Here is a 57,671-nt window from a genome sequence, read left to right as displayed (position 1 = left end):
GCTAAGTATGCACGCTATACTGAAGGATTTATTATGTGGCGCATTAGCAAAGGCGTGCAGGGCACGGCGATGCCGCAGTGGGAGAACTCGCTTTCAGAGAAGGAGCGTGAACTGGTTGCGCTCTATGTTAGGCACTCGTTCATGCGACCTAAACCACACTACACGGACGAGGGAGAGTTGCCGAAGGAATATGATGTTAAAAATCCGTTTGGAACTATCCCGGTTAACGATAAGCCTGCTACCCTCAACTTGATAAACAATGGCAAGCGCCTATATACACTGAATTGTACGCCGTGCCATGGTTACTCAGGTGCAGGCCGGGGCCCGGATGCAAATACCGAGCCAAGGCTTTTGCCAGAGCCGCCAGATCTGCGCGACCGAAAGCGCTTTTCTACATTTAAAGATGGTGATTGGTTCTGGCGCATATCTGAGGGCTTAGTTTTCCGGTCGATGCCGCAATGGAAAGCTGTCTTTAATGAACAGGAGCGTTGGGAACTGGTAAGTTACGTGCGAGATATTCTCGCACTTCCCGCAGATGGTAGAAAGCCTGCAGACGTGCCTACTCCAAAAAAGTATGAAAAGCTGACCTTCCCTAAGGGTACGAGCTACGAGCGCGGGCGTGAATCCTACATGCTGCGGTGCGCGCTATGTCACGGGTATGGGGGTCAAGGTGAAGGCATAGATGGTAATAATCTTATACCACCGCCGGCAAACTTTACTGAAGGAGACATCAAAAACAAAGAGGAGTTTGTCGATGGGCGCTGGTTTTTTATCCTCAAAGAGGGGGTTGGTAACTCGGCTATGCCGATCTGGGGGCTGCTTTTATCTGAGCAGGAACGCTGGGACATTATCAAGTATGTGCAGGATACATACACCTTCCCCAAGCCGACATCTAAGATAGATTACTCGGTGCCGGAGGAGTTTAAGGAACTCACTAACCCGCTTAATGGTAGCGACCCAGAAGGTCTTCAACACTCAGTTAAAAAGGGGTCAGATCTATACCAAAAGCACTGTGCAGAGTGCCATGGCGCTAAGGGTGAAGGATTTGGCGAATTCTCGAAGGGGTTAGGCACAAAGCCAGGTTCATTAATCAACAACCCAAGGATCTCAAGCGGCGGCGATGATTTTATCTACCATACTATCAGCCGGGGATTAGATCATACAGCGATGCTGCCGTTTGACCTTATCCTATCTGATAGTGAGATATGGGATTTGGTCAATTATGTAAAGACGCTGTCGCCTCCTCTGACTAAGCCAGCAGCATCTGGAAGTTCAGTACGCTAGGAAGGAGAAGGATATATATGGGGTTAGCAGAATTTATGGTTGTTGTTATGGCGGTAGTTTTTGCGCTTGGGGCTGTATTGGCGCTGCTTTGGGCGCATTCAAGCGGCCAATTGAGTGACTTAACGGCTGCTGCAAGTATAGTTATCGATGACCAAGAACTTATTGGGTGGGAAGATATAAATGAGGAAAAAAAATTAAGGAGGGCTAGAGATGCCGGCTAGCGAACAATGGTGGAGTGCCCTCGAAGCGGTTGCTATCTTCATTTTCTGGGCAGTAGGTATTTACCTGGTAGTTAACAATATCTGGTGGCGTAAATCGGCGAGTGGGGATGACTTGCCTGAGGTCGATATAAAGCCGGCACCAATCGGGATCGTTGATGAATACGAAGGGGGCTTAGAGGAAGCTCATGGAGACCCTCCCCTGGCTCTGAAGCTGTTCATAGGCCTATTCATCGCCTGGATGATAGGATATATCGTTATATATTATGTGAGACAGGGCTAGAATATGCAGTTTCTTTGGATGGTATTTCTGGCAGGGATTGCAGGAGGCTTCGGGCACTGTATAGGGATGTGTGGTGGGGTTGTCGCTGCGTGCTCGTTTGCCGGGTGTGCGGGAAAACCTAAAATTAAAAACACATTCCTGTACCAGTTGTTTTATCATGGCGGACGTCTTACTACTTACAGCTTGATAGGGGCGATATTTGGATCGCTGGGTGCAATTCCCTCACTCATACAGTTTACACGTCCCTACCAGCAGTGGGTTCCTATTGTGGCGGGCTTGTTTATGGTCGCCATCGGCATTGCAATGGCGTTTGGATGGGGTAGTAAAGGCGTAGTAATAAAGGATGGCAGTCGATCTAGTTTATTTGCGCGGGCTGCTTCTAAGCTTGCAGACCGTGGGATATTTGCCGCACTTCCCCTGGGTTTATTTATGGGATTCTTGCCTTGCGGATTACTTGCCGTTATTGAGCTTCGGGCGTTAGCAAGTGGTTCGGCAATATCCGGTGCTGCTGCAATGCTGTTTTTTGGACTTGGAACGATACCGGGGATTGCTGGATTTGGACTTGTAAGCGGTATTTTAGGCTCACGAGCCCGTGGCAACATCTTAAAAGCCGGGGCTTTTGTGGTGATTATTATTGGATTGCTGACTGTTATGCGAGGGACTACTTATTTGGGTGGGTTTAAGGTGTAATACATATGAGAAAAGCCCATGCTTGCACACTTGATAAACCAGCTAAGAGCAAGAAAGCTTGTGAGCTTTGTGGACTCCCAATTATCGCCCGCCCGGTTCAAAGAGACAATGAACATGTATTTTGTTGTGAGGGATGTGCGCGTGTTTGGGGCGTGGCAACAGAAGCTGGTCTCTCGGAATTGCTTATGGCACCCACTGCCGGGCGCCCTTCTTTGCGTAAGTCGGCGATCGCACAAGCTGCAGGATCAAGACGAACTGTCTTTCGAGTCGATGGCATGTGGTGCTCTAGTTGTTCGTTAATCCTTGAGCGCGCAATCCTTGGAATCGACGGGGTGCTTGATGCCGAAGTAAGTTTTGCCTCTGGTCTTGCCCGGGTGACCTACGACCCAAACAAAGCTAATACCAATATCATATGGGATAGAGTTTCGATTCTTGGATACCGGCCCACTAAATCTGCCGATATGTTTCGGGCAGATGGAGTGGAAGCGTCGGCTTTATTTATACGGTTATTTACCGGCGCAGTTGTATCAATGTGGGTGATGTGGTTTTCGATATTTCTGCTCTATCCTGCGTATTTAAACAACGATTATGCGGCCATCCGCGGTCCTGCCTTTTTAACCGGCCTGCTTACCACATTTGTCTTGCTATACCCAGGCTTTGTATTTATAAAAGGCGCTTGGCAAGCGGCGCGAGCCAGGCGCGTTACAATGGACACATTAGTTGTAGTCGGCACCTGGGCTTCTTATTTTGTCGGGATATGGTCACTTGCGACTGGTCATGGTGCAGGTTATTTTGATTCTGCCGCGATGATAACCGTCGTTGTTCTTCTAGGCCGATGGTTGGAGGCCCTTGCCAGGCAGCGTTCTTCTAGTTTGCTAGCTCCCTTAATTGGTGCTGCGGATATCTCCGCGTGGGTTTTAACACCTGAGGGTGAAGTTGAGCAAAAGCCATTAGAAACAGTAAGCGTTGGAGATAAGGTGTTAGTGCGCTCCGGGGAGCGAATCCCGGTAGACGGTGTTGTAAAACACGGTTTTGCGGTTGTTGACCAGTCGATGTTAACTGGTGAGCCCTTGCCTGTTGAAAAATCGGAAGGGGACGAGGTTTGGGCGGGCACCATTGTATCATCCGGCAACTTTACCGTTGAAGTGTCAAGGCTGGTTGATGATACACTTCTCTCTAGGATGTCGGGTCTTGTTGAAGATGCTCTTTTTGCCAAAACTAATCTGCAGAGATGGGCCGATCTAGTCTCAGCCATATTCGGGCCGACTGTGCTAGCGGTTGCAGCAGCAGCTGCTATCTTTGGGTTATTTTCTGACCTCTCGCTTACCCAACTAAGCGAGAGAGTAATCTCTACTCTCGTTGCGGCTTGCCCATGTGCGGTTGCGCTTGCAACACCGCTTGTGGCAGTCAATGCGATTGGCAAACTTGCATCCATGAATGTATTAGTAAGAAGTGCGGATGTACTTGAGCGTGCGGGTTCGATAGCTACAGTATGTATGGATAAAACAGGAACCCTTACCCAGGGTAAAGTTCGCGTAAAAAAGGTTATCTGTAATGAAGATATAAAGATGGCAAGAGAAAATGGTGATAAGCAATACTTTGCCGTGCTTAACCCATTGCAAGTGGCAGCAACCCTGGAATCAGAGGCCATACATCCGCTGGCAGAGAACATAGTATACGAGGCGGCCAAGCGCGGTCTGAAAAAGCTAACCGCAAGAGAAGTTAAAGTTATACCGGGTTTCGGCGTCATCGGAACCGTTGGATTTGGGCTTAAGGCCATGGTTGGAAATACCAGATTACTTAAAGAGAACAAAGTTATTTTGCCAGAAAGCCTAATAAAGCAGGCGAAGTCGTTTGAGGATGCAGGCGATACTGTAGTTTGGGTGGCGGTAGATAATATAGCGACTGGCATTATTATTCTAAATGATGGGCTTCGGGCGGAAGCCCGAAATATTATTGAGCGTTTAGAATCAGAAGGCATAAGAGTAGTTATGGTATCCGGCGATGCTCCAGGGCCTTGCAGGATGATAGCCTTACAAGTAGGTATTAAAGAGGTTTGGGCTGGAATATTGCCGCATGAAAAGGATCAAGTTGTGCGGGAGCTTCGCAGGTCGCAAGCGAGCGTTGCTTTTATTGGGGATGGCATGAACGATGCGCCGGCAATGGCTTCATCCGACCTCGCCATTGCTTTAGCTTCTGGATCTGAAATGGCGGTTGAAGCCTCGGATATTGTCATATCCCGGGATGCAGAGAACCCCCTTGCAGCCCTACCGAATATTATTCGTATTGCCCGCAGAGCACGTGCGATCATCATTCAGAATCTTGGTTGGGCGCTTGTGTATAATATTGTGGCATTAGCGCTTGCGGTAAATGGTATGCTCTCCCCTATATGGGCCGCAATAGCAATGGCTGGGTCATCACTGGCTGTAGTTACTAACTCCTTAAGGGTGCGACCATAAGCAGAATACTATTGCATTAGAGATTTTTTAGGCAATAGGGCACTTGACACAAAAGGTATCTTTAAATTGTTAACCAAATAATCTATCATTTAGTTATCTATAGAGTTAAGTGTAGAGGCTACAACAACCATACTTTTGATAAATTATTATCGATTACTAGTAATAATAGGCATAATAGGGTAATTTATATGTAAGGTTTTCAAATTTAGTAACGGTCTTGTTAATGGAGGAGGGAATCTCTTGAGGCAAATTAAAGGCAAACACCAAAAATGGGCAAGCGTATTGGTTCTCCTACTCTTACTTGCGCTCACGGGGTTCGTAGTTGCTGGATGCTCGGGAAGCAGCACTGAGAAGAGCTCATCTGAACAGACAGAGCAGACGGGAGGAGAAGCGGAGGAAGGGCGCCAGCTAACTCCGCAAGAGAAAGCCCAGGAAGGGCGAGTAAAAGATGAGACTAATCCGGCTGTTCTTTATACGAACAACTGTGGGCCGTGCCACGGCGGTGACGGTGGTGGAATAGTTGGCCCAGCAATTAAGGGTACGTCGCTGACCGTCGAACAAATTCAAAAGCAAATCGAGAATGGCACAACAAGAGATGGCAACGTAGTGATGCCTGCATTTAAGGGCGGAGAGCTCTCAGATGAGCAGATCAAGGCCATAGCTAATTACGTAAAGAAAAAATTGAAGTAGGCTTACAGCCAGTATTTAGAAAATTAAATTAAATAGTACAACCCAACCGAACCTGGTTGGGTTGTTGTTTTATAGAATCAATCTATAAGCTATGTTTGAAGAAATAGTTAAGTTATATGAGCCTTAAAAAAGGGAAAATCTTGTTCGAGCGCGGTTAATTAACGGAGATGCGGGTGTATCTGGTAGACTCGTCAGTTATTCTAAAATGGTTTTTCCCAGATGAAGAAGGGGCGTTAGAGGCAAACGAGCTATATGTTTTAATGCAATCGGGTGCAATATTACTCAGTACGGATAGCTCGGTCATACATGAAGTGGCAAATGTTCTTCATAGCAAGGGAAAGTTGAGTGCGCAAGAAATCGCAGAAGCAATTTCCAAAATGTTTAACGATGGTCTTCGGCTTATAGAGGATGATCAACATATGCTAATCGATGCGATAAAAATAGGCTTTGCAAAAAAAGTTGGGACACATGATGCGGTTCTGATAGCATCGACTATGAAGAACGGTACAACCCTGATTACTGCAGATCATCTACTGCATAAAGTCGCAAAAGAGTATACGAGGACATGGCTTTTGTAACGTGGACCCAGTAAAGAACAATTTCGAATTACAAGCCCTAGATTGTTAGTTCCTCTATCCTGAGAAGAAATACCATTATAATACCATCATTGATTGCTTTCACCTGCTGGTTCCAGGGCTAAATAAAAAAGTATCTCACATCTTACTGCATCTATCTACTATATCAATCGCCACTTTTTTATTGGCAAGGAAACAAAGAAAAAGCAACGGCTGGCAGGGCGAAGTCAGGTTAAGGTCATAGATGGGCATCTAATAATTAATTTGTGGGAATAATATGGGCAAAGCTATAGCGGCTGGTTTTTGCAGTCCGGTGTGGAGGCGATGACATGGCTAAGAAGGTCGTAACAGGTTTGATTGGGTTATTGCCGTTACCGTTAGCTCTGATAACGGTGGCAAACAAAAATGAAGTCCCCGATGTTTTTACTGCTTCCTGGATCGGAGTTCTCTGTCCGGATCCACTTTATATCGGTGTTGGGATCGATGCCGCAAACTATGCGCATGAGCTGATCGAAGACAATGGCGAATTTACCGTAAATGTCATGCCAGAGGGCTTTATCAAAGAAATGGATCTTTTGGGTAGGATATCTGGCAGAGACGTTGATAAATTTGAAGAGGCTAGGTTAACTGCACACCCCTCGAAGGAGGTAAAGGCGCCAACAATTCTTGAGGCCTCCGTGAGCATCGAATGCAGGGTTCAGGAGGTTTTGCGTCTGGGCACCCATGATTTTTATGTTGGGCGTGCTCTTATTACGTATGTCGAGGAATCTGTTTTACACGCAGGAAAGATAAATGTGGAGGCGTTGAGACCGGTTGCCTATGCCGTGGACTCATATTGGTCTATCGGCAGAAAGATCGGTAGCGTAGGTCGCGTTATGCCCGAGTAGGGTATAGTGGTGATAATTCAAGCTTTCAGCTTCTAAATACTGGATAACAACCATTAAATTCTGCTAAACTTAGTTCGATTTTTATCTAACCGTGTAAAAATATTCAGGTTGCTATTGACATTTATACCCCTGGGGGGTATAAATATTTAAAAAAGGAGTGATTGGTTGATGGCAGAGAATATCGTTAGTATAAGTGACGCTCAGTTTGATGCCGAGGTTTTAAAATCTGATAAGCCGGTAATAGTCGATTTTTGGGCCCCATGGTGTGGTCCCTGCAAACTGATAGCCCCAAGGCTTGAGGAAATAGCTGCTGAATACAACGGCAAAGTAAAAATAGCCAAGATCAATGTAGACGATCATCGCGAATGGGCAGGTAAATTCGGTGTGATGAGCATCCCGACACTCCTGTTCTTCAAGGATGGTCAGGTTGCAGGTCAAATTATTGGCGCTGTACCTAAAGACGAGATTGTTCGCCAGTTTGGCCTATCATAATAGCGAAATCTTAAAGATTTCATCCGACTTTAAGCCGGTGTAAAGGAGGTTAGTATGCCAACTTACCAGTTTGTTTGTGATAGTTGCGGTAAAGACTTTGAGTTCTTTTTAATGAGAATGATTCGCGATACAGATAAGCAATGCCCAAGCTGTGGCAGTGAAGATGTAAGGCAGGTTTACCGTGACTTTTATGGTTATACGCTTGGTCGCAGCTCCGGAGGTTCTTCCGGTGGATATTCAGGCGGCTATTCTGGAGGGAGTAGCTGTACCAGCACCGGCTGAGGATTCTAAGCATTAATCGGGCCGGAGGCTCGAATATTATCTGAAAGATTGAGAATTGAAAAGCAGTGCAGGGCTTTAGCCCTTCTTAGCAGCCCTAAAGAGCTTGCCTGGGTTTTTTGCTTCGCTCAGGGAAACTCCTTCAAAGAGGGCTGCGCTACTTTTTGACCAGTATTTTTGCTTTAATTTATGGCATGTTATACTATGCAGTATAGTAATAAACAATATAGTAATAAAGTTGCTTCTAGATGTAATCTGGCGAAAGGAGATTGCATTGTCTGAGAGAAAAACTACGCTAAAGGTTCTTGGCCTTATTGTCGCAATAGGCCTTATATTTGCCATTGTTGCCGGCTGTTCCGGCGGTCAGGGAGCTAAGCAAGCGAATTCATCCATCGGGCCGAAAGTTTTATTTTTTCACTCGGATACCTGACCATCCTGCAGACAGATAAAGCCTGTAGTTGAACAGGTTAGGAGTGAATATGAAAGTAAATTGCCGTTTGAATTCTATAATTTAGGCAATGCTTCAAATGGAGAAATCGCCAATAAATATGGCATTCTCTATATCCCCACGCTGATCTTTATCGGCAAGGACGGCTCTGTTGTTAATAAAATAGTGGGTGTTGCCGATAAAGCCAGCATAGAGCAGAATGTAAAAAACATTATTAATTGATATACTACTGCTAAAAATAGTTATGGGGGTATAGCAATGTACGATCGCGAGGAAGAGGCCAAGCGAATTATAACGCGGCTTAAAAGGCTCGAAGGACAGCTAAGAGGTCTCCAGCGGTTGGTTGAAATCGGTGAGGACTGTGAGAGCGTACTTACGCAATTTGCAGCGGCAAAAGGGGCTTTCCAGCGTGTCGGAGAGATAATTCTGGCAAGTGTAATACGCGATTGCGTCCACAAAGAGTCCGATACGAAATCGCCCAATGAAAGTATTGAATCAGCCATCGCGCTCTTTGAGCAGTATGTGAGACATTTACAGTAAACCAGAAACTATAGGGGAGGAGATAAATTCTTCCTACATATAAAGCCGGCGCTATTTGCAGAAATTAAAAGGACATGGTAAAATTTTTGTCGCAGTGCGGATGTAGCTCAGTTGGTAGAGCACAACCTTGCCAAGGTTGGGGTCGCGAGTTCGAGTCTCGTCATCCGCTCAAATCAAATAAAATAGCCCCTATTCAGGGGCTATTTTATTTGATTTGAGCGGAGAATCAACTACCACACTAGCTACCAGAACTATCGCCAAACACAACAACGTGTTGAATTACCTCCAAAGACCTGATACAATTTACACGATTATGGCGACGTGGCCGAGTGGCTTAGGCAATGGTCTGCAAAACCATGTACACCGGTTCGACTCCGGTCGTCGCCTCCAAATTTGATGAAGCCATTTCAAATTGGGCGCTTAGCTCAGGGGGAGAGCACTTCCTTGACGCGGAAGGGGCCAGAGGTTCAAATCCTCTAGCGCCCACAAAACTAAAGAGCCAGCCATTTAGCTGGCTCTTTAGTTTTCTAAAGCTCGAAAATAAAAATATAAAAACCGATTGAATTATCGAGATACAGATTGCCATTAAATGCTGTGGTCCCTACGAATTCTTATTTGGCGTTGTTATTCTAGCAATATGGATGTTTTTCTTCAAGTTTTTATTTAAAATCTGTTTGCCTGTCGATTCTTGATCGCTTTAGGCGTATAATTGTAGTTATCGGGAGCTTGCTGACAACCACAAGATACTACTGCAACAGTTACTTGCTAGATAAATAAAGATATCCCAAGATTTGAATTGCGGCAACCAGCTTTGCTGGAGTCTTAACTTGTTATTTATGGGTATTAGTTAACGGATAGTTTCACTACAGGATCTGAGGTGATTCGGATCTTCGATTTAGATATTAAATACGGAAACTACGGTATACAAATACTGACTTTCTCCGGTGAATGTATATTCGCCGATAGGCCTAAGCGGGTTGATGATCTTCTAGCAAAAACCCTTGAAAAAACCCCAAAACACTTGATCGTTGATTTTTCGGGGTGCTCGCTTCTGGACAGCTCGGCAATTGGAACATTGATCGCTTACCATAATAAGCTCAGAGACAAAGTGCCAGATGCGCGTATGGCCGTAGTTACCGGTGTTAGCAATTATCTTGTAAGGAAGCTTAGCAACCTTGGGGTTTTTAACTATGCGGGCATCGAAATCTTTAAAACTCTGCAGGAGGCTGAATCTTCGCTATCTGGAAAATAGAATCACTTGTCTCCAGCATAACCCCGCGCTGTTGCCACAACGAAAGGACCAAACCGCCTGTCTTTCTTGAATGTTTTGCCATCTTGCCTTATCTCAACTTCAATCAATCCCTCGGGTTGGTTGATTTCGGCTGAGATATAGAGGGTGGTCCCATCTTGAGCTTTTGCAGGAGATTTCCATCTCCACGGAAGAGTGACGTTTTCTTTCTGATAGGTCCAACCTTTCTCGTTGGTATATGTAACCGATACCTTGTTTGCGGTACTGGTTACGATATACTCTATCGAATGGCCTTCGGATGACCTGCTCCCAATCAAACCGAGACCGAGAATTAATTCCCAAACAAGCGATAATATAACCAAGCCGGCCAGCAACATTATTATCTTAGATAATCTACTGGAATATTTTAGCCGCCTCCAAACGCTATTCACAAAACCCTCCCAGCATGTGCCCAGATCTAAAGCATAAATGGGCGATAATGAAATAGTAGTCCATCCTCAAGCGAGAAGCAACGTGGCCCTGCACTGCAACTTCTTATCATCTGGGAAACCCCGGGGATTCCTAAGCATTTTATCCTATAGCAAGTAAAGGCTGTCTGCAGCTGTAAGTGAAGCCATGGAGCGATATTTTGGGCATAAAAGTGCGAAATGACTTATTTTTTGCGAAGGTTAGCTTGTAAAAAAATAAGTTACAATATAAGATAGTTTTTAATTAGCACCATCGAAAATTATAGCTACCAAGTATAGCTGAAAGCATTAGCGGCTTAAGAAAGCGTGTTGACTTTGCGAAAAACCGGTCTTGATATTTTAGGGGATGTTCACTGGGGGACTCATTTTTGCCAATTTTACAAGACAAAGAAAGATCTTGTTGATATCCTGATACCCTACTTTAAGGCTGGTTTGGAGAATAACGAATTTTGCATGTGGGTAACTTCCGCGCCTCTTAACGAGAAGGAAGCCGAATATGCACTGAGAGACACTGTCCCCGACTTCGACCGTTATCTAGATAATGGCCAGATCGAGATCATTCCTTATGTAGATTGGTATCTTAAAGAAGGCGTTTTTGATTCTAAACGGGTTCTTAACGGATGGGTTGATAAGCTTAACCAGGCGTTGGCAAAGGGATATGATGGCTTAAGGCTTGCCGGCAATACATTCTGGCTTGAAGAAACCGATTGGAGGGACTTTGTTAATTATGAAGCAGAGGTAGATAGTGTAATCGGCAGTCATCGCATGATTGCCATATGCACGTATTCGCTTGAAAGGTGTGCCGCATCCGAAGTAATAGATGTCATCCGCAACCATGAGTTTGCCATAATTAAATACGAGGGTAAATGGGAGGTTGTTGAAAGCGTAGAGCTAAAGCAGGTGAGGGAGGCTTTAAAGCAAAGCGAGGAAGCGCTAAGGGCAAGCGAGCAGAAATACCGGGCATTATTTAATGGTATGGATGATGGCGTAGCGCTCTATAAAATTGTCTATGATAGCAATAGAAGGCCTGTAGATTTTATAATAACTGATGTTAATCCCCAGTACGAAATAATGCTTGGCATAGGGCGAGAAAAGACTCTAGGACAGAGGGCAACTCTGCTCTACGGCACCGAACTGAAATCCTACCTTAATGCCTTTTTGCAAGCGGCAGAGACCGGAAAGACGGTCTCGTTTGAGACCTACTTTTCCCCTACGGATAAGTACTTCAATGTAGCAGTTTTTGCTCTGCATAATGGGGAGCTTGCAGTGATATTTAGTGATATTACTGAACAAAAGCAGAGCGAAAGAGAGAAGGAGCATCTTTTAAATAGGCTAAGTGTAGAGCGAAACCGGCTTCAAACAATCATGGAGAGCACTAACGCTCATATCGCCTACCTTGATCATGAGTTCAATTTTGTTTTAGTGAATTCCACCTATGTAAGAGCTTCAGGCCATACCGAGGAAGAGCTCATTGGCCGAAATCACTTCGATTTGTTTCCAAATGAGGAAAATGAGGAGATTTTCAAGAAGGTACGGGATACCGGAGTACCTGTTGAATATAAGGCAAAGCCTTTTGAATATGTTGATCAGCCTTGGAGAGGAGTAACTTACTGGGACTGGACTCTGACCCCAGTAAAGGACAGAACGGGGAAGGTCGCTGGCCTTGTGCTTTCATTGGTTGATGTGACAGAAATTACAAGAGCCAAGAAGCTAAGCGATTCTTTAAATGACATTAACGCCGCAATAAGTTCTACATTTAACATGGATGAGATATTACGGATAGTAGCGGCTGAGTCTACCATTGCAATAGGCTGTGAGGGTTCGATTATCGGCCTGTGCGAGGATGGTGCCTGGGCGGTACGGTGCACATATGGCTTAGCGGAAGAACCAGCTAATAAATCTTTTCTCGGTAAAGAGGCTTGCGCTATAATGCTCACGAAGAAAACTAAGGAACCGGTTGTTATTAGCGATACTTCAAGCGGAAAGTGGGCAAACTTCCGGTTTACCGGGCTAAGCAGTGTTCGCTCAGCCCTGCTCGTGCCTTTAGTGGTTAAAGATGAACCAATTGGTATAATCAGTTTTGTTTATACATCAGCGCCGGTTGCCTTTACTGACGACAAAATCGATTTTGCTAGGAAGCTTGCTGCATCGGTTTCGTTTGCGCTTGATAGCGCAAAACTTTATGCCGCCGAGAGGAGTATTGCCGATACCTTACAGGAGGCAATCCTAACGCTTCCAAGAAGCATAGAGGGAATTGATTTTGGTTCCCTTTACCGCTCAGCGACCGAAGTAGCAAAAGTCGGCGGGGATTTCTACGATCTGTTTGAAATCAAGCCCGGTAAGATTGGTATCATTGTCGGAGATGTTTCCGGTAAAGGCTTAGAGGCATCGGCCATGACTTCGTTTATTAAAAATACGATTAAAGCTTATGCGCATGATGAGGATTCCCCTGCTTTAGCTGTGGCCAAAACCAACGACCTTGCAGCAAAATCTTCACCACCGTCTAACTTTATTACTTTACTGTTTGGCATACTTGAAGTCGGGACAGGTCGCTTTGTCTATTGTAGCGCTGGCCATCCCCCGGCTATATTATCTAAAAAAACTGATGGTACGATTCTACTTACTTCAAGATCACCTCTAGTGGGAGTATTTGCCGGGCTTAATTACGATAATCGTGAGGTGATGATTGAGAAAGGTGATGTTCTGGTTCTATATACCGATGGAGCTATTGAAGCGCGTTCTGCAGATGGCGGGCTGTTCGGGGAGGATAGGCTTGCTAAGCTTGTTGAGGGGCTGAAGAATGAGAAAATATGTGATATGCCCCAACTAATTTTTGAAAATATCGTTGATTATGCGGGCGGTAAATTACAGGACGATGTGGCAATTCTTGCGGTAGGTTTGACAGAAAGTGGGGATGCGCTCGATCCCACTTCGAGAGGAGGTAAGTAAGTCGACTAACCAATTTATCTCTTATAGTTTAAACAACCGCTTTTAAGGATATATTAACTAACAGATTGCATTATTGCTACTTTAACAACCGAGAAAGGATGATTGTTTAATGCAAAAATACATATGCATGGCATGCGGTTACATTTATGACCCTGCAAAGGGCGATCCGGATTCCGGTATAGAGCCGGGGACTCCGTTTGAAAAATTGCCAGATAGTTGGTATTGTCCAGAGTGCGGGGCTGATAAGAGCAGCTTTAAGAAGATGGGGTCATAATGAAGCCGAGAGAGATTATAGAGGATGTTTATTGGGTTGGCGCGGTTGACTGGGATCGTCGCTTATTTGATGCGTTGATACCTCTTCCTCAAGGCACAAGCTACAATTCCTATTTAGTTAGGGGCAGCGATAAAATCGCTTTGATCGACACCGTTGATCCTTCAATGGCGGATGTCTTGCTTGGACATTTAGCACAGCTCGGTAATCCAAAGATAGACTATATAGTTGCCAATCATGCTGAGCAGGACCACTCAGGCAGCTTACCTGAGGTGTTAGAGTTATATCCCGAGGCGAAAGTCGTCTGCACTACTAAATGTAAACCGTTGCTTATTGACTTACTTGGTATCTCTGAGGAGCGCTTTCAAGCAATAGAGGATCGGCAGGTACTGACACTTGGCAATAAGAGCCTGCAATTTATCTACACTCCTTGGGTGCATTGGCCTGAGACCATGGTTACCTATCTTCAAGAGGACAAAATCCTATTCTCTTGCGATTTTTTTGGGGCACACCTTGCTTCGAGCGAGTTGTTTGTCAAAGACAAGGCGGAGGTTTACGCAGCGGCAAAGCGGTATTTTGCCGAGATAATGATGCCTTTTAACGCACCGATACAAAAGAATATAGAAAAACTAAGGGATATTGAGTTTGCTATGGTTGCGCCAAGCCACGGCCAGGTATATGCCGAGCCAGAATTTATTATAGAAGCTTATCGAGATTGGGTATACGGAAGCCCAAAGAATCTTGTAGTTTTACCCTATGTTTCGATGCATGGCAGTACCAAAGCCATGGTGAACCACTTCGTCGGGGCATTAATCGACCGTGGTGTCGAGGTCAAGCGGTTCGACCTGACGGCCGTTGACCTTGGCGAGCTTGGCTCTGCCCTTGTTGATGCCGCAACGATAGTTTTGGGAGCTCCTACCGTTTTAACAGGTGCCCATCCGCTTGCACTTTATGCGGCGCATCTAGTGAATTCATTACGCCCCAAGGCAAAGTTCATCTCAGTTGTAGGTTCGCACGGTTGGGCGACAAAAGCAGTCGAACAGATCGGCGGGATTATATCAAGCGTTAAAGCAGAGGTGCTGGAGCCTGTAATAACCAAGGGGTTTCCGAAGCAGGGAGATTTTGAATTGCTTGACCGTCTGGCTGACCAGATTGCAGAAAGACACCGTGAGCTTAAGCTATAGTTACCGGCTGTGAGCTTCCCCCTTAATCGATGGACGATAGTCACCACCCAATTAATGATTAAGCTTACCGTTATTTGGGTATACAGTATCTTGTAAAATAAGCGGCCAGTCGTCGATATGGGAGGTGTCTGCAATGGGAGTTTTAAGATCTCTTTTTTCTAAAGATTACTACAAGTACATAGATGACAACGGCCCTCGTTTTCAAATAAACAGGCGCGGTGGCAGTAAGATCTTTATGATCGATTATGTAAACCCGAGCATATCCCATATTGGCAAGGTGCAGAACAATAGCTCGGTAAGAAGAATCGGCAGGGAGGGGCTAAGCTGGCGAGAAGACCTGCGGGTTAGCTAAATTCGCATTTATTTTAGGCAGCGCCCTGTTTTCTGGATTGGCCGAACGCATTTAGCAAATTTGATAGGTAATAGCAGGCACGCTTAGCAGCAAGGTCGGGCATGTCTCGGTATGATGACAAATCTACTGTTACAAATCCCCGATATCCAATCCAGTTCAGGGTCCTAAAAAACGATATCCACTCTATTTCGCCTTCGTTGGGCAAAACAAAGACACGGCCGCCATTGCCGACATCTGCGATATGGATGTGTTTTATATAGTTCTTTAGTTCGGTTACCACTACGCACGGTGTTTCGCATGCAAGGTGCGCATTTCCGGTGTGAAACGCAAGTTTCAAGCCTCTTACCTTAGGAAAAAGTGCTTGCACGTCGGATGCAGTTTGTAGGATTAAACCCTGCCCATATGTTACGCCAACTGATACTCCAACCCCGCGTGCAAATTTGGTGACATTATTGAGCCCCGTAATTAAGCAGGATCGTACTGTATTCTCTCCGCGCCCTTTAATCGCCCTTCCGGGGCTTATTGTCAGCGATTCGCAACGGAGCTCTCTTGCCAGGCTGGCGTAGTATTTAATTTGCTCAATATAGCTCTCATTTAATTGGATATCTCCGTTTAAGATGGGCTTTTGTACACCGTTTTGCCTTATATCTGAACAGAGACCACCGTTTGCCACCGATATATTGGAAACCGCCATCTTGTGTTTGCTGAGGCATTCTTTAATAGATGCAATTAATTGGGATGGGTTCTCGTTGTTAGAGCAGATCTTCTCATGTCCCGCTCTGATTTCGATTGCCCGATATCCGATATCAGCCAATGTCTTAATGGCTTCGGTTATAGGGATATCCAAAAATGCGCTAGAGCTACATGCAAGCGTGATCCTATCTACAGTATTCATGAAATATTCTTACCCAGTTTAGAATGCATTCGCATATATAAAACTTTTTACGTTTAGGGGCTTGCAATATCCAAATTAATTCGCAGGGAATATATATGCGAATGCAGCTTTCATTGGAGGTGTCAAAGTTGGAAAATGAGCAGTTAATCGATGAGGTCAATAAGTTGAATGAAGAGTTAAGAAACGAACATGATGCAAGCAAGGTTAATAAGTATATCGACCGCTTCGAGGGGCTTTTAAAAGAAGCAAAAGCAAAATGGCCGAATATTGGCCGGCTTGGCATAATCCCAAGGCCGAGAAAGGTTGGTTCAAACGAACCTGAGATTGAGGCGGAGACTCAGATGGGGATTTTAAAAGCAGCAGCTGGACAATTGAGCATCATGGTCAATCGAAAAGCGGCATGATAAAAGCGATGCCTTGATATGTCTATCTGTATATGTGGGGCTATAGAGTGACTATAGTGCTGCAGTTAATAGTCTTCCGGCATGTCAATAGGAACTTTAACTGCAGTGTTGATAAGTGGCATTTAAGCCACTCAAACATTTAAATAATATTAGTTACTAAGGTAATTAGCGAGTAGGCTTGCAAGCCAGTGGTTTTTTCTCTTGATTGCAAGCTCGGCGCAGAGCTCCTCACAGCAGTAGCATCTGATGCATTTATCAAAATCAAAGTGCGGCCGCTTATTGCTAATTGTGATAGCTTTGCTTGGGCAGTTCTGTTTGCAAATGCCGCATCCTGTACAGGCTTCCGGGGCTGCTAAAAACGGTTTTGCGGTAACAAGGTTCTTCATGAACTTTACCAGTCTTGGCGGTATTTTATCCGCAAGGTCAGAAGAGGGAGCTTTGAAATCATTTAGTATAATATCTTGGATTTGCAATCCCCTGATGCTAATCTCGTCCAGTCCTGCAATTAGGCCCCTGTAAACAGCGGCACGATTTGTATACACATCAAGCGGGTCAAAGCCGATGATTTTAGACGCCACAAAATCCATAGCTATTGCGTTTGTTGCCGCTAAGAGCACGCCGATATGCCTGGGTTCGCCACCGGATGGGCCTTCGCCTTCCATCCCAACGACTGCATCCATAATGGAAAGAGTCGGTTTTACCGCAAGGTAAATATCTAGAAGCATATCGGCAAAATCCATTCTATCGGGGACTTTTAAATGATATTGCGCCTTCTCCATCCCTGGGATTACGCCGAAGAGAATTTTAACAGCTCCGGTAAATTTCATGAATCCATGGGTCTTTAGTTTGGGAAGCGTTATTATAACATCTGCATCACGAACAATTCTACCTACTGTAAAGCTTGTATAGAGTTTGCCTTCAGGGCTTTTGATTCTTACCGGGTCGCGATCAAAAATTACTAGCTCAGTTTCAGTGCGCCTGCAGACATCAGCTATTCCGGTTGCTTCAACAATATTTTTGATTTGTCTTGGTGTGTTTGTGCCGCCTGGACTATCCCCAATTATCGGCGTGGCGCCGAGATCTTTAACTGCCGAGATAACAGCCTCTGCGACCACGGGATGGGTAGTAACCGCTTTATCTGGCGTAGCGCTCCTGAGAAGGTTGATTTTTATTAGGACTTTGTCTTGTGGTCTGACAAAGTATTCTAAGCCGCCGAAGGGCTCAAGCAGGGCTTTGAGGGCTTCTGCTATCTCTTGTAATTTGTAATGGCTACACTTGGCAATAGATACAATAGCCTTCGACAATTTATAGTTCCTGCCTCTGTGAACGCTGCGAATAGTTTTTCCGATCTTGCTGCGGCCATGACTGGCCAGCTTAATTCGGCTAGCTTAATAATACAATGATTGACTAAAGCGTTGAAGCATATTTATTGACCGCTAAGTATAACGATTCCCCACGGAAAATTCAATTGTCCGGATTTTTAAAACCAGCTTTTGCGCATCCATGTTTACAGCACACTCCGATTGGGATAGAATTTCGCTAGTAATAATTTTATTGGGCAAAAGCAAAGAATGAAAATGCATTGACGGAGAAGAGTCTGCTTGTAGCTTATAAAGAGAGGCGGGCCATGGCTGAGAGCTCGCTTAAGCTAATGCAGATGGTACCACTCCAGAGCAGGCGACGAAAATCCGACGGGCATATGGAGATAAGTCACCCGGAAGCCCACCGATATTGGGGCAAAAAGCGGCGTCTGGTCTTCAAATCGGGCGCAAATAGGGTGGAACCACGGAAGCCTTCGTCCCTTGCGGAGAGGCTTTTTTTATTTTAATTGTTAGATGGAGGTATCGATGGAGAAGATAAGCATAACTCTGCCAGATGGGGTTAGAATTGAGCTTGATGCAGGAAGTACAGCTTACGACCTTGCCGGAAAGATTGGCCCACGTCTTCAGAAAGCGGCGATAGCTGCCCTGATCAACGATAACCTCGCAGACCTGAGTATGGTATTAAACGACGGCGATATTGTTTCGATTGTAACCGATCATATGGGAAGCGGCATAGATATTATTCGACACAGCACCGCGCATATTATGGCTCAAGCTGTTATGCGTCTTTTTCCTGGAACTAAACTTGGAATAGGTCCGACTATTGAGGGTGGTTTCTATTACGATTTCGACATAAATAAACGAATTTCATCCGAGGATTTCCCCGCTATAGAAGAAGAAATGAGAAAGATCATTACTGAGAACTATCCATTTGAGAGGCGGGTTATCGGCAAAGAAGAGGCAAAAAAGATTTTCAAGGACCAACCGTATAAATTGGAGCTGATTGATGAGCTTGAGGATGACACAGTAAGCGTATATAGTCAGGGCGAGTTTATCGATCTCTGCCGAGGTCCACAGGTACCAAGCACAGGTAAAGTGAAAGCGTTTAAGTTACTAAGTGTTGCGGGGGCATATTGGAGAGGCGATGAAAAGAGGCCTATGCTACAGAGAATCTACGGCACGGCGTTTCCGTCTAAAGAAGCACTCAAAGAGCACCTTGAGACATTGGCGGAGGCCGAGCGGCGGGACCATAGAAAACTTGGCAGAGAGCTCGACCTCTTCACTATAGACGATGAATTTGGCGCGGGGCTTCCGCTTTGGCATCCAAAGGGCGCCATCTTAAGAAAAGTAATTGAAGATTTTTGGAAAAACGAACACTTAAAGCGTGGCTATGAATTAATTATGACACCGCACATTGCCAAAGTAGACCTCTGGAAAACAAGCGGCCACTGGGACTTTTACCGTGAGAGCATGTTCTCGCCAATGGAGGTTGAGGGAACCGATTATGTTGTAAAGCCGATGAACTGTCCCGGACATATCAAGATCTATAAGAACCATACCAGGAGCTACCGTGATTTGCCGTTACGCTGGGCAGAGCTTGGAACCGTCTACCGTTTTGAAAGGTCAGGTGTTCTTCACGGCCTTCTAAGGGTGCGCGGGTTTACTCAGGACGACGCGCATATATTTTGCACACCAGAGCAGATCGAAGATGAGATCCTCGGGGTAATAGATCTAATGCTTTATATCTTTAAGAAATTTGGTTTCGATAAGTATGATGTTTACCTTTCGACCCAGCCGGACAAATTCGTAGGAACGCAGGAGAATTGGGATAGAGCAACTAATGCATTGAAGGTGGCGCTTGAAAAAGCGGGGTTAGAATACCAAATCGACCCAGGCGAAGGTGTATTTTATGGACCGAAGATTGATGTGAAAATACGGGATGCGCTCGGAAGGTCATGGCAGTGCACTACAATCCAGGTCGATTTTAACCTGCCGGAGCGGTTTGATGTAAACTTCATTGGCTCCGATAACAGGGAGCATAGAACGATCATGATCCACCGGGCAATCTTTGGTTCGCTTGAAAGGTTTATCGGTGTATTGATAGAAAATTATGCGGGGGCATTTCCGGTATGGCTATCGCCTGAGCAGGTAGTGGTTTTGCCGATCGCAGATCGCCATAACGATTACGCGCTTGCGGTGGCGGATAGGTTGAAAGGTCTTGGGGCGCGTGCCAGGGCTGACGTGCGCACTGAATCTGTAAACAAAAAGATAAGAGATGCCCAGCTTATGAAAATTCCCTATATGCTTGTAGTTGGTGATAAAGAGATAGAGAATAACCAGGTTGCAGTGCGCGATCGAACTGGCAACCGCGGTCCCATGTCAATCGATATTTTTGCAGCAGAACTCGAAAAGTCGATGCGGCCGCCGGAAATCATCTGGCCTTCCGAAGCCGCTGATGGTGGAGCCGCTGATGGTGGGGCCATGCAAACGTAAGCAAAAGAACATGCTAGACAAAGCTGGCGGCTCCATAGTATACTTGAATATTGAAATGCTTCGAATTTTTGCAGCAAACCAAAAATAGGAACAAACTAAATATAGGAAAGAAGAAGTCAGTTGCTTCTCACCCCGAGATGCTATATGCAATCGAAAGGGTTTGATTTAAGCCAAAGTTGGGCGGCAGCTGCCGTCCATTTTTATTTAGGCTAAAAAGCGCCTTAGCGCTACTGGCATAACAATTTAAATCTAAATAACGCGAGGGAGGTGATAAAGTATCGCAACTGATGCTCGAATTAATGAGAGAATTCGTTCCCCACGGGTTCGGCTTATTTCGCATGACGGAACTCAGCTCGGTATTAAGCCGATTGATGAAGCTCTAAGGATTGCCTATGATGCCGGATTGGATTTGGTGGAAGTTGCCCCGCAGGCCGATCCGCCAGTCTGCAGGATAATGGATTACGGCAAATATAAATATGAGCAGACTCAGAAGGCGAAAAGGGCCAAGAAACATGCCGCGACTCTGGTCGTGAAGGAAATGAAGCTTCGCCCAAAGATTGATAATCATGACTTTGAGGTGAAGAAAAAACACATAATTCGTTTCCTTGAAGACGGTGCGAAAGTTAAGGTTACAATTATGTTTAGGGGTCGCGAACTGGCTCATACCGACCTTGGCAAAAAGCTTCTCGACCGTATAGCCGAGGAGGTAAGCAATCTGGGCAAGGTCGAAGCTCAGCCTAAACTTGACGGGAGAAACATGGTTATGGTTTTAGCCCCAGTGGTAAAAGCTACGGCAGCCGAGTCGTAAAAGCCTGAAGTTTCGCATGTTATATAAATGCTATAACCGCTATAGATATTAACTCAAGCAGTGATAGTGCTCGAGGCAGGGTATTTATTTTCGCAAGAAATGGTGGTTTATGGTTAAGTGGTTTATATATAGTTAGTGCGAAGAGCAAAACGTTATTAGACGTAACGGTTTATGTTGAAGATAGAAAGGAGCAAGTAAGTTATGCCGAAGATGAAGACCCATCGTGGAGCGGCAAAACGCTTCAAGGTTACAGGTTCAGGCAAGTTGTCTTATAAACATGCTTTTACAAGCCATATTCTTACTAAGAAGACTGCAAAGCGCAAAAGACGGCTGCGTAAAGATGGTATTGTAGAATCAGCTAACAAGAAAAGCCTGAAGCGTATGTTGGGCATGTAGGCAGTCAAACTGCCCAAAGTGTAATTCTATTGAAGGAGTTGACGGTAGATGCCAAGAACAAGACATGCCACTAGTACTAAGAGAAGGCATAAAAAGATATTAAATTTGGCAAAAGGATATCGTGGTGCGAAGAGCAAGCAGTACAAGGCTGCTAAAGAACAGGTAATGCACTCGCTGTCTTACGCGTACAGAGATAGAAAAGCAAAAAAGCGCGATTTTAGGCAACTCTGGATCGCAAGGATCAACGCCGGGGCAAGGGCAAACGGTATATCTTATAGCCGATTTATAAACGGACTTAAACTTGCCGATATTGATCTCGATAGAAAAGTTCTTGCCGATATGGCGCTTAACGACCCGGAAGCTTTTGCAGAACTTGCTGCTATAGCTAAAGAGAAAGTCATGGCATAGAGTGATGGCATGGAGTAGCAGGCAAACGGTTGGCTTACGGCCAAGGGCTAGAGTCAAGGGGCCGGGTTAATAAAGTGCAGGCGCAGGGTTTTAGTCCTGCTTGATAGTTTAAGTTTTTAGAACAGTTTAAGTTATCAGAAAAATTATATTGTAAAGGCGTTGAAGAAGAGAGTAACCGCTCTTTTCCGTTACAGAGAAGCGAGCGAGGCTGAGAATCGCTATGGAGAGTGCGGTGAAGTTCACTTCGGAGCCAAGAGTTGAAAGGCAACCCTTAAGTTGCGTAAGTAGGCAATTCGGTATCCCCCGTTACTGGGAACAAAGAGCAGGTTATTCGGTATCTGATTCATAGATCGTAGCTCTTATGATTTTGCAGATACTTAATGACCTGAATTAAGGTGGTACCGCGGGTCCTCTCTCGTCCTTGTGTGCGAGAGAGGATTTTTATATTTATGGTAGCGAATCAATAGATTAGTAAATAAAAGCTAATGTTTATAATAAAAAGCTGTGACCGAAAGCTAATGAGGTGATAAATCAAAATGGTATCGCGGACGGATCTGGAGAAAATATATGAAACGGCCAGGGCAGATGTCGCTAAGGCGAAAGATTTGCGGGAACTGGACCGGGTAAGGGTGGAATACCTTGGTAAAAAAGGTAAAATAACCGGGGTTCTGAAAACTCTGGGGCGGCTATCCCCGGAGGAAAGAAAAGAAATCGGTCAGGTAGCAAACAGGGTAAGGCAAAGCCTGGAGGCCGATATTAACGCGAAACAGGATGAGCTTTCAAGAGCAGAAATAGAGGCTCGTCTTGCTGCAGAAACAGTAGATATAACACTGCCGGGGAGGGTGCACCCACACGGGCACAGGCACCTTATCTCAAAAATTATCAGGGAGGTAACTGATATTTTTATCGGCCTTGGTTATAAAGTAGCCGAAGGCCCTGAAGTTGAGCTTGATTATTATAACTTCAAGGCCCTCAATACCCCGGCTGATCATCCTGCAAGGAGTCTTCAGGATACATTTTACATCAAGAAAGAAAGCGTTCAGCCGCAAGACAACGATATCTTGCTTAGAACACATACATCACCGGTGCAAATTAGGGTGATGAAATCGCAGCAGCCGCCGGTTTACGTAATAGCTCCGGGTAAAGTTTTCAGAAGAGATGTTCCCGACCCGAGCCATTCTCCAATGTTCCATCAAATAGAGGGTTTAGCTGTTGATAAAGGAATTACTTTTGGTGATCTAAAGGGGACTCTTGAGGAGTTCTCCAGACAGATGTTTGGCAAACAGAGCCAGTTTAGGGTAGTTGCACGTGAGGGGTTCCATGAGGAACTGACCGAAGATGGAGCATATACTAGACTGCGTCCACATTTCTTTCCGTTTACAGAGCCGAGCGCAGAGGTAGATGTGCGCTGTTTCGCCTGTGGCGGTGTAGGCTGTAGGATTTGTGGAAGCGGCTGGCTTGAGATACTTGGTGCGGGGATGGTGGATCCTAATGTCTTGATAGAGGTCGGTTACGACCCTGAAGAGGTAAGCGGATTCGCTTTTGGAATGGGCGTTGAAAGGATTGCCATGTTGATCTACGGCGTATCCGACATCAGGACGTTCTTCGAGAACGATATCAGGTTTGTGAAACAATTTTAAAGCTCTCAGCGGTCAATCAGCAACCAGTTAAAAGTCAGACAAAGCGCAGAAACAAAAGATTATTGCTGATTGCTGAGAGTTAACAGCTACAAAAGGAGGATAATATAATGCTGGTTTCTCTTAACTGGTTAAAGGATTATATAGATTTCGATTTATCAGCAGATGAGCTTGCCGACAAGCTCAACCTGACGGGTACGGCTGTGGAAAGCGTAAAGCATCTTGGGGAAGGTCTTGGAAACGTCAGAGTAGGTTTGCTTCTTGAGGTTAAACCACATCCAAACGCAGATAAGCTAAGCGTGACCACGGTAAATATCGGGCGCCCTGAGACTCTTGAGATAGTTTGCGGTGCCAAGAATATTAAAGTGGGAGACAAAGTTCCCGTTGCTTTGGTTGGGGCTACTCTTCCTAGCGGCATAGAGATCAAGCCAGTAAAGTTAAGAGGCGTAACTTCCTACGGTATGCTTTGCTCTAAAGCTGAGCTTGGGCTAGGTACAGACCATGCAGGCATTTATATTCTGCCTGAGGATGTCGAAGTTGGAGCTCCCCTGACCGAGGCTCTTGGATTGGACGATACCATTCTTGAACTTGAAATTACGCCTAATCGCCCCGATTGTCTATCAATGATTGGGATGGCTAGGGAAGTAGGGGCTATAACAGGGCGTACGATTCATAAGCCGTCCATAGACCTGGTCGAATCAGCTGAAAAAACAACAGATATTGCATCGGTTCAGATACTGGACCCTGACCTCTGTCCGCGGTATACCGCAAGGGTAATTAGGGGTGTGAAAATAGGGCCAAGCCCGACATGGATGCAGTCCCGTCTAGAAAAGGCTGGGATGCGCCCGATTAATAATATAGTCGATATTACAAATTATGTAATGCTTGAGATGGGTCAACCGCTTCATGCTTTCGACCTTAACACCATCCGTGACCGTAAAATAATAGTTCGTAGGGCGAAGAACGGTGAGCATATAGAAACACTTGACGGCGTCGTACGCGAGCTTGACGATAGCATGCTCGTAATTGCGGATACGGAAAGGGCAATTGCGCTTGCAGGTGTTATGGGAGGTGCAAATACCGAGGTTTCCGATAAGACTGTTGATATATTGCTCGAGTCGGCGTACTTTGAGCCGACGTCGATAATGAGGACCTCAAGAAACCTTGGGCTGCTGTCTGAATCTTCGTCTCGCTTTGAAAAAGGCACCGATCCAAACGGCACGGCGGTTGCGGCTGACAGGGCAGCTCAGCTCATGGCTGCATATGCAGATGGCACAGTGACCCAGGGATTAATCGATGTTTATCCAAAAATGATAGAGCCAAGGAGGTTGCCGTTAAGAACCGATAAGGTAAATGCTATATTAGGTACCAAACTTAAGCCTGATGAGATAAAGAAAATCCTTACCGGGCTTGAGATATCGGCTGAAGTAGTTGGTGAAACGACCGAGATGCGGGTTATCGCACCGTCGTTCAGGCCTGATTTAGAGCGTGAAATAGATTTAATAGAGGAAATAGCAAGAATTTATGGATACAACAATATAGAATCTACCTTGCCGGAGAGCGGATATAAGCAGGGAGGGTTAAGCGAGCGCCAGAAAGTCGCGGAATCAATCAAAGATCGACTTATCGCAACTGGACTCTCAGAAGCAATTACCTACAGTTTCATGGACCCAAATGATATTGACAAGCTTCAAATCCCACAGGGAGATCCTCTACGCTGGTTTGTGAGGTTGCTTAATCCGCTTAATGAAGAGTTGTCGGTTTTAAGAACGACTCTTATGGCAAATCTGCTCAAAGTTATTAAATATAACATAAACCGCGAGCAGTATGATGTGCAGATATTTGAAGTTGGCCATGTTTTCTGGCAGGAGCAGGGCAAAGATATTCCAGACGAAGAGGTTATGCTCGGTATTGCCATAACAGGTGCCTGGGAGCCAGACGAATGGTATGATAAGGCAAGAAGTGTAGACTTTTTTGATCTTAAGGGGATTATTGAGGCAGTTCTTAGTGAGCTTAATATTAAGAACTGGTCAGTGAGGCACTTTACACACCCGGCAATTCATCCCGGAAGAAGCGCAGAGCTGCTCATAGGGAATGAGTCGGTTGGCTATTTTGGGGAATTACACCCTAACGCTCAATCTGATTTCGATCTGCCGAGAACATATGTAGCGGAGCTTAACTTTACCAAGCTAATAGATAAAGCCGTAACCCAGAAGGAGTTTGCTGAGATACCTAGGCATCCGGCAATCTCTCTTGATATTGCTATTCTTGTTGATGATTCTATTGAAAATGAGCAAGTAATGGATGTTATCAGGACTGCAGGCAAGCCGCTACTTGAGAACGTAAGATTGTTTGACTTATATAAAGGCGCAGGCATACCGGAAGGCAAAAAAAGTATGGCATACTCGATGGTTTTCCGCGCACCAGATAGGACGCTTACAGATCAGGAAGCGTTAGATGTCCGTGAGAGTATAGTTGAGAGATTGAGCAGAGAGCTTAAAGCCGAGATAAGGGCGTAGCGCAGGGCTTTAGCCCTGTGGGCAGCTGAACAATCTTGCTGGATATAGAATTATCGTTCTTGGGGAGATAGAGCGAACTGAAGGAAAGTCTTTGCGCCGGGAATCAAAACAATTTTACTTTAAATTGTTTTTATTCCCGGCGCTTCGTAGTATACTAAAAAACGCTATGCGTGCTGTTCTGCTTGCTGCGGGCCAGGGTTTGCGACTCAGGCCACTGACTCTCACAAAACCGAAAGCTATTGTTCCCCTTGCAAACCGGCCGTCAATTGTCAGGCTGCTGGAGTATTTGAGACCCTACGAAATCAAAGAAATGTATATAAATCTCCATTACCTCCCAGAAGATATTAAGGATGTAGTTGGGGCTGGAACGTGGTGGAATACGAGAGTTCATTACTCGTACGAGCCGGAACTCTTGGGAACGGCGGGCGCAATAAAGAAACTCGATAAATTTATCGGTGACGATAAATTTATCGTCGTAAACACCGATATTGCAACCGATATAGATCTTATCGAGCCTCTCGAGTTTCATGAGACAAGGGGTGCGGAAGTCACCCTTATCATGACCCGGGCGAGGCCAGGCTCCGGTTATGAACATATTGGTGTAAGTCCTGGCGGCAGAATTTTAATCAATAAGGACCCAAACGATGTGGTGGAAAACGGGATCTACACCGGAATGGCGATTTTCGAACCAACGGTTTTAGACATCATACCCCAAGAACCTTCAAGCCTTCTTAACTCTGTATTTATCCCCCTTGCCGAAGAGGGTGGCCTTTACGCGTATTTTCAGGATGGTTACTGGTCAGATATAGGTACTGTGGAGAGGTACCTACAGGTAAACAAGGACTTGATTAATGGCAAAGTGAAATCCACTATAGATGGTCGCCTTGTTGGAGAAAATATCTGGATTAGTGAAACATCTGAAATAGATCTGACCGTTCGCATTGAAGAGCCCGCCTTAATTGGCAGGGGAGTTAGCATTGAGCGGGGGGCCTTAATCGGTCCCAATACTGTTATTGGAAATGGCTGCTATATAGGACCAAACGTTAAGATATCAAACAGTGTGGTGTGGGATGGGTGTCGCATTGGCTCCTCATCACTGATCGATAGTTGTGTTATTGCCGATGGCCAGCAAATAGTGCCCGGTCAAAGGCTAAAAAGAACGGTTGTTCAAGGCGGAATTGCCGAGCCAGTTTTTAATATATAGTTCTTTATTACACGCGCAGAATTTTTATTGCACATATGGAGCCGCAAAGACGGTGCAGGCAATAATCCGGCTGTTGGGCATAGTTTATATGGCCTTGTCGCCGGATTATTTGTTTTAGGCCGCTATTGATGAAATATGCAAGCTAAATTTATAATAATGCTTTTGTAAAACGGCAATAATGCATAGAATGGCTTTTATATAAAATTATTGGCAAAAATCGGTACATTTATGATTGCAAAATATTGCATAAATAATGCCGAATATGCTATTATACGGTATATTATCATAGCAAGCGGCTTAAGGAGAGACCATGGCTGTAAAAGTGGGCATTATCGGAGCATCTGGGTATACCGGAGCCGAACTTATCCGGCTGGCTGCGGCACACCCTGAGATGGAAGTTGTGTATGCTACCGCAAACCAATATCAAAATATAGCGGTGGCTGAATTATACCCGCATTTAAACGGCGTAACCAGCCTTGTTTTTGAGCCTTATGACTTCGAAAATGCGCTTGGTAAGGCAGATTTATTCTTTTTGGCGCTTCCGCATGGCCAGGGAATGAAGATTACAACCGCGCTTTTGGATGCTGGCTGCAGGGTTGTAGACCTAAGTGGCGATTTCCGGTTAAACGATGCAGCGACTTATGAAGAGTGGTATAAGACCGCACATATAAATCCCCAGCTCATGCTAAGGGCGACATATGGCCTTCCTGAGCTTTATGAGCAAAAGATCAAAGAATCGACCTTTGTATCAAATCCGGGCTGCTACCCGACAGGCGCGATTCTTGCTCTAGCCCCATTGTTCTCTGCAAAGCTAGTGAAACCAGATAGTATTATTATAGATTCTTTAAGTGGCGTATCCGGTGCCGGACGCGACCCGAAGCCGGCGACCCATTTCTGCAAAGTAGATGAGAGCTTGACGGCATATAAAGTCGGTGGCATACACCAACATACCCCCGAAATTGAACAGTACCTGTCCGATATTGCAGGCGAGAAAGTAAAAGTATCTTTTACGCCCCACCTTGTTCCAATAACCAGGGGGATTCTAACCACAGCTTATATTGAGGCAGCCGAAAAAGTTGAATTAGCCGAACTTATAGTTCTTTACCAGGAATATTATAGAAACAAACCGTTTGTTTGCATCTTGCCTCAGGGTCAGTATCCAGAAACTAAGAATGTCATGGGCTCGAACTACTGCCATATAGGCCTTGCCTATGATAAGAGGACGAATAGGATTATAGTAATTTCTGCTATTGATAATCTGGTTAAAGGTGCGTCTGGGCAGGCGATCCAGAATATGAACATAATGCTGGGCTTACCGCAGGATATGGGATTGAAGGTTGTTGGCTTGGCACCCTAAGGCAACGGTTCTTGGCCGAGGCCTAGGGTTAGAAAATATATGCGGGCTTTAGCTCTGCTAGGTAGTCGCCCGATAATAAAGTTAAAGCTAGAGGAAGAGGAATGACTATAAGTAACGCAAATAGGGTGAACATAAAACAAATAGATGGTGGTGTGACCAGCCCAAAGGGGTTTAAGGCCGCGGGTCTTGCCTGCGGTATAAAGGCGAGCGGTCGCAAGGATATAGCGGTTCTCGTTTCGGATAAAATTTGTTCAGCCGCAGCGGTCTTTACTACCAACAAGGTGGCTGCTGCGCCGGTCCATTTAAGCAAGGCGCACCTAGCAAATGGTAGGGCACAAGCCATTGTGGTAAACAGCGGTGTGGCAAATGCATATACCGGAAGACAGGGTGATACCGATGCCGCGCGGATGGCGGAGATAACGGCAATCGAAGCAGGAATCGACCCGAATGATGTTATTGTAGCCTCAACCGGGGTGATCGGCAGCCCGCTTCCGATGCAAAATATTGAAAGAGGCATAAAGGAAGCCGTAAGTAAGCTATCTACAGGCGCAGGCTCAGATGCGGCCGAGGCAATAATGACAACGGATACCTTCCTGAAGGAATATGCTGTATCTTTTGAGATTGATGGCAAAGAAGTTATAATCGGCGGTACTGCTAAAGGTTCGGGCATGATAGCTCCCAATATGGCTACCATGCTGGGATTTATTACAACAGATGCAGCGGTCTCACCCGATATGCTGGATGCTTTCTTGAAATCTTCTGTTGAAAAATCGTTTAATTCGATTACCGTAGATGGTGATACCAGCACCAATGATATGGTAGTACTCCTTGCTAATGGTGAATCGGGGGTTCAGATAACTAAAGATAGCGCTTTAGTGTTCCAGGAGGCGCTGGACTTGGTTTGTATAGAGCTGGCCAAACTTATTGTGCGGGACGGGGAAGGTGCAACCAAGTTTATAGAGATAAATGTTTTAGGTGCTCGGAATAACGCTGATGCAAGGAAGGCAGCTATGGCTATTGCCAACTCTAATCTTGTTAAGACGGCGTTTTTTGGTGAGGATGCTAATTGGGGCAGAATAGTGGCGGCGGTTGGTTATTCAGGGGCAGATGTTGACCCAGAAAGAATAGATATTCTATATGGTGATGAGAGATTGATAGAAAATGGAAGCATAGCGGCGTATGACCCCGATAGGGTAGATTTTATTCTTAAAGAGAAGGATATAAAGGTCACGGTTAATCTCAACCTCGGAGATGGCTCTACCCGCGTTTGGACATGTGATTTTAGTTATGACTACGTAAAGATAAACGCAGAATATCATACTTAGAACATTTAACCTTCAGCAGTTGTTTTCTTATATGCTGATAGCTGAAAGCCGGTAGCTCTTGATCGAAAGGATTTTATGATGGTTGTTGATATGCAGACTGTAATGGAAAAAGCGCAAATACTTACCGAGGCTTTGCCATATATAAAAGAGTATCACGGCAAGACGGTTGTGATAAAATACGGTGGTGCGGCCATGGAGCAGGAGGACCTAAAGCAAGTCGTTGCAACCGATATCGTGTTAATGAAGTATGTTGGCCTTAATCCGGTCATCGTCCATGGCGGGGGAGCTGAGGTTTCAAGACAGATGAAAGCGATGGGTAAAGAGGTCAAGTTTGTAAATGGCCTGCGTGTGACCGATGAAGATACGATCGACATAGTAAAAATGGTTCTTGTTGGTAAAATCAACAAGGAGGTTGTATCGCTTATCAACCGTCATGGGAAGCTGGCAGTTGGCTTGAGTGGAGACGATGGAAATCTTATTACTGCCAGGAAAAAGAAAATGGAAGATGGGATAGACCTTGGTTTTGTTGGCGAGGTTGTTAATATCAACACCCAAGTTCTCAATAACCTGATAAAAGATGATTTTATACCTGTAGTGGCAACAGTCGGTGTAGGTGAGGATGGTGCAAGTTATAACATAAATGCCGATAAAGTTGCCGGCGAGATAGCGGCCGCACTTAAGGCAGACAAGATAATATTCTTAACCGATGTTGATGGTTTGTATGAAGATTTTGAGAACAAAGATACATTGATTTCAGAGCTTAAATTGGCCGATTGCGAAGAAAAGCTTTCCAGCAAAAGCATAAAATCAGGGATGATTCCCAAAGTAGAAGGTTGTGTTACTGCGCTCAGGGCGGGTGTAAAAAGAGCGCACATTTTAAACGGAACCATACCGCATGCGCTGTTGCTTGAGATATTTACCGACAAAGGCGTCGGGACAATGATTACAAAATAGCGCTGCAGCGTTGGTAGCAGTACTAGCTAACCGTTCCGATGAATGAGGATAGAACGATGACTATGCCAAATTTGGAGAATTTAATACGACTAAACGACAATTATCATATGAACACATATGCGCGCCTGCCTGTGACCTTTGTTAAAGGAAAAGGGACTCGGCTGTGGGATGATACAGGCAAGGAGTACATTGACTTTCTAAGCGGTATAGGGGTTGCAAACGCTGGGCATTGCCATCCGGCGGTCGTTGAGGCGATCAAAAACCAGGTTGAATCACTGATGCATGTGTCAAATCTTTACTACACTCAGCCCCAGCTTGAACTTGCAAAAAAGTTAGTCGAAATATCTTTTGGCGATAAGTGTTTTTTTTCAAACAGTGGCGCCGAGGCCAATGAGGCCGCGATTAAGCTTGCCCGCCGCTATGCAAAAGCAAAAGGCAAAGACAATGCATATGAGATTATCACTGCGCTAAGATCGTTTCATGGGCGCACTATGAAAACGCTTGCGGCAACAGGCCAGCCCGATAAACAGAAGCCCTTTGAGCCAATGCCGCCAGGTTTCAAACACGTTCCATTAAACGATATTGATGCGCTGGAAAATGAGATAAACGAAAAGACATGTGCCGTTATGCTTGAGCCCATCCAGGGCGAAGGCGGCGTTTATCCCTGTGACGAGGCATATCTAAAGCAGGTCCGTGCGCTTTGCGACAAGCATGGTATCCTATTAATACTTGACGAAGTGCAAACTGGAATGGGAAGAACGGGGCATATGTTTGCCTATGAAGGCTACGGCATCACGCCAGACGTTATGACCCTTGCAAAAGGCTTAGGAAGCGGTCTTCCGATCGGCGTTCTAATTGCTAGTGACAAAGCTTCGGTATTTAATCCTGGCGAACATGGTTCTACATTTGGCGGCGGCCCGGTGGCTTGTGCGGGCGCGCTTGCAACTATCAAGGTTATCGAGCAGGAAGGACTTGTTGAAAATAGTCGCGAAGTCGGCGCATATTTTGCGCAAAAGCTCGAAGACCTGAAAACAAACACTGGCAAGATCAATGAGGTCAGAGGGCGTGGCCTGATGTTAGCTATCGAATTGGCTAAAGATAATGCAAAAAATATCGTATTAGCTCTACTCAAAGAAGGCATAGTGGCCAATAATATAGGGGGAAACATACTGCGGTTCTTGCCGCCCCTCTGTATTACCGAAGAAGACATTGACATAGCTGTTTCGATTTTGGCACGACTGTTAGTGCAGGAGTAAATATGGCGAGTTTAAAAGGCAGGGATATATTATCGCTTAAAAATTACAGCCAGGATGAGATATACCAGCTGTTAGCTAAAGCGATTGAATTGAAGAGGCAGCAGAGAAACGGGAAGGCGCACCGTTTTCTTGAGGGGAAAACGGTGGCAATGATCTTCTCGAAGCCATCAAGCCGTACGAGGATGTCTTTTGAAGTTGCATGCTCACATCTGGGTATACATCCGATATTTTTAAAACCTGATGAGATACAGCTTGGCACGAGGGAACCAATCAAGGATATCGCAAGGGTGCTATCTGGTTATGCCGATGCAATAGTGATAAGGACATTTAAGCACAGCGACGTTGAAGAGTTAGCAGAATATTCATCCATCCCGGTAATAAATGCGCTAACAGATGATTATCACCCAATGCAGTCACTTGCAGACCTCATGACCATACTTGAGATAAAAGATAGGTTAGCTGGTCTGAAAATTGCGTACATTGGAGATGGGAACAACGTTGCCCACTCCCTTTTAATTGTTGCAGGAAAGCTCGGTATAAATATGTCTGTGGGTTGTCCAAAGGGTTATGAACCAGCTAAAGACATAGTTGATTTTGCGCAAAGCTGCATAAGAAATATAAACCATAAAATAGATGTGACCAATGACCCGCAAGAAGCCGTAAAAAATGCCGATGTTGTCTACACTGATGTTTGGGCAAGTATGGGTCAAGAAGATGAGCATGATGAACGTATCAAGGTATTTAAGTCCTATCAGGTGAACAGAGACCTTATGGATGCGGCAAAACCGACTGCACTGTTTATGCACTGTCTTCCCGCTCACCGAGGCGAAGAGGTAACCGATGAGATAATGGAGAGTAAGCAATCGGTGGTGTTTCAGCAATCGGAAAACCGTTTGCATACGGCAAAAGCGGTGCTGGTATCGCTGCTAAAGTAGTGGATAGCTATGAGAACAAGGCAAGATAGATTAGATGTTATCAAAAGGGTAATCGAGACAAAAGATATCTCAACGCAGGAGGAATTGATATCCGAGCTCGAGACGCTTGGATATGATGTGACCCAGGCAACGATCTCAAGGGACATAAGCGATCTAGGGCTTCTTAAGGTAAGAATTGCGGTCAACAAGGCAGGAAGCAAACAAATATATTCGCTCCCCCAGACAGAGAGGCTGCGTTCGATGCTGAACGAGTTTATGGTCTCGATAGATAAAGCCGAGAACCTGGTAGTGGTAAAGACCACTCCCGGTACAGCGCAGGCTGTTGCATCAGCCATGGACTCAGTAAAGTGGCCGGATGTCCTGGGAACGGTTGGAGGAGACGATACAATTCTGGTTATCACGCGCAGCAGGGATGTAGCCGACTATATTGTCGAGAGGCTTACAAGGCTTAAGGAAGAAAGAATCGTTTAAATTTAAAGTTTTTAAATAGCAATCACCGTATTAACATAGTGCAGGGCTAAAGCTCTGCCAGGCAGCAGCTTAAATAGATATAGTTCAGGGCTTTAGGCTTACTTTACAACGGTATGGTTTGACAGTAGCGATAGTAGTGCCATCAAGCAAAGGCCTTAAGATCTGACAAAGCAATTTTGTGAATGGAGAAAGCTGTGACAAAGAAACCCCTGGGAATTATGTTGGTAATAGTGGTTTTGTTGGTTGCGTTAGGCTGCGGCGGGTCTAAAGTAGACCAGGGGGTGGTTAAAGGAAATAAAGGTGCGGTCAAATCTAGAGCCGATAAGGATATTCCCGCTAAGAATCGCCCAAAAACAAAGACGGATACCATACTAATCAACGGCGAGGACAAAAAGTTTGAGTTTGCTCTGTTTGATGACGAAACGGTGAGGTTTTCTACCTATATCGCGGAGGATATGATTGGCGAGCGGGGGATGGCAGAGAACGGTGGCCGGATATTTGTCTTTGCAAAAGATAAAGATAAAAAAGATATTAACTCAAGCATTGAGATTACAGTAAAGAAAAAAGATGCAAAAAACACAGTTGATTATTCTGTGAAGGCTGTTAAAGAGCTAGTTCAGACGCACGGGTTTAAAGTTATAGAGCACCGAGCCGGGACTCCCGAGCAGTATAATATCCCTGGCGCAAGATCGAAAGTAGAGTTTGCCATTAAGAAGCAAAACGCGTTTAGAGCAGAAATAACCGGAACGGGTATAGTTTTTGAGCGCGGGGGTTATATCTACCGCATCATTATTCAATACCCACTTGACAGAGAAAACGAATTCAAACCACGTGTTGATAAGATGCTAAGCGATATTATGTTTTACGATGAGAAAAATTAATGCGCGAGGGGCGCAATTTCCGTTACTTGCTCTCATCTGAATTCGACGCTTTGGCGCACAGATATATTAGGGTTAGGGCAAAATGATTGATGAATGATTAACGAACCGGAGGTTTATTAAGTGGGACAGGTTGGAAGTGTAAGGGAACCTAAAGATAGAGTAGTACTGGCTTACTCTGGCGGTCTTGACACCTCAGTCGCCATAAAATGGCTTCAAGAAAATTATGACTTAGAGGTGGTTGCCGTGGCTGTCGATATCGGCCAAGGGGAAGACCTTGAACCGATTAGGGAGAAGGCCTTAAAAATCGGTGCTGTACATGCCGAGGTTGTAGATGCGAAAAAGGCCTTTGCCGAAAAATTTATCGTACCGGCGCTTAAAGCAAACGCGCTTTACGAGAGACAGTATCCGCTTGCAACTGCTCTATCACGCCCGCTAATTGCTAAGATATTAATCGAAGTCGCACAGGGAACTGGTGCAGTCTACGCGGCGCATGGATGTACTGGCAAAGGCAACGACCAGGTGCGCTTCGAGGTAACGATGCGGGCTTTAAACCCCGACATAACGATAATCGCACCAGCCAGGGAGTGGGACTTTACACGTGAGACGGCAATTGAGTATGCCAAAGAGCACAACATCCCAATTCCTGTTACCAAGAAAAGTCCATATAGTATTGATGAAAATCTATGGGGTCGCTCGGTTGAATGCGGTATCTTAGAAGATCCATGGATCGAGCCGCCGGAAGATGCATATGCCATGACAGTTGACCCGGCGAAAGCTCCGGATGAGCCGACTTACGTTGAAGTAACTTTTGAACAGGGTGTTCCTGTCTCATTGGATGACGAGAAGATGGACCTTCTAATGCTTATACAAAAAATGAACCAGATTGCTGGAAGCAATGGCTTTGGTCGCCTGGATAAGATAGAAAACAGGTTGGTCGGCATAAAGTCGCGCGAAATATATGAGGCGCCGGGAGCGCTTGCTCTTATTAAGGCTCACCGGGATTTAGAAGACCTAACTCTTGAGCGCGACCTTGCTCACTATAAATACGGTATCGAAGAAAAATACGCTGAGATGATCTATTACGGTCTTTGGTTCTCACCGCTTCGTGAGGCACTTGATGCCTTCATAAACGAAACTCAGCGGGTTGTTAACGGAACTGTGCGCCTGAAATTTTATAAGGGTTCGTGCAAGGTAGTCGGTCGTCGTTCGCCGAATTCTCTATATGATAGAGCGCTTGCAACATACGAGGCCGGCGACACTTTTGCACACCAGGCTGCCGCCGGATTTAACAGGATCTGGGGCCTTGGGTTAGAAACGTGGGGAAGGAAATATAGGAAGTAAAATTTCTTTGATTTCATCTATCGCAAAAATAATCAATTGGTGGGTATAATAGGGATTGGTAGTTGGGCACAATCTCTATGGACGATACGCTAATTGCATGAACCAGCATCTGCAGAAGGAGTCATTGCTATGAAATTGTGGTCTGGGAGGTTCACGAAAAGCACAGATAGCTTTGTTGATGAATTCAACGCGTCCCTTCCTGTTGATAAACACCTCTACGAGCAAGATATAAAGGGAAGCATAGCCCATGCCCACATGCTTGCGGCTTGCGGAATCATCACAGGTGAGGAAGCCGACCGCATTATTGAAGGTCTAAAACTGATCAAACAAGAAATCGAAGAGGGAACCTTCAACTTTGATATTGGGGATGAAGATATCCATATGGCAATTGAGCGGGCGCTCACAGATAGGATTGGTGCCATAGGAGGGAAACTCCATACTGCACGCAGCCGCAATGACCAGGTAGCACTTGACACCCGCATGTTCATAAAAGATGCAATAATTGATATCGGCATTGAGATAATGGCGCTCCAACTAGAGCTGGTCAATATATCCCAAAGAGAAATCCGCACGATTATGCCCGGTTACACTCATATGCAGAGGGCTCAACCTATCCTGTTTTCGCACCATATGATGGCTTATTTCTGGATGCTGCGCCGTGATTTTACGCGTTTAAAAGGCGCATTCAAACGCGCAGATGTTATGCCTCTTGGCTCGGCTGCGCTTGCAGGAACAACTTATCCTATAGACATGAAGCAGGTTGCTAAAGATCTTGGTTTTGCAAAGATAAGCAATAACAGCCTTGATGCGGTATCCGATCGCGACTATATAGTCGAGTTTCAAGCTGCGGCGTCGATGCTGATGATGCACTTAAGCCGGCTTGCTGAGGAGCTAATTATTTGGTCGACAACCGAATTCAGCTTTATAGAACTCGACGAAGCCTATACGACGGGAAGCAGTATCATGCCGCAGAAGAAAAACCCGGATGTCGCAGAGCTAATACGGGGCAAGACCGGCCGGGTCTACGGCAATCTGATGCAAATGTTAACCACCATGAAAGGGCTCCCTCTTGCATATAACAAGGATATGCAGGAGGACAAAGAATCCCTTCTCGATACAATATACACCGTTAAGAACTCCATCATAGGCATGAAGAACATGATCTCAACCATGAAGATAAATTCTGAGGTCATGCGTCAGGCAGCTGAAGGTGGCTACACCAATGCAACTGAGCTAGCGGATTACCTGGTTGGCAAAGGCGTTCCCTTTAGAGAAGCCCACCATGTTGCAGGCACAATCGTGCGCAAAGCAGTTGAAGAAGGCTGTTGGCTCTCCGATTTCTCCCTCGAAGAACTGCAAGAAATAAACCCAATGATCGAAGACGATATCTTTGAAGCCCTTGACATTGAAGTAGCGGTAGAGCGTCGCAACAACCGTGGTGGCACCGCAACCGAGCGTGTCCAAGAACAAATCGAGAAAGCGATTAAGCTTCTTGAGAAAGAGCAAGTCTGGCTTGAGGAAAGAGCCTAGATTTATGCGGCAATTCAAGCTCTGGTTTAGGGTCTGATGATTATGTATAAAATTTAGTATTACCAATTATCGGCGCATCTTTACTCATACTAGTAAAAGGAAATAGCGTATGCTATGATATATGTGTGAAAACGACTAGAGAACAATACCTCTTATCAAGGGGAAAGGTTATATTTGACTATTCAACCCTATATTGTGCTACGCCGGAGGAACTTCTAAGGAGCGGGCTTTTTAAAGAAATAACCGAAAGATTTGTTGCAAAAATTGCATCAAAGGGGAGTTCCACTTTTGCCTTTCTAAGCGAATCACTACCATATTTAAAGAAAGATGAACTAGCAGGATATATGATTAACCTCTTAAGATTGCTATCTAGCCATACGACAGAAGAGATTCTTTCTATGAACAGTGAATATAATGCAATCTTATCCGACAAAGAAAGGGTACTTGAGTTTATTGAGGGTCTGTATAATTACTGGAGAGGGTTTGAGAGGTTTATATATATGGAGGCTCCCAAAAGGTCGCAATACACAAAAAATAGCCTCCATCACGCTCAGTTTATAAAATCAAACGAAGAATTTAAGAATCTTATCCTTTCTGTCTACCGACGAATCGGCGAGAATCTAATCGGCGAGAACCCGCGTGTATATAGGCAGCTACCAGCTGGCGCAAATATGGGGTTACTCTGTGAGAAAATAGATTGGGATTGTCCTAAGACATACAGCAATTTACAGGAGATTCCATTCATCCGCCTAACGCTATTAGAGCCGCCTGTTATTTTTTACCCGAGAGCGAATAAAAGAAAAGGCAGGTTTGAGGAAATCGGCGGGCTTGAAAAAGAAATGCTTGATTTGAACCCTGAGGAATGGTTTTGTTATCCTGCGAAGGTTGGCGATCTGATCGCTTTTATCTACTTCCACCATGACTTTATGTCTCTCGGCCTTTCTTTATGCAATCTTTTTGAAATCGCAGATTACGAAGAAATTGAAGCTAACAAACCTAACATCATGCTCGTGTTTGGGCTTGATAACGGAAATCTACCCAGCAAAACAGTCTTCTATGAAGACCTAGATAATGACATATTGGTTGGCCTGATTCAACACTCTGAGGATGTAGACTATTTCGGTTATTTTAAAAAAATGACCCTTACCTTACACAACATCGCAATGCTTAAAAGAAAACGTCTGCCTGTCCATGGAGCTATGGTCTATCTCAAGTTAAAGGAAGGCGGCACTGCCAATGTTGTAATAATAGGCGATAGTGGTGCCGGTAAATCTGAGACTATTGAGGCCTTACGTGTATTAGCAGATGAATATATTTGCGAGATGATAATCGTGTTTGATGATATGGGCTCGCTAGGAATTGATGCGGGTGGCAATGTAGTTGGATACGGTACGGAGATAGGCGCATTTGTAAGGCTTGATGACTTGCAACCTGGTTATGCGTATGAAGAAATAGATAGAAGCATATTTATGAATCCTGACAAAACTAATGCGAGACTAATAATGCCCATAACCCGGTACTCCCACATAATTAAGGGATATCCTGTGGATATTCTTTTATATGCCAATAACTATGACCAAGTAAATGAGGAGAACCGGGCGCTGGAATTTTTCTCGACACCTGACGATGCGTTAGCTGTTTTTAAAAGCGGGGCGCGGCTGGCCAAAGGTACGACCGACGAAAAGGGGCTTGTCCATACATATTTCGCCAACCCATTTGGTGCTCCACAACGCAGGCAGGAGCATGAAGCCTGCGCAAAACTCTATTTCGAAAAAATGTTTGAGTTGGGAGTAAAGGTAGGCCAGATAAGGACAAGACTTGGTATTGATGGATATGAACAAGAAGGGCCACGGGTTGCTTCTCTAGAACTATTTAATGTGATTAAGCAACTCTCTACAAATTAAGCACTAGCTCACCGAGTTTTAGTATTTGTATAAAAGTAAGCCGTTAGAGCCACAGAGAATACCGCATCCGGTGTTTATCTCACATTGTCAGCCAATTTAAGTGTTGTAAAACCATTAATTAGGGAAAATACTCAACAATATACCACCAGTATGTAGCTGTCTTGTGCTGGAAGGAGAGCTACTATGGCAATGCAAGCAGGAAGCCAAAGCGTTGTGCATAAGGGCTTAATTGCTATGATGGTCAGCTATTTTAGGCAGCAGCATTATACAGATATGCTGGTGAATTTACCCGGGTTTCCAAAACCGTTTAAAATCGGCAGGCATATTCCTGATTTAACATGCAGGCAGGCGAATAAAGAGAAAACATTTATTGTTTTGGCGGCTGGGACATGTGACGCAATATCCAACGATTACACAGCCGAGCAATGGATGGCCTTTTATGAGTATGTGAATAGCGTAGGAGGCCAGTTTTATATAGCGGTTCCAACGTCCTGTGGCTGCAAATCTGGCAGGGCATTAGTCAGGTTTCGCCTGAGGGAATTGTGCATTTCAGCCGATGCTATTTGGGTACCTCAAGATAAACTGATCCGGGTCGCCTAATGAGTGGAGGCATTGGTTAGGCGCAGTCCGGTAAGACTATTAAAAGAGCTAATTGATAATTACCCGGCCTGTTGATAGTAAAAGTCTAACAGTTGTTTGCACTGAAGCGAGCGTTGCTGGTCTAATTCGTTTCCGGATTCGCCTCTGACGGTTCGCTCTTTTGCAGAAGTTCCTCCCATGCTGCATCTACCTCTGCCTGCAGCTCATCAAGCAGTGGTCGGTTTTCTTCAGAAAGAAGATGCCGGAAGCGTCCCTGCAGCTTAAGATACTCGACAAGCGGTTTTTTCTCCTTCGGCTTTACTGTGACTCGGTAGGAACCGTCTACAACTTCGTAGAGCGGCCAGTAACAGGTCTCAACTGCGAGTTTCGCCGCTTTCATGCTTTCAAAAGGCTCAATGCGCCAGCCGGGCACGCACGGCTGCAAGATGTTTAGAAAGGATGGCCCTCTGGTTGCAAGTGCCTTCTGCACTTTAGTCATGAGGTCGCGCCAGTGACCCGGGGCGGCCTGAGCTGCATAAGGGATATGGTGGGCGACAACAATATCGGTGAGCGGCTTTTTCTTAACCATCTTACCCTTACCAATTTTGCCAACCGGAGTAGTCGTGGTCCAGGAACCATAGGCACTTGAGCTGGAGCGCTGCATGCCGGTGTTCATATAGGCCTCGTTGTCATAGCAAATATAGGTGAAGTCGTGCCCGCGCTCGAGTGCCCCTGAGAGTGCCTGCAGGCCGATATCATAAGTGCCGCCGTCACCACCGATGGCAATAAAGCGGATATCTTCGGTTATTGCACCCTCTTCCCTAAGCGCCCGGTAGACAGTTTCCACACCGGAGATTGTTGCCGCGCTGTTTTCGAAAGCGCTATGAATCCAGGGCACCTTCCAACTCGTGTATGGATAGATAGTGGAGCCGACTTCAAGACAACCGGTTGCGTTTGAGACAACGACAGGGTTTTCGACCGCCATAAGTACCTGGCGGACTATAGTTGCAATGCCGCAGCCTGCACAGAGACGGTGCCCGCCGGTAAATAACTCGGGTTTGCGCGAGAATCTTTTTAAATTTACAACCACATCGACCACCTCATAGCTGTTTTTACTAACACATATACCAGCTGATAAAATCAGCTTAAGGAGCTCGCGCCTACTCACGCAGCCCCAAGTAATACACAGGCTGCGATACTTTACCTGCGTCTACAGCCTGCATCAGCTGTCGAAAAACGCCATATATATCATCGACGCCTACATCGCGGCCACCTAACCCGTAGATTACATTGATAAGTAGTGGCCGGGATTTGGCCTCGTAAAAAGCTGCTTTGACCTCAATTCCGACCGGACCACCCCAACCGGATAGGCTCTCTGCCCGATCCATTACAGCAATTGCTTTAACCGGCGCTAAAGCCTCGCGGATAGCATCTACCGGGAAGGGACGGAAGGTCCGAATTCTTAGCGCGCCTGCGGCGATCCCTTCGCCGCGAAGCCTGTCAACTGCATACTCGATTGTGCTTGCTGTGGAGCCCAGGCTAACCAACGCGATTTCAGCATCGCCGAGTAGGTATGGCTCAATAGTACTGTAGCGGCGTCCGGAAACAGCGGAATATTCTTCTGCTACTTCTTCAATGATGCGCTCCGCATTCTTCATTGCTTCAGCCTGCTGGCGCCGAAACTCAAAGTAGAAATCATAAAGGGCTAGCGGTCCGTAGGTAACAGGGTTGGCGACATTAAGTAGCGGATACCGAGGCTTAAAAGCACCGATGAAGTTCTTTACTTGCTCTTCAGTCAACATCTCCAGATCCATCAAACTATGCGAGACCGAAAATCCATCGTAGCACACCATGACAGGCAACCGTACCTCATGGTGCTCAGCGATGCGTACTGCCTGAATAATGGTATCGTAGATTTCCTGAACTGTCTTACAGTAAAGCTGCACCCAACCGCTATCTCGCGCACCCATGGTATCGGAGTGATCACCATGGATGTTGATAGGGGCTGAGAGCGCTCGGTTAGCTACACCCATAACGATTGGTAGGCGAAGCCCTGAGGCAATATATAGCATTTCCCACATGAAGGCAAGACCTTGGGATGAGGTTGCAGTCATCACGCGCCCTCCTGCTGCAGCTCCACCAATGCACGCGCTCATGGCGCTGTGTTCGCTCTCGACAGGCAGAAACTTTGTCTTCACCTTGCCATCTGCTACAAATTGAGCGAACTCTTCTACTACTTCGGTTTGCGGGGTAATGGGGTATGCTGCAACCATATGCGGCTCTATCTGGCGCATTGCCTGCGCGCAAGCCCCGTTACCAGTATATGCAACCCGGATGGCCACTATTCTTCACCTTCCTGAATCTCACACCAGGGTGAACTATCAGGTTTATTTCGTGCTGGCGGCTCCCAGGTCTCGTCTTGATCAAGCTCCGCCGAGGGCCAGAAATCAGGGTTGCCAGGCTCGGGGGACAGGTCTTCCTCGTCGACCAAAGCCGCCTGCTCCCGCCCGCTATGGTGGTGAAGCTTATGCTTCTCAGGCGCTGCCTCACCTTGGGATGGCCATTCACACTGGTATTCTGCTTCATGCTTGGCTCGCTTTCCGCCTTTACGTTTATAATCTGTATTATAAGTCTCGGTTTTTCCCTCGTCTGCCGGTTCGTTGGGTATTTCGTCCTCGGTTTTGGAAAATGTCACTACTATAACCCCCAATCTACCTTGGCCTAAATTTACTCAGATTTGCTATAGTTCTTCGGTCATAGCGATCGCATCAACCGGGCATTGTTCGGCACAAACACCGCATCCTTTACAACGGTTATAATCTATACCGGCAACCTTTTCGTCCTTTACCAAGTACGCCCCATCCGGGCAGTACATCCAACATATCATTCACTGGATACATCTTTGCTCTATCCAGATTGCCCTCTCAGTGCGCCAGTCACCGGTATGATAGCGCTCGGCATTACCGGCATCTACAATAACTGCGCCTTCGATAATATCACGCCAGCCCGGCTTTCCCTTAAATTCTTCAACAGGCTCGCCATCGTAGATATGCAAATGTTCGCGGTTGTTTTCGAAAGATTGTTCATTGCTCATTCACCGTGCACCTCCTCATAAGCACGTTGCAGCGCATCTATGTTTGCCTGTACTGCTTTAGGGCTTAACTTTGCCCCAAAGAAAGCCCGAAGCTCTTGCTTGACGGCATCAATATTCAGTATTTCAGTGGCCTTAATTAGCGCACCGAGCATAGGCGTGTTAGTAATGGGCCTACCAATGGTTTCATTGGCAATAGTTGTAGCATCAACGGCAAATACTTTGCCGTAGCTAAGCCCAATTTCATCACGAAGGTGCTGGGCCGAATGCCGGCAATTGACAATGACCGTACCGTCTTTGACGAGTCCCTCAGTGAAAGGGATTTTGCCGACAAGCGTACGGTCGAGAACTACAATAATATGCGGTGAGGTTACATGTGAGAACAGCTTAATCGGATTGTTGTCAATTCGCGTAAATGCCTGAATTGGAGCACCTCGACGTTCCGGTCCAAATTCCGGGAATGCCTGTATGTGTTTTCCCTGATCCAGCGCCGCAGCAGCAAGCACTTTGGCAGCTGTTACCACACCCTGGCCGCCTCTGCCATGCCAGCGTATCTCTATCATTGCTCTCCTTCAGCTCATTGGGTACTTATGGGTAACTTTTGCTATAGATCACACCCTGTTTTTCGTAAATACCCTAATTGCAGAATTTTTATTTTTACACAAAGCTGGTGGATGGGGATCTGTCGAGGTGATATGATAATAAAGCTCTCTAAAATTTAAAGGGAGCCATTCATCCGGATGTATTGGATGGATGTTGGCATAATTCCCAGCTGTCAATATTTGTTGAGAATTTGATAGTGTTAGTGCCCACAGGATTTGTTTGCAAGGGATCGCAGGGTTTTGTCAAAGGACACTTTTTATACTAATGGAACAATTAAGGCTATAATAACAGTAGTTTTTACGGCAAGGAGAAGATAATAACGTCAAATGGAAGTTCTTTATTGAGAGTTAGATTTAAAAACGGCCCTTATATGCAAGCCTTGGGATAAATTACTGACTCGGGTTTTGATACGGGTTATAAAATGCAACTCTTGGATATAAGGACGCTTGAGATAATCATTTACAGAGGAGTGCTTATGGCCGAATTGAAATTGGTATATAGCCAAGTAAAGGGTTTTCCATATATCAAACTTGAAGGAGATTTAACGGTAAACAGTTTTACCGCCTTGCATTTGGTGGTTAAAGGCGCCACGAAGTTCGGGACTGTACCGGTTATTGTCGACTTAAGCGGCGATTTGCATATCGCAGATGACGTAAAAGAAATAAGATGTTTTCGGTATCCGGCAAATATACCGGATTACGCAAGAAGAGTTGTCTTGGCTGTAATTAGCTCGACCGAACGACTTGAGGAGATTAAGGCTCTATTAACGCCGCACGAATTACGGCACGTAACAAATTTAGAAGAGGCATTTAATGTGTTGCACAAGACAGCATAAGAAGCTTCTAAAATTATATGGCTAACCTGAAAAGTAAAAGGGCTCCAACGGCACTCTTTCTGCAAGATTAAGGACCTTATCCCAGGGTAGATTGGCAACGAAGCCTATATGTTGAGAAATTGATGGACTAAATACCGTATAATATATACGGTGATAAAATTTGACTCCAAGCTATTTAGAGCTTCATAAACAAGGATTGCTTGAGAAAAGAGCGCAAGAAGCGATTAAGCGTCTTGGTTCATGCAATCTTTGCCCCTGGCTTTGCAAGATCGATAGAACCGGTGCAGATGCAAATGGAACCTGCAGAACCGGTCGATATGCAAAAATCGCAAGCTATAATTCGCATTTTGGAGAAGAAAGCTCACTTGTTGGATGGGGTGGGTCTGGCACAATATTTTTTAGCTCATGCAATATGCACTGTGTATTCTGCCAAAACTACGAGATAAGCCAGCTTCGTGAAGGTCATACGGTAAATGCTGAGCAGCTCGCCGAGATTATGCTAAAACTTCAAGAGGTAGGGTGTCATAATATAAACTTTGTATCCCCAAGTCATGTGGTTGCGCAAATCCTTGAGGCACTCGTAATTGCAGCAGAACGGGGATTGACCATTCCACTGGTCTACAACACGGGCGGCTACGACAGTATCCCTACGCTAAGGCTTCTTGATGGCGTTATCGATATCTACATGCCAGATATCAAGTACATGGATGCTGCCACGGCTTTACTTCTCTCCGGAGTGAAAGGATATCCTCAAGTTGTAAAGGCTGCAATAACTGAGATGCATCGCCAGGTAGGCGATCTGGTTATCGACGATAACGGAGTTGCAGTGCGTGGCCTTCTAGTGCGTCATTTGGTATTACCCGAAAACTTAGCCGGTACAGCAGATGCAATGGAATTCTTAGCCAAGAAAATATCGAGGCAAACTTGCGTGAATGTAATGGATCAGTATTATCCCAGCCACAAAGCTTCGAAATACCCGCCAATGGATAGAAGAATAACGCAAGATGAGTTTGAAAACGCTGTGTCTGATGCAAAAAAAGCAGGTTTAAGGATACTTTAAGAATATCTTGGCTTTAAAAATCACTGACTGAATTGGCAAAACACGGAGATAATAGCAATAAGTGGTTATAATGTTTTACAGCATTGCAACAGTAAAAAACGCAGATAAAGTCATTCCGTTTTCCCGCAGTCCTCGCGCCGGTATAGCAAAGCCTGCCAGGGATTTGGAGCAAATGCGTTATTTTGCTGAAGTATTCCTGCTTATTGGTACTTCTATTCTGGCGACTGCAGTAATGATAAGCGAAAGTAATCTTGCAAATACTGTGCATGCGGGTGCGATTTTCCTGACCGGGCTATCGCTTCAGATAGTGGTTCCATTTACCTACGGGGCAACAAAAAATATTTTTTTATGGGTTGAAGGACCGGAAGGATCGAGTAGGGGCGTGCGTCTTGCTGCGGCTTTAACATCGCTTGCCATGGTTCCATTGGAAGCGATAGTGGCCTATATGGTTCTTAAGTCTGCGCTTCAATCAATGCTTGATTGAAGCTGGTCTGAAGATGTTCTGGGGCTAAGTTTAAAATTCATAGCTTTTGCATAAGGCCTTCATCTCTTTTTCATACCATTTTTATAGATTATAATCAGCATTATATCCGGTCAAGAAAGGAGAGGTTATCTTTGATGTGGGGCTGGGGTCATGCATACGGTCCTGGATTTGGTTTTGGGGGGCTTGCAGCAATGTTTATGATGTTTGTTTTTTGGGCTCTTGTTATAGGCGGCATAGTTCTTGCTATAAGGTATTTAAGCGGGCAGAATCGCAATGTGTTGACACAAGTTAGTGCTACACACAGCGCATTAGATATTCTTAAAGAGCGATATGCAAGAGGCGAAATAGACAAAGAAGAATACGAGACCAAAAAGAAGGACCTTATGAGTTAAGGCTTACTTGAAATTTAGTCGCAACTGCAGAAATACATAGGGAAGTTGAATAAAATAGCGCCTCTCAAATACTAAAAATGAGGGGCGCTATTTTCCTGGAGTTACTGTAGCTTCACAGAAGCCAGCCATTGACAGCCATTACGCTTTGCCGAACTTCATCGTATAATGATGGTGACAGCAAAACTTTGAGACAAGGGGTTAGGTATATCATGACATACGGTCGAAACTCAGAAAAGAATCTTGCAGCACAGAGCATGGATTTAGTAAGTCACACTGAGCATAAGTTGACCGAGATAATTACTGCCATTATAAGAGAGAACAGGGAGGTTTTCTTAAAGGGTGGGTACATGCTGGAGGCCGATATAGAACGGTCCTACGCAAAAAGCTCTTATGAATCAGAAGTATACGTCCTTCTTCGCCATGAAGGGGATATTGTGGAGCTGTATCCAATCCAGGTAGCACTGGCACTTCATGATGAGGAGCCCGTGATATTTGTTGATTCAGGACGTCTGGCTGACCTTGAGAGAGAAATCAGAGCTGAGATAGACCGGTGGGCAAGTGAGTACCTGGCAACTTAAATAAGTATCGCTTAAGCCAACTGCCATTTTAAATACGAAAGGGGCAAGAGAAAAGCCGCAGCAGTAGTATTGCGGCTTTTCTCTTGCCTGTATATTAGCGAAAAGGGGTATACAAGTAGCAAGTTTCGCTAAAAGAATTGGAGTGGTGATAGTGGCTGCACAGTGGCAGATCTCATCAGAAGGACCGATATCGCAACTATTGCAATCGCTAAAGACCGATCCGGATAGGGGTCTTACAACGGATGAGGCGCGGAAAAGGCTTGCGCAATACGGGCCGAATCGGCTGGTTGAGCCCAAGCAGGTTACGTTTATTGATATATTCTGGGAAGAAGTTAGAGAGCCGCTGATATTGTTACTACTGGTCATAGCGGTTCTCTATAGTATTTGGGGTAATTTTGGAGATTTCTTAACCATTGTTTTTGTCGTCGCTGCTCTTGTTTTTGCCGAGGTCTACAACGAGTACCGTGCAAAAAGATCAATTTCCGCGCTGCAGAAATTATCTGCCCCATTAGCGCTCGTAATCCGAGATGGGCGCCCGCAAGAGATAAAAACCGAAGACCTGGTACCGGGAGATATCCTTTTGCTTAGAGTTGGCGAGCGTGTCCAGGCAGACGCAAGGCTTGTCGAATCCTATGGTCTTGAGGTAGATGAGTCAGCTCTTACAGGTGAGTCCGTTCCAGTTATAAAGGATTCGCTTGGATTTGTCCCGGGAACAGCTCCGCTTGCTGAACAAAAGAATAAGGTATTTGCCGGCACAGTTATTACAAGAGGTCGGGGAAAAGCGGCAGTAATTGCAACTGGTATGAATACAGAACTTGGTCGTATCACGGGTCTTGTTCGCGAAGCCAAAGAACCAAAAACGCCTTTGCAATTGGCCATGCGGGAACTCTCCGGCTATCTTATTTGGGTTGCGGTCGGCTTTAGCTTGTTTATTCCTGTAGCCGGAATTCTTCAGGGACGTCCGCTCAGGGACATGGTGCTTACCGGGCTGAGCCTTGCATTTGCAACAGTTCCTGAAGAAATGCCCATAATTATAACCATGGTCTTGGGACTTGGAGCACTTCAACTCGCCCAGCGCCATGCCCTGGTAAAACGGTTGAGGGCTGCTGAGACGCTAGGTAGCGTTACTCTAATTGCGACGGATAAGACCGGTACGCTTACTGAGAACCATATGCTGGTATCCCTAATCTCGACCGATAGTAAGATTACTGAATTTACAAAATCACCGCTTGCTCAGCTTACCCAGGAGGATACAAAGCTTCTTGAGATAGGCGTACTGATCAATGATGCGGTTTTAGAGCGATCAGAAGATGGTTTGAGCTATATGGGTGATCCAACCGATGTTGCATTGGTCGAAGCATCGGCTGCGGCTAACCAAAATCCAGAGGAAGTTCGTCACCGGTATCGGTTGGTAAACGAGTTTAGCTTTGACCAAGTTACCAAGTTAATGTCTGGGGTATTTGAGAGAGGCGGCAGGTTGTATGTTTTTGCAAAAGGCGCTCCCGAATCTATCCTTGATAGGTCAGTTAGATATGATTCTGAAGGCCAGACAAAGCCAATGACTCCCGATAGAAAAAGGGAGGTGCTCTCGCATGTTAGTGCAATGGCTCAAAATGGCTTGCGCGTAATCGCTTTTGCATATAAGAAACTCACGCATGATAGGTACATTTCAAGAGAAGCGGTGGAGAGCGGGCTTACTTTTGTTGGTATTGTCGGGCTTTTAGACCCGCCACGGCAGGATGTGCCTCAGGCGATTGCTAAGAGCAAGCATGCAGGCATACGTGTGATAATGATTACTGGCGATTATGCTGTTACCGCTGAAGCGATATCCAAAATGGTGGGAATCGATACTGATGCAAGGGTGGTAACGAGCGAAGATTTAAAACGCATGAGCGATGAGGAGCTTGGGCTGATAGTAAAGAATACATCTGTTTTTGCCCGAATAACGCCGGCTGATAAGCTCAGAATTATTCGGGCTGAACAGAGAAATGGAGAGATAGTTGCGGTTACTGGTGATGGCATTAATGATGCCCCTGCACTTAGTCAGGCTAATATCGGTATCGCGATGGGAGAGACCGGCACCGACGTTGCGCGTGAAGCAGCGGATATGGTTCTTACCGATGATAATTTCGCTACCATCGCATTTGCAGTACGCGGCGGAAGAAGAATATTTGATAACCTGCGAAAAGGAGTTCGCTACTACCTTGCGGTAAAGACAGGCCTGATCACAATATTTCTACTGCCAATTATTCTTGGGGTCGATTTGCCTTTCGCACCGATACAAATAATTGTTCTAGAGTTATTTATGGACCTTGGAGCATCGGCTGCATTCGTCGCAGAGCCTGAGGCACGAGACATTATGGATAGGCCACCGCGCGACCCAAAAGAGCGATTTATGAACCGAGCGATGATCAGCGGCATCATAACCGGTGGGCTTGTCCTATTTGTTGCTGTAACAAGCGTATTTTTGTACGTTAAAAGCAGTACAGGTAATAGCACTGTGGCCCAGACTTCGGCTTTTGCAACCTGGATTTTTACCCATATCTTTCTGGCCTTTAATATGAGGTCGGATTCAGATCCGCTAATGAAGCTGGGCCTTTTTAGCAATAAGCCGATGGTCATATGGGCATTGGCGGCAATCGGTCTGGTAGTATTTGCAGTGCTGACGCCGTTTCTTCACCCTGCGCTTAAACTTGCCTATCTTTCAGCAGGTGAATGGATTCTTGCGATTGGCGCCGCCTTTATCTCTACCTTCTGGATGGAAGTGAGAAAAATGATCTCTTAAGTTATATTAAGTTATAATATATCCAAATTAGCAGGCATGTTAGCAGGTATATGGGGTTAGAGAAATTATGCGTATAATGATAAACGAACCTGACGGCAGGATGTCCGGCATTGTTATCGGTGAGACTATCGGCGTGAATTACGACGTGTATTTTAAGTTCAAGGACTTGGATGGCAAACTGGGCCAGGAAACGGAGAAGATGCTTCAAGAAGCCATAGACTGTATATCGATGGATATCGATAACGAACACGAACGGCTTATAAGAGAAAGAATATCTGGCGTTTTAAATAATTTACTGGAACTTGCAAAGAAAAACCCGAATGGTATGTGGAAGGTATCCTAGGCAAAATTACCTCGGCACACTTATTAACCGCAGCAGTAAAACTCAGCATCTATTGCCTCAATCAAGGAAGCTTGTAGACGAGTATTGAATATCCTATACGCGCGTACGGTTTATAGTTACGTAGCCAGCGGTATTTTCCCTGGGCGGTTTCGAGGTTATAATTGGTTACGGATATTGCAAACCATCCATGGGGCCTACAACTTTTCTTTCCACTCCACTTAACAGCCTTATTCCCAAAGTAGTATTCTATTATACTGCCACCAAAGTAATCGATGTATATGCGATCGATTTCATTGTCCTCGACATACTTATGCAGCCTTCTAAGGTCCTGACCCCAATCTACATTTGAATCAGAGAACACTTGACTTCCACGGGTCGGGCCAATAATCTCGTTAAAATACGAGAGGTGATACGGGGATATGGCAAGACAGGTAATAACCTGCCATATGCCTAGGATGATAAGCGATATATTAAGGACAATTTTTGGAGACCCGAAGCGGTGGAGTAACTCACCAGAGTTTTGCTTGAGAGAATCAAACTTAAATAGGTTTACAAGCTTGCCTGCATATACATAAAGGAGAGGGTAGACAGGAAGCACGTACCTGAGTCCAAGGTTGAGTTTACCCATAATGGCTGCCGCACCAAAAACGAGGATGCTGCTTATTAGCGCTACCTCAGCAAGCCGGCTTTGTGATCTAACTCGCCTTCCAAACGCAAGTATCAAGGTAGATAGGATAAGCGTGGGCAGTGTACTCTTGAGAACAAAAACAACCGGATAGTAATAGTGAACACCTTGAGTGACTCTGCCCAATAAAAATATGGAATGGCCCCCTGCGACGTGGTTGCCAACCATTGTAAGGCCGAGTATGTAATATGTTATCGGTCTTAAGTCAATGTTTGAGAGAAACGAAGCCAAAAAGGGCGTTCTCTCGGAAAGCTTTAAATTAATTATATCCGCTTGCACGGAAGATGGCATATGAAGCATGTTAATCGTATAGCCAAGAAAAAAAACGATAAAACCGATCAGGCATATAACGGTGAATATAGCCAAAATGTCTTTTAATCGCTTAAGTTCAAAACGGCACCCATCGCCTTCATGTCCTTTAGTAGCGATGTACAAAATGAGCGCTATATAGACTGGTAGCAGCAGAAGCGCCGAAAATTTCGTGAGTAATGCTAATCCTGCAGTTACACCAGAGGCAATAAGCAGCGGTTTTGAACGTTTTGTTAAGTATTTCCAGATGAAATATAAATTAATCAAGAAAGCCGCAGATATGGCCATATCCATAGTTGCCAAATGACCATGTGCGATTATATTTGGATCAAATGCAAAAAGTAAAAGAGAAAAGAGCCCTGCCATTGTGCCATTGAGCTCGGTTGACCAGAGAAATACGAAGATTGCAAGGATAACTGTGACTGATATAATCGCAAGACGTCCACGAAATAGAATTGCGTCGGCGTCGTTGCCGCTGTGGAAAAGAAACTTATAACCATTTTCATATTCTAGCGATATGTGGCGGTAGAAAAAGTCAAACGGGTATTTGACCTGCATTGTTGAAACGGCCAAACCCATCAAGTCTTTTGCCAGAGGCGGATGTTCTGGGTTCAGCCGATAGTCGAGGGCGTTAACGTAAGTATAACCAGCTGCAATATGGGTAGGTTCGTCCATGGTTGCGGAGTCGCTTTTTGCATCTAATATAAGCATGCCAAGCATGGTCAGTAGCAAAACAGCGGCTGCTACATAAGCGATATTACGGCTCAAGTTCCCCTCCTAATTTATTTTTTTAAAAGCCTGCGTATTTTCAGGAGATGGATGAACATTTCTATAGCATCGCTTAACGGGCGTACCGTGGATGGTTGGATATCCCTCCAACGTATCGGAACTTCCTTTATAACATAACCTTCCCTTTTTGCTCTCATTAGTAGTTCTACATCAAAAGCAAATCGATTAGTAACCAGTGAATCAAAAAGACTGTGCGCTGCATCCTTTTTCAGGCACTTAAATCCGCATTGTGTATCGTAAACTCCTGGTAGGGCAATCACTCTTACCATCAGGTTAAATATGCGACCCATTAAAAAGCGGGAAAATGTTTGCCGAGTTTCGATTTTGGAATCTGCAAGACCTCGGGAGCCGAAAACAATATCCGCCGATTCCCTGCATAGGGCGATAAGTTTATCCGACTCATCAATAGGTGTGGAGAGATCGGCGTCCGAAATTAAGATATATTTTCCGCTTGCTGAAAGCACGCCGCGCTTGACCGCGTAACCTTTACCTCGATTTGGGGAGTACGTTATAAGTTTGATGCAGCCCAGCTCTGTGGCTATACGGCGCACGAGAAAGGCAGTACCGTCGGAACTCCCGTCATCGACTACAATAATCTCAAATGGTTCCTTTTTACGGGTTAAGTATTCGTGTACATCTCTAAGCGTGGAAACAATATGCTTTTCCTCGTTATAGGCGGGAATAACAACAGAAACACGTTTCTCGGTAGCAACATGCTTAGGTTGTCTTGCTGCTTGTGCTCGTGAAACCATGCAACGTTATTTACCCAACGATGAGACGTCTAAAACATACGCCTGGTAGGTAAGCACAGAATTCGCAAATACGTTGCAAAATAAACCTTCAAAATGGGGCCGCAGCCTGCAGACTGCGTAGTTTTTCTGGGTTTGCATTATGTGATGCCCACATACACACCGGTTGTTGAAAGGTTGACTATCTTAAGATCTAGCCGTCTTTAGACCTTGCTATCTTTAGACCTGCGGCTTTAACATATCGTCAATACGTACCCTTGCTGCTATAAGCGGGTCGATAAACATATTTTCCATTTCGCCCTCAAGGTCTCGCTTGTTGGAGAGGTATGTGATTCGATCCTGCATTCTCCTTCTCAGGAATTTGATGTAGTCAATATCGCTCTGAGGCTTGTACTTATCGTCATAATCTGCGCCAAAGAGCTCGGCTCCGTTTGCCGGTATTAAAAGCCCATGAAAATGTTCCCATTCTGTCCACTCTATCGCCCCTCTTGCTATGGCCGTTAAGATAGAAAGAGACAGCTGTAAAGTAATGTCGATTTCCTTGCCGGGCAAACCGAAGGCATGTGTGTTCATAACGTAACAATCAGTGCCAAGCTTAAATAGCTTTCTAAACTGCTGGCAATCAACCATAAGTGGATGGACTCTGAACGGATTTGCAAAAGGCTCGATAACCAATTTCTCAAGTTCTTCGGGAGGTACGTTTTCAACTCCTCTGGCGCGCATAGTACTGAGCGATGCCCCCATGGCAACTGCGAGGTCGATGTCATTGACCTTGCTGACTGGCGGGAGGGATGGGTCTTTTTGAAGCCAAATAACGCTTCCTGGCCGACCGCAATAGTTGCTGTGATTAAACATGTCCCGCGATTTAATGCAGCGCCCATTGTCGTTCCTGATGTCTTCAGCGATAATGAGCCGCTCACCATTGAGTTGTGTGACTCCGACATTTTGCGCGGAGTAGAAGTATTTGATGATTGGGTCTTTAAATTTAACTGCGTCGGTTTTATCGAAAAGGCTTGGCTCAAGTGCGACTGTAAAATCCGCATCAAGATCGATTAAGAATGCATCATCGTGAACAACCGTTACTTTCTCATTCTCATTTAGCGTCCCGCCATGGTCAAGACTATTTGTTAAAGAGGATTTACCTGATCCGGAGAGCCCAAATACCGCGATTGGCGGCTTATCCCCAATAGCTTTTATGCCACCATGACATGCGACCATATTCTGTCTAGTTCCTATGGTCCAGGCCATGGTTAAAGTCCCCTTCTTTCTCTCACCGAAATAGCGAAGCCCAAGAAGTGCAGCACAGTTCTCGTCTTCGTCGATGATGACCAGGCTGTCGGGAAAGTCAGGATGCCGCCACTCAGGGTCGGCAAGCACTAAGATGTCTGGCTCTTCCATTTCTTTAGCATTGTTATAAATACTTATCCATGGTTCTATGCAGGGAGCAAAGTTGACTCCCCAGTCAAACATGTTTTTCGCATCTGTTGCAGGGCTTAAGAGGTTGGCTTTTATTGAGAAGTTTGGATGAAGACCAACAATCGCCTCAAGCCACAATCCTTCACGCTTGTTGAGCTGATATATCGCTTCACTAAGGATGCGCTGAAACTCGCCCTTCTCCTTTTTACTCATCTGCCTTATGATTCGCCTTGCTCTAGCTGTACGCCCTACGATTCCCCCGTCGTTTGATACAAGTACCTTTGCATCGGAGGGAAGGCCGAATTGCTCCGGCTTGTGGAAAGGGTGTGACGTCACTATAACTTCCGGCTGCTTCTTCGCCAGCTCATAAAGCTCTGGAATTGTCGTTTTTCTTACAGAATTAGCGTAAAATGGGCTTTCAATCATCGCTCTCCAAGCAGAGCGTGGAGGTATTTGAGTGCTTACCATTGATCACTTCTCCCTGGTAGGTATTTCCTTATATATAATAGAATACCTACACGCAGGTAATTTAGCAATTTATATAATAGGGTGGGTAGAGACGGCAAATGCGGCAAAGAATACCGTTTCATAGGCAATGCTGTAAAAGATGGCAGGATAATTACCTAAGAACAGATTAGGGCAGTCATAAATAAGTGCGTAAACGGGATTGCGTTAACTACATATTTACCGCTCCCGAGGTAGACTTGAGGATAGTTGCGGTGATACGAAGGGTGGTGGTCTTTCCAGCTCCGTTAGGACCTATTAGGCGAATATCTCATTCGCTTCAACGTCAAAACTGATGTTTTTAAGGCATTTAGCTTTCTATAGGTTTTCTTTAGTTTCTCTACGGCTAAGACTTTTGCGTGCTTGACCTAGCGCACGGTTTTGCTTTTCTCCCAGCGGGTAAAGAAAAGGTAGTTGTATCAGGTAATTTATTATAATAAATGAAAGGTGTTAACCATGAACGGTGGCATAAGGCTCGGAAGGATTTATGGTATCGAGATAAGTCTGGACTACAGCTGGTTCTTGATATTTGCGATAATAACATTTGCCCTGTCTTTCTCCCTCTTTCCGCAATTGATTCCGGGATTAACTCCAGTTGCTTATATAGCAATTGGCATAGTCACGTCTCTTCTTTTCTTTGGATCGGTTCTTTTTCATGAACTGATGCATTCAGTTATAGCGATAAGAAACGGGATTAAGATAGAAGGCATAAGGCTTATGATCTTTGGTGGCGTATCAAGGATAACAGAGGAACCGCCAACTCCAGGAATAGAATTTAAGATGGCGGTTGCAGGGCCTCTAAGCAGCATAGGGCTTGGGGTAATTTTTATCGCTATCTACTTAGGGTTACGTCAGGTTGTTGGCCCAGTTGGCATAGCAGCATTCTGGCTCGGTTACGTTAACATTATTCTTGGTGTGTTCAATCTACTGCCCGGTTTTCCGCTTGATGGTGGAAGGGTATTGCGGTCGGCAATATGGTATTTTACAGGAAGCCTGGTGCGCTCCACGAGTATTGCTGCGGCCGTAGGGCGAGGTATCGCATATGCAATGATATTTATCGGCATTATTGGGCCCTTTATAGGTGTCTTTACGCTAATATGGTTTGTGCTTCTTGGGTGGTATTTACTGCGTGCGGCGCAGGCAGAGTACCAGGAAGTTGTCTATCACGAGGCTCTTGAAGGTGTAAAAGTTGGGGAAATCATGACCGAGAATCCGGAAACCGTAAGCCCTGAAATCACAATAGAGGAGATGGTAAGAGACCACTTTGCAAGGCATAACTGGGTGGCTTATCCAGTTGTTAAAAATGAACAGGTTATGGGCATGATAACTATTCACAGTATTGAAAACCTGCCGCGTGAAGATTGGGTAAGCACTCGTGTAGGCGATGTTATGCGCCCGGCATCTTCAAGAATAATAATTGCTCCAGAAGCGGACGTCTTCAGTATCTTACCAAAACTGGTTACCCAGGCGGAGGGTCGTATGCTCGTAGTAAAGGACGGAAGGCTGGCGGGAATATTGACGAGCACCGATGTTAGGAGGGCTGTAATAAGGAAGCTTCATATCGAAGAAACCGGTAGGCCGGCTGCTTAACCGCCTACTCTGGTATGCCCGTACGGGATGAAGTTTATTACAAAATCCCCCGTATGGGTGTTAAGTTACCTAAGATTGGTGTCGATAATAAACCCTATAAACCCGCGGTATAGTAGGATATAGGAGGAGTGATATTGGTGAATTGCTGGGAATTTAAAAAATGCGGCAGAAATTTAACCGGAGATTGCCCTGCCCATCCCGCCAACGGTAGGGCGTGCTGGAAAGTTTCCGGCACTATGTGCGGCGGTGTAGTGCAAGGTACATTTGCCCAAAAGTTGGCCAATTGTATGGAGTGCGATTTTTACAAAACTGTAAAAGGCATATCTGGCTAAGTTAACTATTGCTGTTGCCATTAAATTCTATCATTGCTTAATGATGCAGATTGTTCCCCCGAATGATAATATAACAGATAACGCCGCTGGTTGCGGCGTTATCTGTTATTCGGTTTAACGTACCTGCCTTAATGATAAAATCTAAATCAAAAGATTGACTGTACACCTGGGAGCAGTACGGTTATGCCAAAACTAACGTATCTAATATCGTTTTTTATGATGAGCCTGTTGGTCGCATATCTTGTCTTTGCGCAGCCAGTCATTAGCAAGTTAGGTTATCAAAGATTTATAAAATTATTCGAATCAGGCGCTATATCGCGCGTCCGCTACTATTTGAACTCTATAATGCTGCAATGGGTCATGGTAATCTATATCCTTGTATCTCTTAGTATAGGTTCGCTACCGGTTAGGGATAGTATCGGCCTTAGATTGCCATCTGGGAGGTCGGCAGAGATAACAATCGGTCTCTTAGCTATGAGTCTAGTTTTTATAGCAGCTATCACGCTGAGGTCGATGGGTCCGAGGTATCGCGAAAGGGTTCGGCAATCTGCAAAACTTATTGCCCCGATGCTTCCTCAGACAAGCGTGGAGCGAGGAATTTGGATTGCTCTTTCCAGCACAGCCGGAATTAGTGAGGAAATCATTTACCGTGGGTTTCTTATGTTTTATCTATTAACATATCTTCCTGGAATCCCAATAATTACGCCAGCACTAATCTCCTCGGCCATTTTCGCTCTGGGTCATACCTATCAAGGTATTACAGGCATAATAATCACATTTTTGCTTGGTATCTGGCTTGCTGCTATGTATGTATTGACTGGGAGCCTTATCCTATCGATGGTTGTCCACGCGCTCTTGGATGTAAGAATTTTACTTATCTGGAGGCCTGATGTTTATTCTGAATCAGAATAAAGGTAGGGAGTCGGGCGCTACTTGGTATTCTTTGAAAATTGACTGTTGTCAGCAACAATTCCTTATAGTCTTTACTATTCGCTATGACTTCGGGGATAATAAAGATAGGCTACTAAACAGGTATGTTTAAGATGGACACAATAAGCTTCGCTTTTCCTCTGAATTTACGAAGGAGCTAAAAATGAATGAGTCATTAAAGCACCTCGCCGAAACGGTCAAATTCAATTGCGATGTTTCCGATGCAAGGTATTGGGGTTATTATTCCATATGCGGGCTTT

At 45.3% G+C, this 57,671-nt stretch carries 56 protein-coding genes, 3 tRNA genes, 2 pseudogenes and 1 other annotated feature (1 of these 62 running past the window's edge); of the genes and pseudogenes, 49 read left to right on the top strand and 12 right to left on the bottom strand.

What is annotated here, in order from left to right; all coding sequences use genetic code 11:
- From K6T91_03635 to K6T91_03555, 17 genes are all read left to right on the top strand, one after another.
- Positions 1-1,284, top strand: the 3' portion of a protein-coding gene (locus tag K6T91_03635) for a c-type cytochrome (protein ID MCL6471882.1). It extends 648 nt beyond the left edge of the window; only the last 1,284 of its 1,932 coding nucleotides appear in the window; the start codon falls outside the window, past its left edge; the stop codon is at positions 1,282-1,284.
- 17 nt (positions 1,285-1,301) lie between these two features.
- Positions 1,302-1,505 carry a cbb3-type cytochrome oxidase assembly protein CcoS gene (ccoS, locus tag K6T91_03630; protein MCL6471881.1) on the top strand — a complete coding sequence of 68 codons (204 nt, stop codon included), beginning with the start codon at positions 1,302-1,304 and terminating at the stop codon, positions 1,503-1,505.
- Positions 1,495-1,785 carry a hypothetical protein gene (locus K6T91_03625; GenBank protein MCL6471880.1) on the top strand — a complete coding sequence of 97 codons (291 nt, stop codon included), beginning with the start codon at positions 1,495-1,497 and terminating at the stop codon, positions 1,783-1,785. Before ccoS ends, K6T91_03625 begins: the two co-directional genes overlap by 11 nt.
- Positions 1,786-1,788: 3 nt before the next feature.
- Positions 1,789-2,475: a sulfite exporter TauE/SafE family protein gene (locus tag K6T91_03620; GenBank protein ID MCL6471879.1), complete on the top strand. Its 687-nt coding sequence runs from the start codon at positions 1,789-1,791 to the stop codon at positions 2,473-2,475.
- 5 nt (positions 2,476-2,480) lie between these two features.
- Positions 2,481-4,934, top strand: coding sequence for a cation-translocating P-type ATPase (locus K6T91_03615; GenBank protein ID MCL6471878.1), 2,454 nt, complete (start codon positions 2,481-2,483; stop codon positions 4,932-4,934).
- A gap of 240 nt (positions 4,935-5,174) precedes the next feature.
- Positions 5,175-5,624 carry a cytochrome c gene (locus K6T91_03610; GenBank protein ID MCL6471877.1) on the top strand — a complete coding sequence of 150 codons (450 nt, stop codon included), beginning with the start codon at positions 5,175-5,177 and terminating at the stop codon, positions 5,622-5,624.
- Positions 5,625-5,797: 173 nt separating this feature from the next.
- Entirely contained in the window at positions 5,798-6,202 is a 405-nt protein-coding gene (locus K6T91_03605) for a type II toxin-antitoxin system VapC family toxin (protein ID MCL6471876.1), read from the top strand.
- 326 nt (positions 6,203-6,528) lie between these two features.
- On the top strand, positions 6,529-7,086 hold the full coding sequence (locus K6T91_03600) for a flavin reductase family protein (protein ID MCL6471875.1): 558 nt from the start codon (positions 6,529-6,531) through the stop codon (positions 7,084-7,086).
- A 168-nt stretch (positions 7,087-7,254) separates the two neighbouring features.
- Positions 7,255-7,578 (top strand): thioredoxin, encoded by a 324-nt coding sequence (trxA, locus tag K6T91_03595; protein ID MCL6471874.1) that lies wholly within the window; start codon positions 7,255-7,257, stop codon positions 7,576-7,578.
- 54 nt (positions 7,579-7,632) lie between these two features.
- Positions 7,633-7,860 carry a zinc ribbon domain-containing protein gene (locus K6T91_03590; GenBank protein MCL6471873.1) on the top strand — a complete coding sequence of 76 codons (228 nt, stop codon included), beginning with the start codon at positions 7,633-7,635 and terminating at the stop codon, positions 7,858-7,860.
- Positions 7,861-8,131: 271 nt separating this feature from the next.
- Positions 8,132-8,287 (top strand): hypothetical protein, encoded by a 156-nt coding sequence (locus K6T91_03585; protein MCL6471872.1) that lies wholly within the window; start codon positions 8,132-8,134, stop codon positions 8,285-8,287.
- 15 nt (positions 8,288-8,302) lie between these two features.
- Entirely contained in the window at positions 8,303-8,527 is a 225-nt protein-coding gene (locus K6T91_03580; protein MCL6471871.1) for a thioredoxin family protein, read from the top strand.
- Between the two features lie 36 nt (positions 8,528-8,563).
- Positions 8,564-8,845 carry a metal-sensitive transcriptional regulator gene (locus K6T91_03575; protein ID MCL6471870.1) on the top strand — a complete coding sequence of 94 codons (282 nt, stop codon included), beginning with the start codon at positions 8,564-8,566 and terminating at the stop codon, positions 8,843-8,845.
- A 96-nt stretch (positions 8,846-8,941) separates the two neighbouring features.
- Positions 8,942-9,014, top strand: a tRNA-Gly gene (locus tag K6T91_03570).
- A gap of 146 nt (positions 9,015-9,160) precedes the next feature.
- A tRNA-Cys gene (locus K6T91_03565) sits at positions 9,161-9,235 on the top strand.
- 24 nt (positions 9,236-9,259) lie between these two features.
- Positions 9,260-9,331, top strand: a tRNA-Val gene (locus K6T91_03560).
- A 391-nt stretch (positions 9,332-9,722) separates the two neighbouring features.
- On the top strand, positions 9,723-10,097 hold the full coding sequence (locus K6T91_03555) for an STAS domain-containing protein (protein ID MCL6471869.1): 375 nt from the start codon (positions 9,723-9,725) through the stop codon (positions 10,095-10,097).
- Positions 10,098-10,099: 2 nt separating this feature from the next.
- Here K6T91_03555 and K6T91_03550 read toward each other — a convergent pair whose 3' ends face one another.
- Positions 10,100-10,525: a hypothetical protein gene (locus tag K6T91_03550; protein ID MCL6471868.1), complete on the bottom strand. Its 426-nt coding sequence runs from the start codon at positions 10,523-10,525 to the stop codon at positions 10,100-10,102.
- Between the two features lie 342 nt (positions 10,526-10,867).
- Here K6T91_03550 and K6T91_03545 point away from each other — a divergent pair, with 342 nt between their 5' ends.
- The 4 genes from K6T91_03545 (at position 10,868) to K6T91_03530 (ending at position 15,317) form a co-directional block, all read left to right on the top strand.
- A complete protein-coding gene (locus K6T91_03545; GenBank protein MCL6471867.1) occupies positions 10,868-13,510 on the top strand; it encodes an MEDS domain-containing protein in 2,643 nt (880 codons plus the stop codon).
- A gap of 109 nt (positions 13,511-13,619) precedes the next feature.
- Positions 13,620-13,784, top strand: a complete 165-nt coding sequence (locus K6T91_03540; GenBank protein ID MCL6471866.1) for a rubredoxin — start codon at positions 13,620-13,622, stop codon at positions 13,782-13,784.
- Positions 13,784-14,965 carry an FprA family A-type flavoprotein gene (locus tag K6T91_03535; protein MCL6471865.1) on the top strand — a complete coding sequence of 394 codons (1,182 nt, stop codon included), beginning with the start codon at positions 13,784-13,786 and terminating at the stop codon, positions 14,963-14,965. Before K6T91_03540 ends, K6T91_03535 begins: the two co-directional genes overlap by 1 nt.
- Positions 14,966-15,098: 133 nt before the next feature.
- The gene (locus K6T91_03530) at positions 15,099-15,317 is read left to right on the top strand and encodes a hypothetical protein (protein MCL6471864.1); all 219 of its coding nucleotides are present in this window, start codon (positions 15,099-15,101) and stop codon (positions 15,315-15,317) included.
- A 13-nt stretch (positions 15,318-15,330) separates the two neighbouring features.
- On the opposite strand, the gene K6T91_03525 is transcribed toward K6T91_03530, so the two are convergent.
- On the bottom strand, positions 15,331-16,212 hold the full coding sequence (locus tag K6T91_03525) for a sugar phosphate isomerase/epimerase (protein ID MCL6471863.1): 882 nt from the start codon (positions 16,210-16,212) through the stop codon (positions 15,331-15,333).
- Positions 16,213-16,340: 128 nt separating this feature from the next.
- Between K6T91_03525 and K6T91_03520 the strand changes: the two genes are divergently transcribed.
- The gene (locus K6T91_03520; GenBank protein ID MCL6471862.1) at positions 16,341-16,616 is read left to right on the top strand and encodes a hypothetical protein; all 276 of its coding nucleotides are present in this window, start codon (positions 16,341-16,343) and stop codon (positions 16,614-16,616) included.
- Positions 16,617-16,765: 149 nt separating this feature from the next.
- Here the strand turns inward: K6T91_03520 and K6T91_03515 are convergent, their stop codons facing one another.
- Positions 16,766-17,920 (bottom strand): DUF362 domain-containing protein, encoded by a 1,155-nt coding sequence (locus K6T91_03515; GenBank protein ID MCL6471861.1) that lies wholly within the window; start codon positions 17,918-17,920, stop codon positions 16,766-16,768.
- Between the two features lie 543 nt (positions 17,921-18,463).
- Between K6T91_03515 and thrS the strand changes: the two genes are divergently transcribed.
- From thrS to K6T91_03425, 18 genes are all read left to right on the top strand, one after another.
- Entirely contained in the window at positions 18,464-20,431 is a 1,968-nt protein-coding gene (gene thrS / locus K6T91_03510) for a threonine--tRNA ligase (GenBank protein MCL6471860.1), read from the top strand.
- A 277-nt stretch (positions 20,432-20,708) separates the two neighbouring features.
- Entirely contained in the window at positions 20,709-21,239 is a 531-nt protein-coding gene (infC, locus tag K6T91_03505) for a translation initiation factor IF-3 (protein ID MCL6471859.1), read from the top strand.
- 201 nt (positions 21,240-21,440) lie between these two features.
- Positions 21,441-21,635: a 50S ribosomal protein L35 gene (gene rpmI / locus K6T91_03500; protein MCL6471858.1), complete on the top strand. Its 195-nt coding sequence runs from the start codon at positions 21,441-21,443 to the stop codon at positions 21,633-21,635.
- Between the two features lie 48 nt (positions 21,636-21,683).
- Positions 21,684-22,043, top strand: a complete 360-nt coding sequence (rplT, locus tag K6T91_03495) for a 50S ribosomal protein L20 (protein ID MCL6471857.1) — start codon at positions 21,684-21,686, stop codon at positions 22,041-22,043.
- Positions 22,044-22,193: 150 nt separating this feature from the next.
- Positions 22,194-22,469 (top strand) — a binding site (T-box leader).
- Between the two features lie 110 nt (positions 22,470-22,579).
- Positions 22,580-23,683: a phenylalanine--tRNA ligase subunit alpha gene (locus K6T91_03490; GenBank protein ID MCL6471856.1), complete on the top strand. Its 1,104-nt coding sequence runs from the start codon at positions 22,580-22,582 to the stop codon at positions 23,681-23,683.
- 107 nt (positions 23,684-23,790) lie between these two features.
- The gene (gene pheT / locus K6T91_03485) at positions 23,791-26,199 is read left to right on the top strand and encodes a phenylalanine--tRNA ligase subunit beta (GenBank protein ID MCL6471855.1); all 2,409 of its coding nucleotides are present in this window, start codon (positions 23,791-23,793) and stop codon (positions 26,197-26,199) included.
- A gap of 91 nt (positions 26,200-26,290) precedes the next feature.
- Complete coding sequence (locus K6T91_03480) at positions 26,291-27,403, top strand: NDP-sugar synthase (GenBank protein ID MCL6471854.1); 1,113 nt, start codon at positions 26,291-26,293, stop codon at positions 27,401-27,403.
- 310 nt (positions 27,404-27,713) lie between these two features.
- Complete coding sequence (argC, locus tag K6T91_03475) at positions 27,714-28,760, top strand: N-acetyl-gamma-glutamyl-phosphate reductase (protein ID MCL6471853.1); 1,047 nt, start codon at positions 27,714-27,716, stop codon at positions 28,758-28,760.
- Positions 28,761-28,861: 101 nt separating this feature from the next.
- Positions 28,862-30,085 (top strand): bifunctional glutamate N-acetyltransferase/amino-acid acetyltransferase ArgJ, encoded by a 1,224-nt coding sequence (gene argJ / locus K6T91_03470; GenBank protein ID MCL6471852.1) that lies wholly within the window; start codon positions 28,862-28,864, stop codon positions 30,083-30,085.
- A gap of 90 nt (positions 30,086-30,175) precedes the next feature.
- The gene (gene argB / locus K6T91_03465; protein MCL6471851.1) at positions 30,176-31,039 is read left to right on the top strand and encodes an acetylglutamate kinase; all 864 of its coding nucleotides are present in this window, start codon (positions 30,176-30,178) and stop codon (positions 31,037-31,039) included.
- A gap of 62 nt (positions 31,040-31,101) precedes the next feature.
- Positions 31,102-32,295, top strand: a complete 1,194-nt coding sequence (locus K6T91_03460; GenBank protein ID MCL6471850.1) for an acetylornithine transaminase — start codon at positions 31,102-31,104, stop codon at positions 32,293-32,295.
- 2 nt (positions 32,296-32,297) lie between these two features.
- Positions 32,298-33,230, top strand: coding sequence for an ornithine carbamoyltransferase (argF, locus tag K6T91_03455; protein ID MCL6471849.1), 933 nt, complete (start codon positions 32,298-32,300; stop codon positions 33,228-33,230).
- A 9-nt stretch (positions 33,231-33,239) separates the two neighbouring features.
- Entirely contained in the window at positions 33,240-33,701 is a 462-nt protein-coding gene (gene argR / locus K6T91_03450; GenBank protein MCL6471848.1) for an arginine repressor, read from the top strand.
- 194 nt (positions 33,702-33,895) lie between these two features.
- Positions 33,896-34,582 (top strand): hypothetical protein, encoded by a 687-nt coding sequence (locus tag K6T91_03445; protein MCL6471847.1) that lies wholly within the window; start codon positions 33,896-33,898, stop codon positions 34,580-34,582.
- A 120-nt stretch (positions 34,583-34,702) separates the two neighbouring features.
- On the top strand, positions 34,703-35,923 hold the full coding sequence (locus K6T91_03440) for an argininosuccinate synthase (protein MCL6471846.1): 1,221 nt from the start codon (positions 34,703-34,705) through the stop codon (positions 35,921-35,923).
- 129 nt (positions 35,924-36,052) lie between these two features.
- The gene (gene argH, locus K6T91_03435; GenBank protein ID MCL6471845.1) at positions 36,053-37,453 is read left to right on the top strand and encodes an argininosuccinate lyase; all 1,401 of its coding nucleotides are present in this window, start codon (positions 36,053-36,055) and stop codon (positions 37,451-37,453) included.
- A gap of 125 nt (positions 37,454-37,578) precedes the next feature.
- Positions 37,579-39,357 (top strand): phosphoenolpyruvate carboxykinase, encoded by a 1,779-nt coding sequence (locus K6T91_03430; protein MCL6471844.1) that lies wholly within the window; start codon positions 37,579-37,581, stop codon positions 39,355-39,357.
- Between the two features lie 183 nt (positions 39,358-39,540).
- Positions 39,541-39,957 carry a hypothetical protein gene (locus K6T91_03425; GenBank protein MCL6471843.1) on the top strand — a complete coding sequence of 139 codons (417 nt, stop codon included), beginning with the start codon at positions 39,541-39,543 and terminating at the stop codon, positions 39,955-39,957.
- A gap of 121 nt (positions 39,958-40,078) precedes the next feature.
- Here K6T91_03425 and K6T91_03420 read toward each other — a convergent pair whose 3' ends face one another.
- The 5 genes and pseudogenes from K6T91_03420 to K6T91_03400 all read right to left on the bottom strand — a co-directional run bounded on the left by K6T91_03420 (position 40,079) and on the right by K6T91_03400 (position 43,590).
- Positions 40,079-41,026, bottom strand: coding sequence for a pyruvate ferredoxin oxidoreductase (locus K6T91_03420; GenBank protein MCL6471842.1), 948 nt, complete (start codon positions 41,024-41,026; stop codon positions 40,079-40,081).
- Positions 41,027-41,096: 70 nt separating this feature from the next.
- A complete protein-coding gene (gene porA / locus K6T91_03415; protein ID MCL6471841.1) occupies positions 41,097-42,278 on the bottom strand; it encodes a pyruvate ferredoxin oxidoreductase in 1,182 nt (393 codons plus the stop codon).
- Complete coding sequence (locus tag K6T91_03410; protein ID MCL6471840.1) at positions 42,278-42,631, bottom strand: hypothetical protein; 354 nt, start codon at positions 42,629-42,631, stop codon at positions 42,278-42,280. The genes porA and K6T91_03410 overlap by 1 nt, the downstream gene beginning before the upstream one ends.
- A gap of 45 nt (positions 42,632-42,676) precedes the next feature.
- A pseudogene (locus K6T91_03405) lies at positions 42,677-43,030 on the bottom strand (4Fe-4S binding protein).
- A complete protein-coding gene (locus K6T91_03400) occupies positions 43,027-43,590 on the bottom strand; it encodes a 2-oxoacid:acceptor oxidoreductase family protein (protein ID MCL6471839.1) in 564 nt (187 codons plus the stop codon). The pseudogene K6T91_03405 and the gene K6T91_03400 overlap by 4 nt, the downstream one beginning before the upstream one ends.
- A 515-nt stretch (positions 43,591-44,105) precedes the next feature.
- Between K6T91_03400 and K6T91_03395 the strand changes: the two genes are divergently transcribed.
- From K6T91_03395 to K6T91_03365, 7 genes are all read left to right on the top strand, one after another.
- Positions 44,106-44,465 carry a hypothetical protein gene (locus tag K6T91_03395; protein MCL6471838.1) on the top strand — a complete coding sequence of 120 codons (360 nt, stop codon included), beginning with the start codon at positions 44,106-44,108 and terminating at the stop codon, positions 44,463-44,465.
- Positions 44,466-44,625: 160 nt separating this feature from the next.
- Positions 44,626-45,525: a 4Fe-4S cluster-binding domain-containing protein gene (locus K6T91_03390; protein MCL6471837.1), complete on the top strand. Its 900-nt coding sequence runs from the start codon at positions 44,626-44,628 to the stop codon at positions 45,523-45,525.
- Positions 45,526-45,595: 70 nt separating this feature from the next.
- Positions 45,596-46,009, top strand: a complete 414-nt coding sequence (locus K6T91_03385) for a hypothetical protein (GenBank protein ID MCL6471836.1) — start codon at positions 45,596-45,598, stop codon at positions 46,007-46,009.
- A gap of 134 nt (positions 46,010-46,143) precedes the next feature.
- A complete protein-coding gene (locus tag K6T91_03380; GenBank protein MCL6471835.1) occupies positions 46,144-46,401 on the top strand; it encodes an SHOCT domain-containing protein in 258 nt (85 codons plus the stop codon).
- Between the two features lie 209 nt (positions 46,402-46,610).
- A complete protein-coding gene (locus K6T91_03375; protein ID MCL6471834.1) occupies positions 46,611-46,979 on the top strand; it encodes a hypothetical protein in 369 nt (122 codons plus the stop codon).
- A 151-nt stretch (positions 46,980-47,130) separates the two neighbouring features.
- Positions 47,131-49,764, top strand: a complete 2,634-nt coding sequence (locus K6T91_03370; protein ID MCL6471833.1) for a cation-transporting P-type ATPase — start codon at positions 47,131-47,133, stop codon at positions 49,762-49,764.
- A gap of 67 nt (positions 49,765-49,831) precedes the next feature.
- Positions 49,832-50,107, top strand: coding sequence for a hypothetical protein (locus K6T91_03365; GenBank protein ID MCL6471832.1), 276 nt, complete (start codon positions 49,832-49,834; stop codon positions 50,105-50,107).
- Between the two features lie 61 nt (positions 50,108-50,168).
- Here the strand turns inward: K6T91_03365 and K6T91_03360 are convergent, their stop codons facing one another.
- The 4 genes and pseudogenes from K6T91_03360 to K6T91_03345 all read right to left on the bottom strand — a co-directional run bounded on the left by K6T91_03360 (position 50,169) and on the right by K6T91_03345 (position 54,856).
- On the bottom strand, positions 50,169-51,869 hold the full coding sequence (locus K6T91_03360) for a glycosyltransferase family 39 protein (protein MCL6471831.1): 1,701 nt from the start codon (positions 51,867-51,869) through the stop codon (positions 50,169-50,171).
- Between the two features lie 14 nt (positions 51,870-51,883).
- Positions 51,884-52,642: a glycosyltransferase family 2 protein gene (locus K6T91_03355; GenBank protein MCL6471830.1), complete on the bottom strand. Its 759-nt coding sequence runs from the start codon at positions 52,640-52,642 to the stop codon at positions 51,884-51,886.
- A gap of 216 nt (positions 52,643-52,858) precedes the next feature.
- Positions 52,859-54,481, bottom strand: coding sequence for a phosphoenolpyruvate carboxykinase (ATP) (locus K6T91_03350; protein ID MCL6471829.1), 1,623 nt, complete (start codon positions 54,479-54,481; stop codon positions 52,859-52,861).
- A 256-nt stretch (positions 54,482-54,737) separates the two neighbouring features.
- A pseudogene (locus tag K6T91_03345) lies at positions 54,738-54,856 on the bottom strand (ATP-binding cassette domain-containing protein).
- 159 nt (positions 54,857-55,015) lie between these two features.
- Here K6T91_03345 and K6T91_03340 point away from each other — a divergent pair.
- Positions 55,016-56,149, top strand: a complete 1,134-nt coding sequence (locus K6T91_03340) for a site-2 protease family protein (GenBank protein ID MCL6471828.1) — start codon at positions 55,016-55,018, stop codon at positions 56,147-56,149.
- A gap of 515 nt (positions 56,150-56,664) precedes the next feature.
- Positions 56,665-57,393: a CPBP family intramembrane metalloprotease gene (locus tag K6T91_03335; protein MCL6471827.1), complete on the top strand. Its 729-nt coding sequence runs from the start codon at positions 56,665-56,667 to the stop codon at positions 57,391-57,393.
- Positions 57,394-57,671 lie beyond the last annotated feature (278 nt).

It is taken from the genome of Bacillota bacterium (assembly GCA_023511485.1).
Taxonomy (GTDB): Bacteria; Actinomycetota; Aquicultoria; order Aquicultorales; family Aquicultoraceae; genus CADDYS01.
This window is presented reverse-complemented; position numbering and strand designations above follow the sequence as displayed.

Bases quoted from the DNA above. Each gene is read 5' to 3' on its own strand.
- ccoS (MCL6471881.1), top strand. From the start codon at position 1,302: ATGGGGTTAGCAGAATTTATGGTTGTTGTTATGGCGGTAGTTTTTGCG.
- K6T91_03625 (MCL6471880.1), top strand. From the start codon at position 1,495: ATGCCGGCTAGCGAACAATGGTGGAGTGCCCTCGAAGCGGTTGCTATC.
- K6T91_03620 (MCL6471879.1), top strand. From the start codon at position 1,789: ATGCAGTTTCTTTGGATGGTATTTCTGGCAGGGATTGCAGGAGGCTTC.
- K6T91_03615 (MCL6471878.1), top strand. From the start codon at position 2,481: ATGAGAAAAGCCCATGCTTGCACACTTGATAAACCAGCTAAGAGCAAG.
- K6T91_03600 (MCL6471875.1), top strand. From the start codon at position 6,529: ATGGCTAAGAAGGTCGTAACAGGTTTGATTGGGTTATTGCCGTTACCG.
- trxA (MCL6471874.1), top strand. From the start codon at position 7,255: ATGGCAGAGAATATCGTTAGTATAAGTGACGCTCAGTTTGATGCCGAG.
- K6T91_03590 (MCL6471873.1), top strand. From the start codon at position 7,633: ATGCCAACTTACCAGTTTGTTTGTGATAGTTGCGGTAAAGACTTTGAG.
- K6T91_03575 (MCL6471870.1), top strand. From the start codon at position 8,564: ATGTACGATCGCGAGGAAGAGGCCAAGCGAATTATAACGCGGCTTAAA.
- K6T91_03540 (MCL6471866.1), top strand. From the start codon at position 13,620: ATGCAAAAATACATATGCATGGCATGCGGTTACATTTATGACCCTGCA.
- K6T91_03535 (MCL6471865.1), top strand. From the start codon at position 13,784: ATGAAGCCGAGAGAGATTATAGAGGATGTTTATTGGGTTGGCGCGGTT.
- K6T91_03530 (MCL6471864.1), top strand. From the start codon at position 15,099: ATGGGAGTTTTAAGATCTCTTTTTTCTAAAGATTACTACAAGTACATA.
- K6T91_03525 (MCL6471863.1), bottom strand. From the start codon at position 16,212: ATGAATACTGTAGATAGGATCACGCTTGCATGTAGCTCTAGCGCATTT.
- thrS (MCL6471860.1), top strand. From the start codon at position 18,464: ATGGAGAAGATAAGCATAACTCTGCCAGATGGGGTTAGAATTGAGCTT.
- rpmI (MCL6471858.1), top strand. From the start codon at position 21,441: ATGCCGAAGATGAAGACCCATCGTGGAGCGGCAAAACGCTTCAAGGTT.
- rplT (MCL6471857.1), top strand. From the start codon at position 21,684: ATGCCAAGAACAAGACATGCCACTAGTACTAAGAGAAGGCATAAAAAG.
- K6T91_03490 (MCL6471856.1), top strand. From the start codon at position 22,580: ATGGTATCGCGGACGGATCTGGAGAAAATATATGAAACGGCCAGGGCA.
- pheT (MCL6471855.1), top strand. From the start codon at position 23,791: ATGCTGGTTTCTCTTAACTGGTTAAAGGATTATATAGATTTCGATTTA.
- argC (MCL6471853.1), top strand. From the start codon at position 27,714: ATGGCTGTAAAAGTGGGCATTATCGGAGCATCTGGGTATACCGGAGCC.
- argJ (MCL6471852.1), top strand. From the start codon at position 28,862: ATGACTATAAGTAACGCAAATAGGGTGAACATAAAACAAATAGATGGT.
- argB (MCL6471851.1), top strand. From the start codon at position 30,176: ATGCAGACTGTAATGGAAAAAGCGCAAATACTTACCGAGGCTTTGCCA.
- K6T91_03460 (MCL6471850.1), top strand. From the start codon at position 31,102: ATGCCAAATTTGGAGAATTTAATACGACTAAACGACAATTATCATATG.
- argF (MCL6471849.1), top strand. From the start codon at position 32,298: ATGGCGAGTTTAAAAGGCAGGGATATATTATCGCTTAAAAATTACAGC.
- argR (MCL6471848.1), top strand. From the start codon at position 33,240: ATGAGAACAAGGCAAGATAGATTAGATGTTATCAAAAGGGTAATCGAG.
- argH (MCL6471845.1), top strand. From the start codon at position 36,053: ATGAAATTGTGGTCTGGGAGGTTCACGAAAAGCACAGATAGCTTTGTT.
- K6T91_03425 (MCL6471843.1), top strand. From the start codon at position 39,541: ATGGCAATGCAAGCAGGAAGCCAAAGCGTTGTGCATAAGGGCTTAATT.
- K6T91_03400 (MCL6471839.1), bottom strand. From the start codon at position 43,590: ATGATAGAGATACGCTGGCATGGCAGAGGCGGCCAGGGTGTGGTAACA.
- K6T91_03395 (MCL6471838.1), top strand. From the start codon at position 44,106: ATGGCCGAATTGAAATTGGTATATAGCCAAGTAAAGGGTTTTCCATAT.
- K6T91_03385 (MCL6471836.1), top strand. From the start codon at position 45,596: ATGTTTTACAGCATTGCAACAGTAAAAAACGCAGATAAAGTCATTCCG.
- K6T91_03380 (MCL6471835.1), top strand. From the start codon at position 46,144: ATGTGGGGCTGGGGTCATGCATACGGTCCTGGATTTGGTTTTGGGGGG.
- K6T91_03375 (MCL6471834.1), top strand. From the start codon at position 46,611: ATGACATACGGTCGAAACTCAGAAAAGAATCTTGCAGCACAGAGCATG.
- K6T91_03365 (MCL6471832.1), top strand. From the start codon at position 49,832: ATGCGTATAATGATAAACGAACCTGACGGCAGGATGTCCGGCATTGTT.
- K6T91_03355 (MCL6471830.1), bottom strand. From the start codon at position 52,642: ATGGTTTCACGAGCACAAGCAGCAAGACAACCTAAGCATGTTGCTACC.
- K6T91_03350 (MCL6471829.1), bottom strand. From the start codon at position 54,481: ATGATTGAAAGCCCATTTTACGCTAATTCTGTAAGAAAAACGACAATT.
- K6T91_03340 (MCL6471828.1), top strand. From the start codon at position 55,016: ATGAACGGTGGCATAAGGCTCGGAAGGATTTATGGTATCGAGATAAGT.
- K6T91_03335 (MCL6471827.1), top strand. From the start codon at position 56,665: ATGCCAAAACTAACGTATCTAATATCGTTTTTTATGATGAGCCTGTTG.